Annotated in this window: 48 protein-coding genes, 1 tRNA gene and 4 pseudogenes (2 of these 53 cut by a window edge); 36 read left to right on the top strand and 17 right to left on the bottom strand. The window is 71.8% G+C overall.

Annotated features, from left to right (window positions below; all coding sequences use genetic code 11):
* The 6 genes from ACEXOX_RS23850 to ACEXOX_RS23825 all read left to right on the top strand — a co-directional run.
* Positions 1-515, top strand: partial view of a bifunctional 3-(3-hydroxy-phenyl)propionate/3-hydroxycinnamic acid hydroxylase gene (locus ACEXOX_RS23850; RefSeq protein WP_406523121.1) — the 3' end only. The gene continues 1,054 nt to the left of window position 1, outside the view; the window shows 515 of its 1,569 coding nt (coding positions 1,055-1,569); its start codon lies off the left edge, out of view; the stop codon is at positions 513-515.
* Between the two features lie 88 nt (positions 516-603).
* Entirely contained in the window at positions 604-1,224 is a 621-nt protein-coding gene (locus tag ACEXOX_RS23845; protein ID WP_406523120.1) for a flavodoxin family protein, read from the top strand.
* Entirely contained in the window at positions 1,221-2,189 is a 969-nt protein-coding gene (locus tag ACEXOX_RS23840; RefSeq protein WP_406523118.1) for an MBL fold metallo-hydrolase, read from the top strand. The genes ACEXOX_RS23845 and ACEXOX_RS23840 overlap by 4 nt, the downstream gene beginning before the upstream one ends.
* 62 nt (positions 2,190-2,251) lie before the next feature.
* On the top strand, positions 2,252-3,229 hold the full coding sequence (locus tag ACEXOX_RS23835) for a fumarylacetoacetate hydrolase family protein (protein WP_406523116.1): 978 nt from the start codon (positions 2,252-2,254) through the stop codon (positions 3,227-3,229).
* Complete coding sequence (locus ACEXOX_RS23830) at positions 3,226-3,822, top strand: ester cyclase (protein ID WP_406523114.1); 597 nt, start codon at positions 3,226-3,228, stop codon at positions 3,820-3,822. The genes ACEXOX_RS23835 and ACEXOX_RS23830 overlap by 4 nt, the downstream gene beginning before the upstream one ends.
* The gene (locus tag ACEXOX_RS23825; RefSeq protein ID WP_406523112.1) at positions 3,809-4,894 is read left to right on the top strand and encodes an amidohydrolase family protein; all 1,086 of its coding nucleotides are present in this window, start codon (positions 3,809-3,811) and stop codon (positions 4,892-4,894) included. Before ACEXOX_RS23830 ends, ACEXOX_RS23825 begins: the two co-directional genes overlap by 14 nt.
* Before the next feature lie 92 nt (positions 4,895-4,986).
* Here ACEXOX_RS23825 and ACEXOX_RS23820 read toward each other — a convergent pair whose 3' ends face one another.
* Entirely contained in the window at positions 4,987-5,592 is a 606-nt protein-coding gene (locus tag ACEXOX_RS23820) for a helix-turn-helix transcriptional regulator (protein ID WP_406523111.1), read from the bottom strand.
* 660 nt (positions 5,593-6,252) lie between these two features.
* Between ACEXOX_RS23820 and ACEXOX_RS23815 the strand changes: the two genes are divergently transcribed.
* The 4 genes and pseudogenes from ACEXOX_RS23815 (at position 6,253) to ACEXOX_RS23800 (ending at position 10,774) form a co-directional block, all read left to right on the top strand.
* Positions 6,253-7,194, top strand: coding sequence for a LysR family transcriptional regulator (locus ACEXOX_RS23815; RefSeq protein ID WP_406523109.1), 942 nt, complete (start codon positions 6,253-6,255; stop codon positions 7,192-7,194).
* Between the two features lie 216 nt (positions 7,195-7,410).
* Positions 7,411-8,898, top strand: a complete 1,488-nt coding sequence (locus tag ACEXOX_RS23810; protein ID WP_406523108.1) for an FAD-dependent monooxygenase — start codon at positions 7,411-7,413, stop codon at positions 8,896-8,898.
* A gap of 98 nt (positions 8,899-8,996) precedes the next feature.
* A pseudogene (locus ACEXOX_RS23805) lies at positions 8,997-10,192 on the top strand (MFS transporter).
* 94 nt (positions 10,193-10,286) lie between these two features.
* Positions 10,287-10,774 (top strand): annotated as a pseudogene (locus ACEXOX_RS23800) (cupin domain-containing protein).
* A 145-nt stretch (positions 10,775-10,919) separates the two neighbouring features.
* Here ACEXOX_RS23800 and ACEXOX_RS23795 read toward each other — a convergent pair.
* Positions 10,920-11,636 carry an SDR family oxidoreductase gene (locus ACEXOX_RS23795; RefSeq protein ID WP_406523107.1) on the bottom strand — a complete coding sequence of 239 codons (717 nt, stop codon included), beginning with the start codon at positions 11,634-11,636 and terminating at the stop codon, positions 10,920-10,922.
* A 71-nt stretch (positions 11,637-11,707) separates the two neighbouring features.
* On the opposite strand from ACEXOX_RS23795, the gene ACEXOX_RS23790 reads away from it, so the two are divergent.
* Together ACEXOX_RS23790 and ACEXOX_RS23785 are read left to right on the top strand one after the other, a co-directional pair.
* Entirely contained in the window at positions 11,708-12,523 is an 816-nt protein-coding gene (locus ACEXOX_RS23790) for a helix-turn-helix transcriptional regulator (RefSeq protein ID WP_406523105.1), read from the top strand.
* Positions 12,524-13,281: 758 nt separating this feature from the next.
* Positions 13,282-13,620, top strand: coding sequence for a MerR family transcriptional regulator (locus ACEXOX_RS23785; RefSeq protein ID WP_030017818.1), 339 nt, complete (start codon positions 13,282-13,284; stop codon positions 13,618-13,620).
* A 289-nt stretch (positions 13,621-13,909) separates the two neighbouring features.
* On the opposite strand, the gene ACEXOX_RS23780 is transcribed toward ACEXOX_RS23785, so the two are convergent.
* Positions 13,910-13,983, bottom strand: a tRNA-Gly gene (locus ACEXOX_RS23780).
* A 626-nt stretch (positions 13,984-14,609) separates the two neighbouring features.
* On the opposite strand from ACEXOX_RS23780, the gene dcd reads away from it, so the two are divergent.
* From dcd to ACEXOX_RS23765, 3 genes are all read left to right on the top strand, one after another.
* Positions 14,610-15,185 carry a dCTP deaminase gene (gene dcd, locus ACEXOX_RS23775; RefSeq protein ID WP_406523103.1) on the top strand — a complete coding sequence of 192 codons (576 nt, stop codon included), beginning with the start codon at positions 14,610-14,612 and terminating at the stop codon, positions 15,183-15,185.
* Between the two features lie 16 nt (positions 15,186-15,201).
* Complete coding sequence (locus ACEXOX_RS23770; RefSeq protein ID WP_030017816.1) at positions 15,202-15,699, top strand: phosphoribosyltransferase; 498 nt, start codon at positions 15,202-15,204, stop codon at positions 15,697-15,699.
* 207 nt (positions 15,700-15,906) lie between these two features.
* Entirely contained in the window at positions 15,907-17,415 is a 1,509-nt protein-coding gene (locus ACEXOX_RS23765) for a ricin-type beta-trefoil lectin domain protein (RefSeq protein WP_406526446.1), read from the top strand.
* An 85-nt stretch (positions 17,416-17,500) separates the two neighbouring features.
* Here ACEXOX_RS23765 and ACEXOX_RS23760 read toward each other — a convergent pair whose 3' ends face one another.
* The 5 genes from ACEXOX_RS23760 to ACEXOX_RS23740 form a co-directional block, all read right to left on the bottom strand.
* Positions 17,501-18,520 carry a Yip1 family protein gene (locus ACEXOX_RS23760; RefSeq protein ID WP_406526445.1) on the bottom strand — a complete coding sequence of 340 codons (1,020 nt, stop codon included), beginning with the start codon at positions 18,518-18,520 and terminating at the stop codon, positions 17,501-17,503.
* Positions 18,521-19,048: 528 nt separating this feature from the next.
* A complete protein-coding gene (locus ACEXOX_RS23755) occupies positions 19,049-19,303 on the bottom strand; it encodes a helix-turn-helix transcriptional regulator (protein WP_406526444.1) in 255 nt (84 codons plus the stop codon).
* Positions 19,204-20,058 (bottom strand): hypothetical protein, encoded by an 855-nt coding sequence (locus tag ACEXOX_RS23750; protein WP_406523101.1) that lies wholly within the window; start codon positions 20,056-20,058, stop codon positions 19,204-19,206. Before ACEXOX_RS23750 ends, ACEXOX_RS23755 begins: the two co-directional genes overlap by 100 nt.
* A gap of 185 nt (positions 20,059-20,243) precedes the next feature.
* On the bottom strand, positions 20,244-21,053 hold the full coding sequence (locus tag ACEXOX_RS23745) for a trypsin-like serine peptidase (RefSeq protein ID WP_406523100.1): 810 nt from the start codon (positions 21,051-21,053) through the stop codon (positions 20,244-20,246).
* A 653-nt stretch (positions 21,054-21,706) separates the two neighbouring features.
* Positions 21,707-23,962, bottom strand: coding sequence for a heterodisulfide reductase-related iron-sulfur binding cluster (locus ACEXOX_RS23740; protein WP_406523098.1), 2,256 nt, complete (start codon positions 23,960-23,962; stop codon positions 21,707-21,709).
* A 349-nt stretch (positions 23,963-24,311) separates the two neighbouring features.
* On the opposite strand from ACEXOX_RS23740, the gene dnaK reads away from it, so the two are divergent.
* From dnaK to ACEXOX_RS23720, 4 genes are read left to right on the top strand one after another with little or no spacing between them, the layout of a single operon-like run.
* Complete coding sequence (gene dnaK, locus ACEXOX_RS23735) at positions 24,312-26,168, top strand: molecular chaperone DnaK (RefSeq protein ID WP_406523096.1); 1,857 nt, start codon at positions 24,312-24,314, stop codon at positions 26,166-26,168.
* On the top strand, positions 26,165-26,827 hold the full coding sequence (grpE, locus tag ACEXOX_RS23730) for a nucleotide exchange factor GrpE (protein WP_406523094.1): 663 nt from the start codon (positions 26,165-26,167) through the stop codon (positions 26,825-26,827). Before dnaK ends, grpE begins: the two co-directional genes overlap by 4 nt.
* A gap of 42 nt (positions 26,828-26,869) precedes the next feature.
* Complete coding sequence (gene dnaJ / locus ACEXOX_RS23725) at positions 26,870-28,054, top strand: molecular chaperone DnaJ (RefSeq protein WP_406523093.1); 1,185 nt, start codon at positions 26,870-26,872, stop codon at positions 28,052-28,054.
* A 5-nt stretch (positions 28,055-28,059) separates the two neighbouring features.
* Complete coding sequence (locus tag ACEXOX_RS23720) at positions 28,060-28,512, top strand: heat shock protein transcriptional repressor HspR (protein WP_030025034.1); 453 nt, start codon at positions 28,060-28,062, stop codon at positions 28,510-28,512.
* A gap of 112 nt (positions 28,513-28,624) precedes the next feature.
* Here the strand turns inward: ACEXOX_RS23720 and ACEXOX_RS23715 are convergent, their stop codons facing one another.
* A complete protein-coding gene (locus tag ACEXOX_RS23715) occupies positions 28,625-29,029 on the bottom strand; it encodes a pyridoxamine 5'-phosphate oxidase family protein (protein ID WP_406523091.1) in 405 nt (134 codons plus the stop codon).
* A 340-nt stretch (positions 29,030-29,369) separates the two neighbouring features.
* Here ACEXOX_RS23715 and clpB point away from each other — a divergent pair, with 340 nt between their 5' ends.
* Positions 29,370-32,009 carry an ATP-dependent chaperone ClpB gene (gene clpB / locus ACEXOX_RS23710; protein WP_406523089.1) on the top strand — a complete coding sequence of 880 codons (2,640 nt, stop codon included), beginning with the start codon at positions 29,370-29,372 and terminating at the stop codon, positions 32,007-32,009.
* Between the two features lie 172 nt (positions 32,010-32,181).
* A complete protein-coding gene (locus ACEXOX_RS23705; protein ID WP_406523087.1) occupies positions 32,182-32,718 on the top strand; it encodes a YbjN domain-containing protein in 537 nt (178 codons plus the stop codon).
* Positions 32,719-33,265: 547 nt separating this feature from the next.
* Here the strand turns inward: ACEXOX_RS23705 and ACEXOX_RS23700 are convergent.
* Entirely contained in the window at positions 33,266-34,030 is a 765-nt protein-coding gene (locus ACEXOX_RS23700; protein ID WP_406523086.1) for a hypothetical protein, read from the bottom strand.
* A gap of 185 nt (positions 34,031-34,215) precedes the next feature.
* On the bottom strand, positions 34,216-35,394 hold the full coding sequence (locus ACEXOX_RS23695; RefSeq protein WP_406523085.1) for a pyridoxal phosphate-dependent aminotransferase: 1,179 nt from the start codon (positions 35,392-35,394) through the stop codon (positions 34,216-34,218).
* Positions 35,395-35,669: 275 nt separating this feature from the next.
* Between ACEXOX_RS23695 and ACEXOX_RS23690 the strand changes: the two genes are divergently transcribed.
* The 13 genes and pseudogenes from ACEXOX_RS23690 to ACEXOX_RS23630 all read left to right on the top strand — a co-directional run bounded on the left by ACEXOX_RS23690 (position 35,670) and on the right by ACEXOX_RS23630 (position 48,703).
* Positions 35,670-35,936: a hypothetical protein gene (locus ACEXOX_RS23690; RefSeq protein ID WP_406523084.1), complete on the top strand. Its 267-nt coding sequence runs from the start codon at positions 35,670-35,672 to the stop codon at positions 35,934-35,936.
* Positions 35,937-36,314: 378 nt separating this feature from the next.
* The gene (locus ACEXOX_RS23685) at positions 36,315-36,833 is read left to right on the top strand and encodes a DUF2617 family protein (RefSeq protein WP_406523082.1); all 519 of its coding nucleotides are present in this window, start codon (positions 36,315-36,317) and stop codon (positions 36,831-36,833) included.
* 140 nt (positions 36,834-36,973) lie between these two features.
* Positions 36,974-38,808 (top strand): annotated as a pseudogene (locus ACEXOX_RS23680) (spermidine synthase).
* Between the two features lie 160 nt (positions 38,809-38,968).
* Positions 38,969-39,743 (top strand): annotated as a pseudogene (locus ACEXOX_RS23675) (SRPBCC domain-containing protein).
* Positions 39,744-39,802: 59 nt separating this feature from the next.
* Entirely contained in the window at positions 39,803-40,642 is an 840-nt protein-coding gene (locus ACEXOX_RS23670; RefSeq protein WP_406523080.1) for an aldose 1-epimerase, read from the top strand.
* A gap of 56 nt (positions 40,643-40,698) precedes the next feature.
* Positions 40,699-41,241, top strand: coding sequence for an orotate phosphoribosyltransferase (gene pyrE / locus ACEXOX_RS23665; protein ID WP_125055444.1), 543 nt, complete (start codon positions 40,699-40,701; stop codon positions 41,239-41,241).
* 204 nt (positions 41,242-41,445) lie between these two features.
* Positions 41,446-42,468, top strand: a complete 1,023-nt coding sequence (fbaA, locus tag ACEXOX_RS23660; protein WP_030025011.1) for a class II fructose-bisphosphate aldolase — start codon at positions 41,446-41,448, stop codon at positions 42,466-42,468.
* A 730-nt stretch (positions 42,469-43,198) separates the two neighbouring features.
* Positions 43,199-43,612, top strand: coding sequence for a DUF3151 domain-containing protein (locus ACEXOX_RS23655; protein WP_406523079.1), 414 nt, complete (start codon positions 43,199-43,201; stop codon positions 43,610-43,612).
* Between the two features lie 225 nt (positions 43,613-43,837).
* Complete coding sequence (locus tag ACEXOX_RS23650; RefSeq protein WP_406523078.1) at positions 43,838-44,686, top strand: tryptophan 2,3-dioxygenase family protein; 849 nt, start codon at positions 43,838-43,840, stop codon at positions 44,684-44,686.
* Positions 44,679-45,863, top strand: a complete 1,185-nt coding sequence (kynU, locus tag ACEXOX_RS23645) for a kynureninase (RefSeq protein WP_406523076.1) — start codon at positions 44,679-44,681, stop codon at positions 45,861-45,863. Before ACEXOX_RS23650 ends, kynU begins: the two co-directional genes overlap by 8 nt.
* Complete coding sequence (locus ACEXOX_RS23640) at positions 45,860-46,624, top strand: alpha/beta hydrolase family protein (RefSeq protein WP_406523074.1); 765 nt, start codon at positions 45,860-45,862, stop codon at positions 46,622-46,624. The genes kynU and ACEXOX_RS23640 overlap by 4 nt, the downstream gene beginning before the upstream one ends.
* A gap of 67 nt (positions 46,625-46,691) precedes the next feature.
* The gene (locus ACEXOX_RS23635; protein ID WP_406523072.1) at positions 46,692-48,050 is read left to right on the top strand and encodes a sensor histidine kinase; all 1,359 of its coding nucleotides are present in this window, start codon (positions 46,692-46,694) and stop codon (positions 48,048-48,050) included.
* An 8-nt stretch (positions 48,051-48,058) separates the two neighbouring features.
* Entirely contained in the window at positions 48,059-48,703 is a 645-nt protein-coding gene (locus ACEXOX_RS23630; protein WP_406526443.1) for a response regulator, read from the top strand.
* 24 nt (positions 48,704-48,727) lie between these two features.
* On the opposite strand, the gene ACEXOX_RS23625 is transcribed toward ACEXOX_RS23630, so the two are convergent.
* The 4 genes from ACEXOX_RS23625 to ACEXOX_RS23610 all read right to left on the bottom strand — a co-directional run bounded on the left by ACEXOX_RS23625 (position 48,728) and on the right by ACEXOX_RS23610 (position 52,795).
* A complete protein-coding gene (locus tag ACEXOX_RS23625; RefSeq protein WP_030023215.1) occupies positions 48,728-48,973 on the bottom strand; it encodes a hypothetical protein in 246 nt (81 codons plus the stop codon).
* Positions 48,974-49,063: 90 nt separating this feature from the next.
* The gene (locus tag ACEXOX_RS23620) at positions 49,064-49,729 is read right to left on the bottom strand and encodes a DUF6082 family protein (protein ID WP_030023216.1); all 666 of its coding nucleotides are present in this window, start codon (positions 49,727-49,729) and stop codon (positions 49,064-49,066) included.
* A gap of 457 nt (positions 49,730-50,186) precedes the next feature.
* Positions 50,187-51,827, bottom strand: coding sequence for an ABC transporter permease (locus ACEXOX_RS23615; protein WP_406523070.1), 1,641 nt, complete (start codon positions 51,825-51,827; stop codon positions 50,187-50,189).
* Positions 51,824-52,795, bottom strand: a complete 972-nt coding sequence (locus tag ACEXOX_RS23610; RefSeq protein ID WP_406523068.1) for an ATP-binding cassette domain-containing protein — start codon at positions 52,793-52,795, stop codon at positions 51,824-51,826. The genes ACEXOX_RS23615 and ACEXOX_RS23610 overlap by 4 nt, the downstream gene beginning before the upstream one ends.
* Before the next feature lie 105 nt (positions 52,796-52,900).
* Here ACEXOX_RS23610 and ACEXOX_RS23605 point away from each other — a divergent pair, with 105 nt between their 5' ends.
* Entirely contained in the window at positions 52,901-53,467 is a 567-nt protein-coding gene (locus ACEXOX_RS23605) for a GbsR/MarR family transcriptional regulator (protein ID WP_406523066.1), read from the top strand.
* A 24-nt stretch (positions 53,468-53,491) separates the two neighbouring features.
* On the opposite strand, the gene ACEXOX_RS23600 is transcribed toward ACEXOX_RS23605, so the two are convergent.
* Positions 53,492-54,481 (bottom strand): hypothetical protein, encoded by a 990-nt coding sequence (locus ACEXOX_RS23600; RefSeq protein WP_406523065.1) that lies wholly within the window; start codon positions 54,479-54,481, stop codon positions 53,492-53,494.
* Between the two features lie 235 nt (positions 54,482-54,716).
* Between ACEXOX_RS23600 and ACEXOX_RS23595 the strand changes: the two genes are divergently transcribed.
* Positions 54,717-56,003, top strand: a complete 1,287-nt coding sequence (locus ACEXOX_RS23595; RefSeq protein WP_406523064.1) for an adenylosuccinate synthase — start codon at positions 54,717-54,719, stop codon at positions 56,001-56,003.
* A gap of 128 nt (positions 56,004-56,131) precedes the next feature.
* Here ACEXOX_RS23595 and ACEXOX_RS23590 read toward each other — a convergent pair whose 3' ends face one another.
* Positions 56,132-57,671, bottom strand: partial view of a serine/threonine-protein kinase gene (locus ACEXOX_RS23590; RefSeq protein ID WP_406523063.1) — the 3' portion only. 563 nt of this gene lie beyond the right edge of the window; the window shows 1,540 of its 2,103 coding nt (coding positions 564-2,103); its start codon lies off the right edge, out of view; it ends in the stop codon at positions 56,132-56,134.

Raw genomic sequence — 57,671 nt, 5'->3', positions numbered from 1 at the left:
GCATCGTCCTCGACCCGGAGCGGATCGAGCGCCGCAACGCCACGATGCGGGCCCAGCTGGCCGACCCCGCGCTGCGCCCGGTCCCCGCCCAGCGGCCCGGCCCCCGGGCGTTCGCCCGTGGCGGCGACCCGACGGCGGGCCGGCCGGCCATCCAGGCGGACGTCCGGGCAGGCGGCCGCCAGGGGATGTTCGACGAGGTCGTCGGGCACGGATTCGTCCTGCTCACCAGCTCCGCCGAGGCCGTCGCCGCCGTCTCCTCCCTGGCACCGGAGGTGCGCGCCGTGCTGGACGCGGCCGGCGTGACCGTCGCCCATGTGGGCCCGGAGGGTTCCGCGGCCCCGATCACGGACGTCACGGGAGCGTACGGCGACTGGCTGGCCGAACTCGCCGCCGACTGCGTACTGATCCGCCCGGACTTCGCCGTGTACGGATCCGCCATCGGAGGGCCCGGCAGCCGGGACCTGCTGACGGACTTCGCCGCTTCCCTGACGGCCCGGCACCTCGCCCAGGCGTGAGGCGGCCCCGCAGGCCCCGACGGGCCGGCCCGCCCCGGCCGCCGGCTCACCCACCACAGCCGGCCCACCCACGACCAAGGAAACCGTCATGCCGCACACACCGGAAACAACTGTCAGCATCGCCCACCACTCACGCCAGGGCCACACGGCCGTCCTGGCCGCGGCTGTGGCCGACGGCGCGCTGGAGGCCGGGGCGCAGGCCCATCTGATCGCGGTCGACCGTCTCGACGAGGACGGCTGGCGCCTGCTGGACGCCTCCGACGCGATCGTCTTCGGCTGCCCGACCTACATGGGCAACGTCTCGTCGGAATTCCAGGCCTTCGCCGAAGCCACCTCGCGCCGTTGGCTGGACGGAGTGTGGCAGGACAAGATCGCGGCGGGCTTCACCAACTCGGGCTGCCTGAGCGGCGACAAGCTCCAGGTGCTCCAGGCACTGACCATCCTGGCCGCCCAGCACGGGATGCACTGGGTCAACCTCGGCCTCAAGCCGGGCTTCAGCGCCAGTACCGACACCATGGACACCCCCAACCGCCTGGGCCTCTTCCTCGGCGCCGGCGCCCAGTCCCCCGCCGACCTGGGGGACGAGGGCCTGCACAAGTCCGACCTGGAAACCTGCCGGCTGCTCGGCGTGCGGGTGGCCGCGGTGAGCGCGGCCCTCACCGCCGGGACGCGGCTGCTGGCCGACGGCGTACGGGCGGGGGCGGCATGAGCGTGGAAGCCCACGACCCCGCGGCGGCGACCTGCTGCGCGACGGCGGAAGAGCCGCGGGACACGGCCGAACTGGGGCGCCTGTCCCCGGTGGCCGACCACGTCTACGCCTTCACCCAGCCCGACTGGGGCTGGGGCCTCAACAACAGCGGAGTGATCGCCACCGACGAGGGCGTCCTGCTGGTCGACACCTGCTTCACCGAGCGGCGGACCACGAGGCTGCGCGAGGAGACCGCGCGGGTCAGCGACGCGCCGGTGCGGTACGTGGTCAACACCCACCACCACGGGGACCACACCTTCGGCAACTACCAGTTCCCCGAGGCCGCCGTCATCGGCCACCCGTACTGCCGCGACAAGATCCTCAGCGAGGACCTGGCCGTGGTCCCGTACTTCGACACCGTGGAGTGGGGCGACATCAGCGTCCGCCCGCCAACGGTGCTGTGCGAGGACCGTCTGACGCTCCGGCTCGGCGGCCTCACGGCCGAGGTCATCCCGGTCGCCCCGGCCCACACGCTGGGCGACGTGGTGGTGTGGCTCCCCGGGCCGCGGGTGCTCTTCGTCGGGGACATCATCTTCAACGGCTGCACGCCGGTGATCACCGACGGCTCCCTGTCCGGCATCCGCGCCGCGCTGCGGACCCTGCGCGCGCTGCGGCCCGAGGTGGTGGTCCCCGGCCACGGCCCGCTCGCGGGCCCCGAGGTCTTCGACGCCGCCGACGAGTACTTCGACTTCGTCGAGGACGCCGCCCGTGAGGGTCGCGCCCGCGGACTGAACCCGCTGGAAGCCGCCCGGGCGGTGGACCTGGGCGCGTACGCCGCCTGGAACGATAGCGAACGCCTGGTGGCCAACATCGCGCGGACGTACTCGGAGATGGACGGCGAGCCGGTCGGAACGCCGCTCCAGCGCAAGGAGATCGCGCCGATGATGACGGCCTTCGCGGGCCGGCCGCTGCGCTGCCGGGCCTGACGGCTGTCGGCTGTCGGCTGTCGGCGCACTTTCGCACACCACTCTCGTACGAGGAGAACGGCATGAAGATCGGACGCATCCTGCGGGACGGCGTGGACGGGCCGGTGCCCCGGCTGGTGTCGGTGCACCCGGAGACCCACACGGTGCTCGACCTGGCCGCCGAGGAGCGGCGCAGGCTCGTCGACGCCGGTGCCTCGGCGCGCCGGGCGGCCCGGCTGGCCGCGGCGCAGTTCCCCGGCAGCCTGACCGACGCACTGGAGACCGGGCCCGCTTTCACCGAGGCGGCCCACCGGGTACTGGCGGAGGCCGACCCGGCCGCGGGCCTGCCCATGGCGCAGGTGGACTGGCTGCCGCCGGTGGACCCGCCCGTGCTGCGGGACTTCAACGCCTTCAAGAACCACGAGGCCACCGCGCCCGACGTGTGGTTCGAGGTCCCGCTCTTCTTCAAGATCAACCCGTCGACGCTGGTCGGCCCCGGCGCCGAGGTGGTCTGGCCGGCCGGCTGCGAGCACCTGGACTACGAGCTCGAACTGGGCCTCGTCATCGGCCGTCCGGCCCGTGACCTGACGCCCGGCACGGCCCGCGGCGCCCTTTTCGGCGTGACCGTCTTCAACGACTTCAGCGCCCGCAACCTGCTGCGGTACGAGATGGAGGGACGGCTCGGCCCCGCCAAGGGCAAGGACTTCTCCACCGCGGTGGGGCCGTGGGTGGTCACCACCGACGAACTCGACCTGACGGACCTGACGATGACCGCCCACGTCAACGGCGAGGAGTGGTCCCGCGGGAACAGCGGCTCGCTGGTGTGGAGCATCGAGGAGATCCTCAGCTACGCCTCCCGCTCGGAGCCGCTGGTCCCCGGTGAGGTCATCGGCACCGGCACGGTGGCGGGCGGCAGCGGCTGGGAGCTGGGCCGCAAGCTGCAACCCGGCGACACCGTACGCCTGGAGATCGCCGGAGCGGGCTGGCTGGAGAACACCGTCGGCAAGCCCGACCCCGTGCGCTGGCAGCCGACCCCGCGCAAGAAGGCGGCGGCCGGGTGACGGCCAACGGAGCGGTCCGGGACGCGGGCGGGACGGAGACCGCCGGCCGGACGACGGATGTGGGCGGGACGACGGCCGCGGACCGGATGCAGGTCGCGGACCGGACGGAGGCCGCGTACGGCCTCGAAGACATCGGGACGAAGACGAAGGACGGACACGCCATGACGGACACCGCGGCCATCGCCCGCAGACTGTTCACCGCGCTCCAGGACGCCGACGTACCGGTGATCCACGAGCTGATCGCCGAGGATCTGGTCGACCACAGCCCGATGTTCGGCCGCAACGCCTTCGAGCGGGAGAACCTCAAGGAGTCGGCGGTCCGCTTCAAGACCGCGTTCCCCGACGTCCGTATCCACACCGAGCACGTGCTCGCGGACGGCGACAAGGTCCTGGTCCACGAGATCGTCACCGGCACCAACACCGGCCCGTTCGGCGAGCAGCCGCCCACCGGACGGGCGATGCGGGTCCAGGCCGCCCACATCCTGCGGATCGCCGGCGGCCGGGTCGTCGAGCACTGGTCCGTACGGGAGTTGGAGACCATGCGCGCCGCGCTGGGCATCGGCGAGGACGGTACTCCGCATGGCGGTCAGTGACGGGCGGGGCGGGGGACGCGCCGGGCGGGATTCCGCCGGGCACGGCGACGAACGGCTCGGCGCGGACGGGCACGGCCACGAACAGCCCGGCTCGGGCAGCGGGCACGGTCACGAACGGCCCGGCGCGGGCTGGATCGACGTCCACGCCCACCTGGTGCCGCCCTCCTTCGACCGCGCCTGGCACGCGGCCCCGCCGGCCCACCGGGACGGCATGCCCGCCCTGCCGAAGTGGTCCCTCGACACGGCGCTGGCGGACATGGACCGTACGGGCGTGAGCGCCGCGGCCGTCAGCGTTCCCTCTCCGGGGGTGAACTTCGGCGACCCCCGGAGCGCCGCCGGCCTGGCCCGCCGGATCAACGACGAGAGCGCCGGGATCGTCGCCGGCTCCGGAGGGCGGCTCGGTCTGCTGGCCTGCCTGCCGCTCACCGACCCGGACGCCGCGCCGGCGGAGATCGCGGCCACGGCGGACCGCCCGGAGGTCCACGGGTACGTCCTGTTCACCAACAACGGCGGCCGCTACCCGGGCGATCCCGCGTTCCGGCCCGTCCTGGCCGAACTCGACCGCCGGAACGCCACCGTGCTGCTGCACCCGACCTCGGCGCCCACCGTGGAGGTGCCGGGCGTCCGCCGGCCGCCGAGCGCTCTGCTGGAATTCCCCTTCGACACCACCCGGGCCGTCATCGACCTGGTGTTGTCGGGCTCGCTGACGGAGTTCCCCGGGATCCGGTGGATCGTGCCGCACGCCGGAGCGACGCTGGGCGTGCTCGCGGACCGGGTGGACGCCCTGGCCGCGGCGATGCTCCCGGGCAGCCGGATCGACGTGCTGGGCGCACTGCGCTCGCTGTACTACGACCTCTCAGGGCCGGTGCTGCCACGGCAGTTGGAGACGCTGCTGCGCATCGCCGATCCGCAGCGCCTGCTGTACGGGACCGACCTGCCGTTCTTCCCACGGGACCTGGTGTACCGGTGGCGCGACGAGCTGGCCCGTACCGAGGTGCTGGACGAACGGCAGCGGCGGGCGGCCGCGCGGGAGACCGCTGCCGATCTCTTCCCGAGGCTGGCCACGGTCTGAGGCGGCCGACGGGGCCGTGGCCCCGGACCGACCGCGCGGGCGGCGCCCCGGCACCCGGCCGGAGCGCCACCCGCGGGCGGTTGACTGCTGTCTCAGGCGGACACCTTGCACCGGCCCCGGTCCGCCTCCCACGGCACGGCGGGACGGTTCGCGTGGTCGCACCGGCCGTCGCCGGCCGCGACCGCCACGTCCGCCCGCTCGTCCGGCTGCTCGGTACGGGCCAGACCCAGCCAGATCGCCATGGCCTCGGCGCGGTGGCGGGCTCCCAGCTTGGCGAACAGCCGGTTGATGTGGTTCTTGACGGTCTTCTCGCTGATGAACAGCGCCTGCGCGATCTCGGTATTGGTGAAACCGCGCGACAGGCCGTTCATGATGTCCCGTTCCCGGTCGGAAACGCCTTCCCGGCCGGCTCCGGCCGTCGGGTGTTCACCGCCCGGTAAATAGGTGAGCGCCGGTGCGGCCAGCGCCTCCGGTGCGCCCGCGCTCCTTGCCGCGCGCGGGCAGACCAGGACGGTTCCCCAGGTGGAGACCAGGCACGGTACGTGTGCGAGGTCCTTCCTGTGGTCCTCGCGGATGTGCCACAGGACCAGGTCCTGTCCACCGGTGCCCGCCGTGGCCCGCGGCTGCCCCGCGCACGTTCCCGGCGTCCCCCGGGGTGCCCGGTCGGCGGCCTCGACGGCGCCGTTCGGCACGACCACGTAGGGGGCGACCGGAGCGCCGCAGGAACAGTTCGAGATCGGCCCGGACGGAAGGTTGACGGAGAGGGAATCGCTGCGAGAACTTATGTTGAATTTTCGTCCGGGTTTGCCTGACATCCTTTTGGTCCCCCATCTGGTGAGCTAAGCGTTCCCTGCTCAGAACCCTTCCAAAAAACATCATTCGGCCGACAGTGCCTGCAAGGAATGGCGCACGGCCGGCCACAGCGTCGAAAACATTACCGTGTTCTCCGGTCCGGGCAACTGCGGTGAGACGGAGATCACCCGTCTCGCCATGTCAGCGTAAATATGGCGCCAACGGCCCGGCCGGCATGACTCGGCTTTAGCCGTCTTTTGCTTTTCCATGGTGATCGCGTAGGCGAATGTCGGCCGAGGCGGGGGCGGTGTGCCCCATTCCGTCCCGCGGCGGGCGATTTTCCACTGGTGAATGGTCGCCTGAGGCGACGTGTTCCGCTGCGCTGTGCGGTTTGCCGTAACTTTTGAAAGTCATGGGTGAAATTCGACTGGAGGTGCGCGAAAAAGCAGCGTGGACCGCATGGTGGCAATTCGGTTCATGCCACGCGCCAAACTACTTTCCTTGTACAGTAAGCCGGGGCAGGGCTTGTCGTCCACATCAATCCTGATAACCGGAGGTTGTGCCAGATGAAATCTGTCGACCTGAACCTCCTCATCGCGCTGGACGCCCTGCTGGAGGAAGGCAGCGTTTCCGGCGCCGCGGAGCGCATGCGGACCTCCACCCCGACCATGAGCCGGACCCTGGCCCGGCTGCGGCGCGCCTTCGGCGACCCGCTGCTGGTCCGCGCCGGCCGGCAGATGGTGCCGACGCCGCGCGCCCTGGCCGTGCGGGAGCAGGTGCGCTCCCTGGTCGAGCAGGCCACGGGGATGTTCCTGGAGACCGGTGTGCCGGATCTGGGCTCGCTGAAGGCCACGTTCACCGTGCAGGCCAACGACATGGTGATCGGGGCGCTCGCCCAGCCGCTGCTGAGCGCCGTCCACCGCCAGGCGCCCAACGTCACGGTGCGGTTCGTGCCGGAGGACTCCGGCGACAGCACCCCCAAGCTGCGGGAGGGCGGCACCGACCTGGTGATCAGCGTGGCCGACTCCGCCTCCGGGGAGGTCAACAGCGAACGGCTCGTTGTCGACCGGGTGCTGGCCCTGGTCCGCGCCGGGCACCCGCTGCTGCGCGGCGAGGTGACCCTGGAACGGTTCGCCGGCGCCCAGCACATCAGCGTCTCCCGGCGCGGCCGGCTCACCGGGCCCATCGACGACCACCTCGCCGAGCGCGGGCTGCACCGGCAGGTGGTCTCCGTCGTACCGAGCTGGGTGGCCTCCTGGCACATGCTGGCGCAGACCGACCTGGTGGGGCTGGCCACCGAGAAGCTGAGCCGCCAGGCCGTCCGGCTCCTTGACCTGCGCACCGTGCGGATCCCGCTGAGGCTGCCGCCCATCGTCATCGCGCAGTCCTGGCACGTCCGGCACCAGGCCGACCCCACGCACACCTGGTTCCGGCACTGTGTCCGCGGTGTCTTCGAGGGCCTGCACGCCGACAGCGGCGGCGGCCGGGACGAGCCCACCGCCTCCTGAATTGGTCTGTACCAGGTAATTGCCGTCGAAGGCAACACTGCCTTATCGGAATTGCATTTTGTGATGCCTGGTGCCGCGGATACCGTGGGATCGATACTGACGAATTGGCGACTCCGCCGCGGGGGCTGAAAGACGATTGCCCGGGCGGCAGCCGCATTCCGGGCAGCCGGAATTCCCGCGCGTTTTTTATCCATAGATAGGCGGCTGGTGCTGGTCATGCAGCGCAACGATTACGACGTCCTCATCGCCGGTGGTGGCCCGGTCGGGCTGATGCTCGCCTGTGAGCTGCGGATGTACGGGGTGTCCACGCTGGTCGTGGAGCGCCTCGTACCGGGCGCCAACGAGCCGAGGACGCTGACGATCCACGCCCGTACCCTCGAAATCATGGACCGCCGCGATCTGCTCACCGATTTCATCGCGGCCGAAAAGGACACGGCCAATCTGGGCGAGTACCGCCGCCGCCTGGCGAACACCTCGGCGCGCGGCCATTTCGCCGGAATGTTCGTACTGGGCCGCGGCACCGTCACCGCCGAACAGCCCCAGGAATTGGCACTGACCCGCGAAGCCACCGAGGCCGTGCTGACCCGCCGCGCGACCGGGACCGGGGCCGTCGTCCGCCACGGCGCCGAGGTCGTGGGGCTCGACCAGGACGCCGACGGGGTGGCCGTCACGGTCCTGGACGAGCAGGGCAGCAACGTGATCCGGGCGGGCTTCGTGGTCGGCTGCGACGGCGGACGCAGCGCCGTACGCAAGCTCGCCGGCATCGGCTTCCCCGGCACCGAACCGCAGCTGGTCAACTGGATGGGGCTGGGCACGATCACCGACGTCGACCGCCTGCCCATGGGCTGGCAGCGGCGCGAGCGCGGCTGGTTCATGCGGATGCCCGACGGCCGGATCTCCACCACCGAGTGGGACCGGCCGGTGCCCGAGACCCCGGCCACCGCCGAGGAACTGGTCGAGTCCGTCCACCGGGTCACCGGCGAGCACATCGAGTTCACCGACGTCCGCTTCGTCTCCCGGTTCACCGACAGCACCCGGCTGGCCGCGCGGTACCGGGACGGGCGCGTCCTGCTCGCCGGGGACGCCGCGCACGTGCACTTCCCCGCGGGCGGCCAGGGGGCCAACCTGGGCCTCCAGGACGCCGTGAACCTGGGCTGGAAGCTCGCCGCCGCCTGCCAGGGCCGTCCCGGGCCGCTGGACACCTACGAATCCGAGCGCCGCCCGGTCGCCGAGCGGGTCCTGCAGAACACCCGCGCCCAGGTCGCCCTGATGCGCCCCGGCTCCCAAGTCGACGCGCTGCGCGAGCTGTTCACCGTCCTCATGGAGTTCGACGACGTCAACAACTACCTGACCGACGCGATCTACGGCACCGACATCCACTACGGCGGCAGCGACGACCCGCGCGTCGGAACCTTCGTCGCCGACCGGCAGCTCAAGACCGACGCCGGGACCGTACGCCTGGCGGAACTGCTGCGCGGCGGACGCCCGTTGCTGCTGGACCTCACCGGCACCTCCGACGCCGTGCGCGCCGCTGAGCCCTGGAGTGACCGCATACGGGCCGTCACCGCCCTGGACCCCGACGCCGAGGCCGCCGTGCTGCTCATCCGCCCCGACGGCTGCGCCGCCTGGGCCGGTGACGCGCCGGTCAGCGGCGAGGGCCTGCGCGCCGCCCTGACCGAATGGTGCGGCCCCGCCCGTACCTGACCGCCCGTCGGCGACCCCGCGGTCCCGGCCCGGCACGGCCCGCACGGCCCCGGCCGGGACCCCCACCGCCGCCCCGTCCGCTCCCCGCAGGAGGACCCGTGCCCCTAGCACTGGCCGCACTCACCCTGGCCGCCTTCGGCATCGGCACCACCGAGTTCGTCGTGATGGGCCTGCTGCCGACCGTCGCGCACGACCTGGACGTCTCCATCCCCGACGCCGGATACCTGGTCTCGGCGTACGCCCTCGGGGTCGTCATCGGCGCCCCGCTGCTCACCCTGGCCGCCCGGCGGCTGCCCGCCAAGACCACCCTGCTGTCGCTGATGGCGCTGTTCACCATCGGCAACGTCACCACCACGCTGGCCCCCAACGAACCGGTCATGCTGGTGACACGGTTCGTGGCGGGGCTTCCGCACGGGGCCTTCTTCGGCGTCGGCGCGGTCGTCGCCGCGGGCATGGTCTCCGCCGACCGCACCGCCAAGGCGGTGTCGATGATGTTCCTCGGCCTCGCCCTGGCCAACATCGCCGGCGTACCCCTCGGCACCTACCTCGGCACCACGCTGGGCTGGCGCTCCGCGTTCGTGGTCGTCGCCGCCATCGGCGTCCTCAGCGTGATCGCCATCGCGCTCATGATTCCCCGGCAGCCGAAGGCCGCCCCCACCTCCGTCCGCGACGAACTCGCCGCGTTCCGCCGCGGCGACGTCTGGCTGGCGCTGGGCACCGTCACCGTCGGCTTCGCCAGCATCTTCACCGTCTACAGCTACGTCGCCCCCTGCTGACCGAGGCCAGCGGCTTCTCCGCCACCTCGGTCAGCTATCTCCTGGTCCTGCTCGGCGTGGGCATGACGGTGGGCAACGTCATCGGCGGCCGCGCCGCCGACCGCGCCCTGGTCCCCAGCCTCTACACCGCCCTGGCGGTACTGGCCGTCGTCCTGGCGCTGTTCGCCCTCGCCGCCCCGCTGAAGATCACCGCGGCCCTCGGGCTCTTCGCGGCCGGTGTCGCCGGCTTCAGCCTCGGCCCGATCATGCAGACCTACATCATGAGCAAGGCCCCCGACAGCGCCTCGCTGGTCTCCGCGTCCGTCCAGTCCGCGTTCAACATCGCCAACTCCCTCGGCGCCTACCTGGGCGGCCTCGTCATCACGGCCGGCTTCGGCTACACCGCACCGGTCTGGCTCGGTGCCCTGCTCGCCGTGGTCGGCCTCGTCCTGGCCGTCGTCGTCACCGCGGCCACCCGCCGCGGACAGGGCCCCGGGGCCCTGCCGGTTCCCGAGCCCCAGCTGAACAATCAGAACTGACCGAACGGAGGCAGCAATGCCCGAAACACCAGCAGCGCCGGGAGCGCCGACCGCACCGGCAGCACCGGCAGCTTCAGAAGCGACCGACGGCCTGATGCTCCACCGGGGCGACGGCGACCGCATCACGATCGGCGGACTCCGGATCGAGGTGAAGGTCTCCGCGAAGGACGCCAAGCTCAACTCGGCATTCGAGGTCGTCGTCCCCCCGGGCTTCGACGTCGGCGCCCACCGCCACGACCACGGCGAGGAACTCTTCTACGTCCTGGAGGGCGAACTCGACCTCCTCGCCTTTGAACCGGTCAGCATCACCGGCGGCAACTGGCGCGAGTGGCGCTCCCGCGACGGCCGCTCCGTCCTGCGGGCCGGCCCCGGCAGCATGATCTTCGTACCCCCGGCTGCCCGCACGCCTTCGCCAACCCGACCGACGCCGAAGCCAGGATGCTGTTCCTGTCCTTCCCGGCCGGCCACGAGGACTACCTCCGCGAACTCTCCGACCTCGTCAACAACCAGGCCGCCCCCGAAGCCATCGTCGCCCTCCGCAACCGCCACGGCATCGAACAGCTCACCACCATCGCGGCCTGACCCCACCCGGGGCCCGGCCCCGGACCACCCGAAGGCCCAGCTCGGAGACCGACTCCTTGAGCTGGGCCTTCGTCTGTGGAGCGGGTGGCGGAAACCGACCCCGAGCCCTGGCCGCCGGCCTGACCGCGACGCCGCCCATGACTGATCACCAGGGCACGGGCGTTCCGTCCCAGGAGAAGAAGCCGCCGGTGGGGCCGTCGTCGGGCAGCAGGGCGAGGCGCAGGGCGCCCTGCGCGGCCTCGGCCGGGTCGCCGCCGGCCGCGGCGGCCCGGGGGTTGAGGTCGGTGGCCCGCAGGCCGGGGGCGAGCGCGTTGACCTTGAAGCCGTCCTCGGCCAGCGTCTGGGCGTAGAGGACGGTGAGGGCGTTGAGGGCGGCCTTGGACGACCGGTAGGCGGCGCCCCCGCCGCTGCCCGGGGTGAACTGGGGGTTGGGGGTCGTACTCCAGGTCAACGACGCGGTGCCACTGGAGACGTTGACTATGCGCGGGCGCGGGGACCGGCGCAGGGCGGGCAGGAAGGCATTGGTCACCGCCACCACCCCGAACACGTTGGTCTCGTACGTGCGCCGGTACTCCTCGACGCCGGTGCCGGCCGGCGGGGTGAGCGACGGCGAGATGCCGGCGTTGTTGACCAGCACGTCCAACCGGTCCACCTGAGCCGCGGCCTGCGCGACGCCGTCGGGATCCGTCACGTCGAGGACCAGCAGGCGGGCCCCGGCTCCGATCTCCTCGACGGCCCGCTGCCCGTGCCCGGGGTCACGGGAGCCCACGTACACGATGAGGCCCTCGGCGGCGAGCAGCCGGGCGATATGTTGGCCGATGCCCTTGTTGGCACCGGTGACCAGAGCTGTGCGTTCGTTCATGGCGACCAGGCTTCCCCGGGTACGGGTGCCCTGCCAGGGACAGCCTGTACCAGGCAGTGGGAGGAGGCATCATGGCGCGGCAGGAGCTTGCCCACTACCTGCGGAACCGCCGGGCGGCCCTGCGTCCGTACGAGATCGGCCTGGTGACGACGGGCACCGACCGCCGCACCCCGGGCCTGCGCCGCGAAGAGGTGGCGGACCTCGCCCACATGTCGGTCGACTACTACACGCGGCTGGAGCAGGCCCGGGGGCCGCGGCCATCGGCCCGGATCCTGGACGCGCTGGCCCGCGCGCTGCGGCTCACGCCCGCCGAGCGCAGCCATCTGTTCCGCCTGGCGGGTTCGAGCGCGCCGCCTGGCATCAGTGCCGTGCGGCGGGTGCGCCCGCACGTGGCCCGGATGCTGGAGCGGCTGCCGGAGACCGGCGCCATCGTCACTGACGCGGTGTATGACGTGGTCACCCACAACCCCCTGGCCCGGGCACTGCTCGGCGCCGACCTCGGAGGCGGGACGACGAACCTGGCCCGGTGCCGCTTCCTGGGCCAGGGGCGGATGCACGAGAGCTCCAGCGCCGAGGAATTCGGGCACATCGTGGTGGCGCGGCTACGCCGGGCCGCGGACCGCTACCCGCAGGACCCGCACCTGGCCACGCTGCTGGCCGAACTGCACGCCGGAAGTGCGGAGTTCCGGCAGATCTGGGAGGCGCGTCCCGTCCACGCTCCCGGGCACCGCACCAAGACCCTGGACCACCCGGAGGCGGGTGCGCTCCGGTTGCACTGTGACGTCCTGCTCGTGCCCGAGGACGACCAGGAGGTCGTTCTGATGACGGCCGACCCCGGATCGCCGGCAGAGCGGGCCCTGCGGAGCCTGGCCGCGCAGGCGACCTGAAACGAAGGACGCGCACAGGTCTCGCCGGCCCGGCACTCCGGCGGTGCGGCCGGGCCCCTGCCCCGTCACCGCCCGAAGCCGATTACCTCCGCACCCAACACGCAAAAATCTATGTCGGCGGGGGTAGACATTGGGCGGTACCGTAGCTATGGTTTTTCTCGTAACCCAGAGAGACCGCAGGGCCCGGCAGAGACGAACTGCCGGGCAGCAGGATCCGCAGATGCAGCACGCAGGACGGTGCGGCGGTGGAGTCCCGAAGCCAGGGTTGGTAAGGACGGCGACGGGGCTGACGGCCGCAGCGGGTGGCCCGTAGTGATCAGGGGCCGCCGTGAGCAGGACCCGGTGAAGGCGTCGGCTGCAGGCGCGCGCACCGGAACGTAAGGCAGTGAGCCTCACGCCGCAGGATGGGCGAGGAGGCCAGGCTGCCGGAGAGCGGCGCTGGCACAGGCCGCTGAGCAGTTCGCAACACCGTAGTACGCAGTAGAGCAGTTGATCACTGAGGGAAGAACGGAGGAGCGGTCGCCATCAGGATCGCCCGGGCGGACAGTGTGAACCCGGGTACCGCAGGACATCCGATAGTGAGGTGGTCTCCGGTCAAGCAACCGCGATCCCCGCAGTCCCGGCAGCTTTTCGGCCGGGCCGGCGGACACAGAAGGCCGGCGCACGACCAAGGCCGGCAGATGGTGTAGCAGTTCCTTCGGGGCCCGGGTGCCAGTACGGCACCCGGGCCCCTCGACGCGTTCCACAAGAGAGGTTCGATGACAGCAGACGACTCGTACGGCCGGCTCGACGACGAGGACTACCCCGCCTACACCATAGGGCGGGCCGCCGAAATGCTCGGCACCACTCAGGGCTTCCTCCGCGCCATCGGCGAAGCGCGCCTGGTCACCCCGCTCCGCTCCAGCGGCGGCCACCGCCGCTACTCCCGCTACCAACTGCGCATCGCCGCCCGCGCCCGTGAACTCGTCGACCAGGGCACCCCCATCGAGGCCGCCTGCCGCATCATCATCCTCGAAGACCAGCTCGAAGAAGCCCAGCGGATCAACGCCGAATACCGCCGCGCCGCCGAACCGCCGGACCAGTCCACCGCGACCTGAGACGACGGGCCGGCAACCTCCACAAAAGCCCAGGCCCCCGGCCGCGCACGATGTCCGGAGCGCACAGCGTTCCGGACGCCTCGGCCTCCCCGGACCCCCAGACCAGAAGCGGCCCTCCGGCCACGAGCGCGCCACGCCCGGACAGACCGGGAAGCCAGGCCGCTCGGGAGAGGGCTGCGGCCGTCAACTCCGTACGCCGATCGGCACTTTGCGGCACGCGAAGGGCACGCGGCCCCGAACCGGTCCGGACAACAAACAAGTCCCAGGTCGCTGACCTGGGACTTCGTCATGGAGCGGGTGACGGGAATCGAACCCGCGCTCTGAGCTTGGGAAGCTCATGTTCTACCATTAAACTACACCCGCTTGAGCGCCGCCCGTAGTGAGGGCGGTGCAGCGTCGCACACTCTACCCCATCGCGGACCCCCGGTGCAGTTGGCCGTGGGGTCCGGTGGTGTGTCCGGGGTGGGTTGCGGTGTGGGGTGCGGGAGTTGGGGCGTACGGTGGGGGCGCGGAGTGCCGCGTGTGGTGGCGCCCAGTTCATCCCCTAATGTGGCTTTTGTTGTCCACGCATTCGGGAGAGGACTTGATGGAGCGCACCGTCGTACGTTGTGCCGAGGGGCACGTGTTCAGCACCGCTTCGTTTCCCATGCAGACCACGGACCGGCTCGGCCCCGCCCGGCTGCTGCGGTGTCCGCGCTGCGCGCGGCTGCGGCATTCGGTGCCGGTGGGGTGCGAGAAGCGCTGAGGTCGAGGGCGCCGGGCGCTGACCGTACGCCGTCGGGCGGCGGTCCCCGGTGGGCCGGAGGCGAAACGGACGGCAGCCGGTGGAGCGGCTGTGAGATGTGTGGGCGAGGGCCCGGTCCCCTGTGGTGGGGGCCGGGCCCTCGTCGTACGGAGGGGCGGGCGCGGACCCTCGTCGTGCGGCGGGGCGGGGCCGGGCCGGGCGGTGGTGTGCGGGGAGGGTGGGGGCGGGCGCGTATCCTCGATGCGTGCTTCTCTCAGACAAGGACATCCGGACCGAGATCGACGCGGGCCGGGTCCGCATCGATCCCTATGACGAGTCGATGGTGCAGCCGTCGAGTATCGATGTGCGCCTCGACCGGTACTTCCGGGTGTTCGAGAACCACCGGTACCCGCACATCGACCCCGCCGTGGAGCAGCAGGACCTGACGCGCGAGGTGGTGCCGGAGGGGGACGAGGCGTTCATCCTGCACCCCGGCGAGTTCGTGCTGGCGTCGACGTACGAGGTCATCACGCTGCCCGACAATCTTGCTTCGCGGCTGGAGGGGAAGAGCTCGCTGGGGCGGCTGGGGCTGCTGACGCACTCGACGGCCGGCTTCATCGACCCGGGTTTCAGCGGACATGTCACGCTGGAGCTGAGCAATGTCGCGACGCTGCCGATAAAGCTGTGGCCCGGTATGAAGATCGGGCAGCTGTGCATGTTCCGGCTGACGTCGGCCGCCGAGCACCCGTACGGCTCCGCCAAGTACGGCTCGCGGTACCAGGGCCAGCGGGGGCCGACGCCCTCGCGGTCGTTCCAGAATTTTCACCGGACCCAGGTCTGAGAGTGCGAGAGAACCAGTGAGTGGTGTGCGGGAGAACCTGACGTACGAGCGCTTCGGCGGCGCGATCCGTGAGCTGGCGCAGACGATCGCCGACGACGGGTACGAGCCCGACATCGTGCTGTCGATCGCGCGCGGCGGCGTCTTCGTGGCCGGCGGCCTGGCGTACGCGCTGGACTGCAAGAACATCCACCTGGTGAACGTGGAGTTCTACACGGGCGTCGGTACGACCCTGGAGATGCCGGTCATGCTGGCGCCCGTACCGAACGCGATCGACTTCTCGGACAAGAAGGTGCTGATCGCGGACGACGTGGCCGACACCGGCAAGACGCTGAAGCTGGTGCACGACTTCTGTCTGGGGACGGTGGCCGAGGTCCGCAGCGCGGTGATCTACGAGAAGTCGCACTCGCTGGTCAAGTGCGAGTACGTGTGGAAGCGCACGGACGAGTGGATCAACTTCCCGTGGAGCGTCGAGCCGCCGGTGGTGCGGCGCGAGGGGCAGGTCCTCGACGCCTGAGGGCTGTCGGAGACGTGTAGGGGCGCTGGGAAGCGCATCGGGCGGTGACGGGCCCGGTGCGCTTCTTGTTGTTCAGAGCGCGGGCTGTGAATTCGGGCCAATCCCGTTCCGGCTGTTCCACCGGTGACTACTTACGAGTAGAAACCGGCGGAGACAGCAGACCGGAAGCCGGGAGGCCCAGGGGTGCGTGTGAGAGCGGGGCGGCTGATGGCCGCCGCAGCGGTGTTGGCGGTGGGGTTCGGCGGAGCGGGCGGAGTCGCGGGGGTGGGCGCCGGTACGGCGGTGGCCGCCCCGGCCGGTTCCGCGGCGGCCAGGCCGCTGCCGCCCGAACTGGAGAAGATCCGGGCGGCCGAGGCCGTCAAGCTGTACGGGGACGCGGCCGAGCGGCCGGTCGGGCAGCGGAAGTCGTCCCTGATCTCGCTGGGGGACAGTGAGATATCGGGGGAGGGGGTGGGGACGTACGAGCCCGGGACGAACGGGCCGGACAACTGGTGCCACCGTTCGCCCGACGCGGCCGTCCACCGGACCGGGATAGCGGCGGACGTGACGTACAACGTCGCCTGCTCCGGGGCGTACACGGGCAACATCAACATCGGCGGTACGAAGCAGTACGCGGCCGAGCTGGTGCAGAGCGACAGCCTGGCGATCAAGGCCAGGAACACCCGGCTGAAGATGGTGCTGCTGGTCGCCGGGGCCAACGACGACCTCCAGTTCGGGCCGGTGATGACGGACTGCGTCACCCGCTGGTTCACCCTCCAGGGGCCGTGCGAGCCGAAGTACCAGCCGGGGTGGCAGGGCCGGGTCGACGCGCTGGTGCCCAAGGTCGAGAAGAGCGTGCGCGATCTGCGGACCGTGATGCGCGACGCGGGGTACGCGGACGGCGACTACAAGCTGGTCGTGATGGGCTACCCGAGCCCCATCGGCCCGGACATCGAGGACAACCCGAACTTCCCGGGCAAACTGCCGGGCGGGTGCACGGGCTACACCTCCGACTCGGCATGGGGCCGCGACACGGCCGTACCGACCTTCGAGAAGGGGATGCGGAAGGTCGCGGCCGACACCGGCGCGACGTACCTCGACAACTCGCGGCTCTTCCACGGGCACGAGGTCTGCATGGAGGACACCTGGGCCCGCGGCCTGTACGTGGACCTGGCGAACCCCTTCCCGCCGAACGCCAACTCCGTACGGCAGTCCTTCCACCCCAACGCGCGCGGCCACGCCGCCTTCGCCTCCTGCCTCACGCAGCTCTACGCGTCGGACCGGCGCGAGGCGTCCTGCGCCGACCCCGTCGGCACCGGGCAGCCGCAGCTGTACCCGCTGGCCTGGGACGACGTGTACAAGCCGCTGAAGAACGCCGCTACCGGCAGCTGTGTGGACGCCAAGGGCGCGAGCAGCGGTAACGGTACGGCGGTGCTGGGCTGGGACTGCAACGGGCAGCGGAACCAGGACTGGTGGCACGACACACAGCGCCGCTCCGTGCACGTGGGGCTGACGCAGGACCGCTGCCTGGACGTACCGGGCGCGAAGTACGAGGCCGGGGCCGGCCTGGTGCTGTGGAACTGCTCGGGCGCGGCCAACCAGCAGTTCACCAAGGACGCCGCGAGCGGGTCGGTCCGGCCGGCGGCCGCGCCGGGGCTGTGCCTGACGCTGGGCTCGGCCAAGGACGCGGTACGGCTCCAGAAGTGCGACGGATCGGCGGCGCAGCGGTTCGTGTAGCGCTCCGCATGCGAAAGGCCCCGCTCCGGGTGCGGAGCGGGGCCTGGCGTGCACGGCGGGGCGTACGGTCGAAAGCTGCGTACGGTCAGAGCGTTCCCAGCTTGACCAGGGCCAGCAGCGCGACCAGCTGGATCGCGGAGGCGCCCAGCGCCTTGGGCCACGGCAGGTCGTGCGACTTGCTCACCATCGAGGTGAAGAGCGCGCCCGCGGCCAGCCAGGTGGCCCAGCCCACCACCTGCACCAGCGTGCTGTCGCCGCCCAGGAACATCGCGAGGAGCAGCCGCGGCGCGTCCGTGACCGACATGATCAGCATGGACAGGCCGACGGTCGGCTGCCAGGCGCCGTCGCCGCCGAGCTGGCGGGCCAGGGTGTGGGTGACCGCCCCGAGGATCAGACCGCCGATGACGAACATCACGGCGGTGATCAGCACCCAGGGGATGCTGTTGGAGAGCGTGGCGTTCAGCACGTCCTCACGGGCCTTGTCGAAGCCGAAGACCGCGAGCAGGCCGTAGACGAACGTGACGATCAGGGCCGGGCCCCACACCGGGTGGTCGCGCATCTGCCAGAACGTCGGGTTCGGGCGGGTGACCAGGCCGGTCAGCAGCTGCTTCCAGGGCAGGCGGGGGCCGGCCGGCGGGGCCGACGTCCGGCCCGCGCGGTAGGTACCGCCGTCGCCGTACCCGTCGTCGCCGTACGGGCCGCCGGGACCGTTGGGGCCGCCGGGTGCGTACCCGCCGTTGTCGTACCGGCCGTTCGACGGCCCGCCGGGCGGGCCGTACGCGTCCGGGGCCTCGCCGACGCAGAACTGCTGCGTGTGGCCCGGGCTGTTGTCGTTGGCGTACGGGGCGTAGGACTGCTGCTGCGGCTGGTAGCCGCCGTCACCGAAGTACTCGGGCTCGCCGTGCCGGTCGCCGCCGTGCGGGCCTGCGGGATGCGGTCCGCCGTACGGCTGCGGGGGCTGCGGCGGCCGGTGCGCTTGCTGCTGCCACTGCCCGTGCGGAGACGGGGGCTGCTGCCCGTACGGCTGTCCCTGCTGCCCGTACGGAGCCTGCTGCCCCTGCTGCTGCCCCTGTTGCGCGGAGCGGGCGTCCCGTCCGCGACCCATCCTGAATCCAGCCACGCGTCGAACGTACCTGGTCTCGGAGGCCGCGTGGCCGGGCCCGGGGGCCCGGGGGCGGCTTTGCTGCCGACCTGTGACATCCCCTAGGGGAGCGGCGGCGGATCCCCGAGGGGACACGGAGGGTGCGGGGGAGACAGGGGGTGCGGGGGAGGTCAGGGAGGGGGAGGGGAGGGGGAGGGGGTGTGAGTGGACGGCGCGGAGAGCGGCCCGGCGCGGTGGTTCCACCGGCCCATGAGGCGCCGGACCGTCGCGGTCCGACACCTCATGGGTGGGGGTCCGGCTGCGGTTACGGGGGGATACCGGCCGGCACCCAGGGGTCGGCCACCGGTGAATGCCACCGTCGGTGTGCACTGACGGGCAAACGCATCGGTGTCGCCGACTCGGCCCTGGCACTCCAGACCGTAGCGGTGCGGAGGCAGAAGCATGATCCATTCTGCGCAGCCGGTATCCGGATCACGCTGCGTGTTCGTCGCGGGGGCACGCCCCCCGGGTTGCACTCGGTGCGCCGCACGCTCACGGCGCGTGCAGCGTCTGGGAGGGCGACTCCCCGAACCGCTCCCGGTAACTGCGGGCGAACCGCCCGAGATGTACGAACCCCCACCGGTACGCCACCTCGCCCACACTCAGCTCCCCCGGCCCCGCCCGCCGCAGCTCGTCCCGTACGCGGCTCAGCCGTACGTCGCGCAGATAGGCCATCGGCGACATGCCGACGTGCCGGCGGAACCCCTCCTGGAGCCACCGCGCGCTGACCCGTGCGACGGCGGCCAGCTCGGCGGTGTCGAAGGGATGCTCCGGCTGCCCCTGGATGGCGTCCACCGCGCGCTTGACGGGCGCCGGGCGGTAGGCGGCGCCGCCGGGGCCGACGGCTGGGTCAATTCCTCGCGGTGCGGGTGGTCGGCGGCCAGCAACAGGCCGCTCAGCAGCGCCTCTTGCAAGGGGGCCGCGACCAGCGGCTGGCGCATCAGCTCGCCCGCGTCCTGGATGTCCCGTACGGCGGTCCGCACCAGCCGCGCCCAGCCGAGTCCCGGGCCCCGGGACACGTCGAGGTCGGGGGCGAAGCGCACCGGCGTGCGGACGGGCCTGCCCAGCAGGTGCTGCAAATGCTGTTCGAGGTCCGTCGTACGGATCTTCACCGCCAGCAGCCGGCACCCGCCGCTCCACCGGTCGATGGTGGTGACGCCGTCCGGCTGGAACACGCCGGCCCGGTCCGGTGTGGTGGTCCGCGGCTCCCGCGCCCCCTGCCGCCACTGGATGGAGCCGCTCAGCGGTACGTCCACGTGGTACGCGCCCAACTCCCCGAACCGCAGCCGCAGCTCGGCGGCGAACCCCACCTCCCCGACGGTGACCGCCCCGAACCGCACGACGTCGAAGCACGCGCCCAGGTCGTCGTCCCGCGACAACTGGTCGATGCGGCTGGCGTAGAAGGTCTCGGCGATCGCCCACCGCGCCTCGTCCAGGTCCGCCGTCCGCAGGGACAGGACCGAGGGCACCGGCGGGACGGCGGCCCCCGGCTCCGCAGACATGTTCAGTACGCCCCTTTCCCCCGGGCAGACAGAACCGTCCGTCCGGCCTCTGCTGCCTCACCTGCGCACGGGGGAAAGAATAGGTGCACGCTCGGATGGCGGGGCGGAATATCCGTATACGGGATTTCCGCGTACGGGCCTTCCGTGTACGGCGCACTGGCCGGGACGCGATGTGCCCGTACCGGTCAGGCCGACTTCGCCGCGCCCCGCGCCACCCGTTCGTACAGCTCCCGCGCCCCCTTGTCGAAGAGCACGGCCGTCGACTCGGCGTCGGTGTCGCCGCCGCTCAGGACGCCGATCAGGCGTCCGGGGCGGTGGGCGTCGTGGTGGTCGGCGAGCCAGGGGCCGCCGCTGGTGCCGTCGTAGAAGCCGCCGCACCGCATCTGGAGCATGTACGGCTCGTCGTCGTCGCGCCGGGTGTCCGTGGTGCAGGTGATCGGGCGGTTGCCGGGGTTGTACGACTCGTTGGGGTAGCCGACGACGGTGACGTGGCGGTCGGGGCCCGAGGACCAGTCGGGGGTGGCGGCGCCGACGACTTCCTGCACGGAGCGGCCCTGGGCGTCCGGCTCGACGGTCAGGAAGGCGTAGTCGCCGCGGTCGTCGTCCTCCTCGGTCCATGCCGTGGGCACGTGGACTCCGCTGACCTTCCACTTGCCGTACGGGAACGTGCCCTCCCCGGCCCCGGAGAAGCGTGGCGCGAACTGTATGTCGCCGGTGATCGGGCCGGGCTCGTACCCCTCGGACGCGTCCTCGCCCTGGAAGTGCACGCAGTGCGCCGCGGTGGCGAGCATGTTGCCCTTCGGGCTGTCGATGACGCTCGCGGTGCAGTAGTGCTCGCCGTCCGCGATCAGCACACCGGTGAAGGGCAGGCCCTCGAAGGGCCGGGCGGACGGCTGCGCGGGATCCGCCGCCCGCGACGCGCCGCCGCAACCAGCCAGCGTGACGAGTGCGGTGAGCGCGGCGGCTGTGGCAAGAGCGGCGGAAGCGGATCTCATGTACGGGACGGTACGTCGTGACGGCTGCGCTGCGCGCGTTGCGCGCGAGGGGGCGGTGGGTGGGGGCGCGCGTCTTCAGGTTTGGCCGGGTGGGTGCTCGCGTCTTGCGCTTGGGTCCGGTGGGTGGGGGCTCGGGGCCCCGCAGTGGTCACTCCTCGGCACCGTGCACGTCCACGTCAGGTACATAAGGGAACGCAGATACCCGGCTGCCTGCGGGGAGCCCCTACGTGTCCCCGAGCCCTGGCCGTACGGCGACTATCGGAGCGATCGGGCTGGGCACATTTACAGGCATGGTGCCGCGCCCGCTGGCCCGGCGCGCGCGGTTCACCGCCGTACAGCGGCCCGCCTTCCCGCCTCCACCTCGTGCGCCTCACCCCCAGGGGTGCGGGCACCAGTGTGATCGAAAAATTCCCCCCACCGACCTCGGCTCGCCGAACCGGCCGGAGGGGGCGTGTAGGGGGCCATCCCCGCAGGCAGCCGGGTATCTGCGTCCCCAATGTTCAAGCGGTGGACGTGCACGGTGCCGAGGAGTTGGCCCCCTGCGCGCCCCCGTCCCCACAACGAACGCAACGCGAGCCACGGTCAACCCCAAAACCCCGACGACCGGCCCCGCCGAAGCAGAACCGGCCGCCGGCCGAGCACAAGACCGGCCGCTACTTCACCGGCTCCGCCACATCCGCCTCCGCCGGGGCACCTCCCACCGGAGCCCTGACGGAGTCCAGCAGCAGCTGCGCCACGTCGACCACCTGGACGGACTCCTTCGCCTTGCCGTCGTTCTTCTTGCCGTTGACGGAGTCGGTCAGCATGACCAGGCAGAACGGGCAGGCGGTGGAGACGATGTCCGGGTTGAGGGACAGCGCCTCGTCGACACGCTCGTTGTTGATGCGCTTGCCGATCCGCTCCTCCATCCACATGCGCGCACCACCCGCACCGCAGCAGAAGCCGCGCTCCTTGTGGCGGTGCATCTCCTCGTTGCGCAGGCCCGGCACCTTGGCGATGATCTCGCGCGGCGGTGTGTAGACCTTGTTGTGGCGGCCCAGGTAGCAGGGGTCGTGGTAGGTGATCAGGCCCTCGACCGGAGTGACGGGGACCAGCTTGCCCTCGTCGATCAGGTGCTGGAGCAGCTGGGTGTGGTGGATGACCTCGAATTCGCCGCCCAGCTGGGGGTACTCGTTCGCGATCGTGTTGAAGCAGTGCGGGCAGGTCGCGACGATCTTCTTCGCGGACTTCGGCTTCTTCGTCGCCGGGTCCTCGTCGTCCTCGCCGAAGGCCGCGTTGAGCGAGGCGACGTTCTCCGCGCCCAGCTGCTGGAACAGGAACTCGTTGCCCAGGCGGCGCGGCGAGTCACCGGTGCACTTCTCGTCGCCGCCCATGATCGCGAACTTCACGCCCGCGATGTGCAGCAGCTCGGCGAACGCCTTGGTGGTCTTCTTGGCGCGGTCCTCCAGGGCGCCCGCGCAGCCGACCCAGTACAGGTACTCGACCTCGGTGAGGTCCTCGACGTCCTTGCCGACGACCGGGACCTCGAAGTCGACCTCCTTGGTCCACGCCAGGCGCTGCTTCTTGGCGAGGCCCCAGGGGTTGCCCTTCTTCTCCAGATTCTTCAGCATCGTGCCGGCCTCGCTGGGGAAGCTCGACTCGATCATGACCTGGTAGCGGCGCATGTCGACGATGTGGTCGATGTGCTCGATGTCGACCGGGCACTGCTCGACGCAGGCGCCGCAGGTGGTGCAGGACCACAGGACGTCCGGGTCGATGACGCCGTTCTCTTCGAGGGTGCCGATCAGCGGGCGCTCGGCCTCGGCCAGCGCGGCCGCGGGGACGTCCTTGAGCTGGGCGGCGGTCGCCTTCTCGGCGCCCTCCTCGTCCTTGCCGCCGCCGGCGAGCAGGTACGGGGCCTTGGCGTGCGCATGATCCCGCAGCGCCATGATCATCAGCTTCGGCGACAGCGGCTTGCCGGTGTTCCAGGCGGGGCACTGCGACTGGCAGCGGCCGCACTCGGTGCAGGTGGAGAAGTCGAGCAGGCCCTTCCAGGAGAAGTGCTCGACCTGGGAGACGCCGAACTGGTCGTCCTCGCCCGGGTCCTCGAAGTCGATCGGTTTGCCCGCGCTGGTCATGGGCTGGAGCGCGCCGAGCGCGACGTCGCCGTCGGCCTCGCGCTTGAACCAGATGTTCGGGAAGGCGAGGAAGCGGTGCCAGGCCACACCCATGTCGGTCTTCAGCGCGACCGTGATCATCCAGATGAAGGAGGTGGCGATCTTCAGGCCGGCGAAGAAGTAGGTGAGGTTCTGGAGCGTCGCGACGTCCATGCCCTCCAGCCACGAGACGACCGGGTACGAGATGAAGAACGACGCCTCGTAACCGTCCACGTGGTGCTGGGCGCCCTCCAGCGCGTGCAGCATGAAGATGCAGACGCCGACGATGAGGATGACGGCCTCGACGAAGTACGCCTGGCCGAAGTTGGAGCCCGCGAAGCGGGACTTGCGGCCCGGCTTGCCCGGCTTGCTCAGCTGCCGGATGACGATCAGGGCCAGGATGCCGAGCACCGTCATCGTGCCGATGAACTCGACGAAGACGTTGTACGGCGCCCACTCGCCGACGACGGGCAGCAGCCAGTCGGCCTTGAAGAGCTGGCCGATCGCGTTGACGATCGTCAGCAGCAGCGAGAAGAAGCCCACCGCCACGAACCAGTGCGCCGCGCCCACGACGCCCCAGCGGTTCATCCGGGTGTGGCCGAGGAACTCCTTGACCACCGTGACCGTGCGGCGCGTAGGGTCGTCGGTCCGGGTGCCGGCCGGTACGGGCTGGCCGAGCCGCAGCTGGCGGACGATCTGCAGGATGGCACGGCCGAACAGTGCTACGCCGACCGCGATTAGGACCAGCGACACGATGATCGCGGCGAGTTGCATGGGTGGCTCCTCGGGCCTGCGAGTGCGGGGGTTACGGGGAATACTTGAGGGGCTGCGCGTACGTACGAGGGGTACGCGGAGTCCGCGGTACAAGGACTACAGCGATTACTAAGCAGTAACTTTTCGGGTCTGCGCTGAGGTTACCCAGTATCCCGAGCGCCATGAAGCCGCCCGGCCGGTGATCTGTGTCGCGCAGGCAACCCTTCCCACCCCGAGTGGCGTCCCCCGAAGAGGGAGTGACGATAAGCCCGACATAAAAGTTGAGCGGGCGCGGCTCAGGTCAATTGACAGGCTGGCGATGGTGCTGCACGCTTGAGTCTGTTCCACTCAAGTCACTGGAGGAATCGAAATGGCACGTGCGGTCGGCATCGACCTGGGCACGACGAACTCCGTCGTCAGTGTTCTCGAAGGCGGTGAGCCCACCGTCATCACCAACGCCGAGGGCGCCAGGACCACGCCGTCCGTCGTCGCCTTCGCCAAGAACGGCGAGGTGCTGGTCGGCGAGGTCGCGAAGCGCCAGGCGGTCACCAACGTCGACAGGACGATCCGTTCGGTCAAGCGCCACATGGGCACTGACTGGAAGGTCAACCTGGACGGCAAGGACTTCAACCCGCAGCAGATGAGCGCCTTCATCCTGCAGAAGCTGAAGCGGGACGCGGAGGCCTACCTCGGCGAGAAGGTCGCGGACGCGGTCATCACCGTTCCGGCCTACTTCAACGACTCCGAGCGCCAGGCCACCAAGGAGGCCGGTGAGATCGCGGGTCTGAACGTCCTGCGCATCGTCAACGAGCCCACCGCCGCGGCCCTGGCCTACGGCCTGGAGAAGGACGACCAGACCATCCTGGTCTTCGACCTCGGTGGCGGTACTTTCGACGTCTCGCTGCTGGAGATCGGTGACGGTGTCGTCGAGGTCAAGGCGACCAACGGCGACAACCACCTCGGTGGTGACGACTGGGACCAGCGCGTCGTCGACTACCTGGTCAAGCAGTTCAACAACGGCCACGGCGTCGACCTCTCCAAGGACAAGATGGCGCTCCAGCGCCTGCGCGAGGCCGCGGAGAAGGCGAAGATCGAGCTGTCCTCGTCCACCGAGACGACGATCAACCTGCCCTACATCACCGCCTCCGCCGAGGGCCCGCTGCACCTGGACGAGAAGCTCACCCGGGCGCAGTTCCAGCAGCTCACCTCGGACCTCCTGGAGCGCTGCAAGACCCCGTTCCACAACGTCATCAAGGACGCCGGCATCGAGCTGTCCGAGATCGACCACGTGGTCCTGGTCGGCGGCTCGACCCGGATGCCGGCCGTCGCCGAGCTCGTCAAGGAGCTGACCGGCGGCAAGGACGCCAACAAGGGCGTCAACCCGGACGAGGTCGTCGCCATCGGCGCGTCGCTGCAGGCCGGTGTCCTCAAGGGTGAGGTCAAGGACGTCCTCCTGCTGGACGTCACCCCGCTGTCCCTCGGTATCGAGACCAAGGGCGGCATCATGACCAAGCTCATCGAGCGGAACACGACGATCCCGACCAAGCGCTCGGAGATCTTCACCACCGCCGAGGACAACCAGCCCTCCGTGCAGATCCAGGTCTACCAGGGCGAGCGCGAGATCGCGGCGTACAACAAGAAGCTCGGCATGTTCGAGCTGACCGGTCTGCCCCCGGCCCCGCGCGGCGTGCCGCAGATCGAGGTCGCCTTCGACATCGACGCGAACGGCATCATGCACGTCGCGGCGAAGGACCTCGGCACCGGCAAGGAGCAGAAGATGACCGTCACCGGCGGCTCCTCGCTGCCGAAGGACGAGGTCGACCGGATGCGCCAGGAGGCCGAGCAGTACGCGGACGAGGACCACCGCCGCCGCGAGGCCGCCGAGTCCCGTAACCAGGGCGAGCAGCTCGTCTACCAGACGGAGAAGTTCCTCAAGGACAACGAGGAGAAGGTCCCCGCCGAGGTGAAGACCGAGGTCGAGACCGCCGTCGCCGAGCTGAAGGAGAAGCTCAAGGGCGAGGACACGGCCGAGATCCGCACCGCGACCGAGAAGGTCGCCGCGGTCAGCCAGAAGCTGGGCCAGGCCATGTACGCCGACGCGCAGGCCGCGGGCGGTGCCGAGGGCGCCGCCGGTGCCGCGGGCGGCCAGCAGGCCAAGCCCGAGGACGATGTCGTGGACGCCGAGATCGTCGACGACGAGAAGCCCAAGAAGGACGGTGCCGCGTGACGGAGGAGACTCCGGGCTTTGACGACAAGAAGCCCGACGTCCCCGCCGAAGCCGCACAGACCCCTGATGACGCGGCGCAGGCCGAGTCCGCCGACACGGCGGGCTCGGCCCCGGCCGGGGAGACGAACCAGGACGTAGCCGCCACGGCGCAGCTGGACCAGGTGCGTACCGCGCTCAACGAGCGCACCGCGGACCTCCAGCGGCTCCAGGCGGAGTACCAGAACTACCGTCGCCGGGTGGAGCGGGACCGGGTGTCGGTGAAGGAGATCGCCGCGGCGAACCTCCTCACCGAGCTGCTGCCCGTGCTCGACGACATCGGGCGGGCCCGGGAGCACGGCGAGCTGGTCGGCGGCTTCAAGTCGGTGGCCGAGTCGCTGGAGACGGTGGTCGCGAAGCTGGGCCTCCAGCAGTTCGGCAAGGAGGGCGAGCCCTTCGACCCGACGATCCACGAGGCCCTGATGCACTCGTACGCTCCGGATGTCACGGAGACCACGTGCGTCGCCATCCTCCAGCCGGGGTATCGCATCGGTGAACGAACGATCCGCCCCGCGCGGGTCGCGGTCGCCGAGCCGCAGCCGGGCGCGCAGTCCGGCAAGGCCGCCGGTGAGGAAGACGTGAAGGCTTCGGACGAGGAGAGCGGTGGCCCGGAAGAGGGCTGACGCGGCGACGGAAGAAGCAGTTCGGGAGGAGGGACGTCGGGGATGAACACCAAGGACTTCGTGGAGAAGGACTACTACAAGGTCCTCGGCGTCCCGAAGGACGCCACCGAGGCGGAGATCAAGAAGGCGTACCGCAAGCTGGCCCGGGAGTTCCACCCGGACGCCAACAAGGGGGACGCCAAGGCCGAGGAGCGCTTCAAGGAGATCTCCGAGGCCAACGACATCCTCGGTGACCCCAAGCGCCGCAAGGAGTACGACGAGGCGCGGGCGCTGTTCGGCAACGGCGGCTTCCGCGCCGGCCCCGGCGGCGCCGGTGGCGGATCGTTCAACTTCGACCTCGGCGACCTCTTCGGAGGCGGCGGCGGTGCCCAGGGCGGCACGGCGGGCGGCGGCTTCGGCGGCGGGCTCGGCGATGTCTTCGGCGGTCTGTTCAACCGCGGCGGCGGTGGTACGCGTACGCAGCCGCGCCGCGGCCAGGACGTCGAGTCCGAGGTGACGCTCAGCTTCACCGAGGCGGCGGACGGGGCCACGGTCCCGCTGCGGATGTCCAGCCAGGCGCCCTGCAAGACGTGCTCCGGCACCGGCGACAAGAACGGCACGCCGCGCGTGTGCCCGACCTGCGTCGGTACCGGGCAGGTCAGCCGCGGCGGCGGTGGCGGATTCTCGCTCACCGACCCGTGTGTGGACTGCAAGGGCCGCGGTCTGATCGCGGAGAACCCTTGCGACGTCTGCAAGGGCAGCGGCCGGGCGACCAGTTCGCGCACGATGCAGGTGCGGATCCCGGCGGGTGTCTCCGACGGGCAGCGCATCCGGCTGCGCGGCAAGGGCACCCCGGGCGAGCGCGGCGGCCCGAACGGCGATCTGTACGTCGTCGTGCACGTCGAGGCCCATCCGGTCTTCGGCCGCAAGGGCGACAACCTGACCGTCACCGTCCCGGTAACCTTCCCGGAGGCGGCGCTGGGCGGCGAGGTGCGGGTGCCGACACTCGGCGGCCCGCCGGTGACGCTCAAGCTCCCGGCCGGGACTCCCAACGGACGTACGATGCGCGTGCGCGGCAAGGGAGCGTCGCGCAAGGACGGCACCCGTGGCGACCTGCTGGTCACCGTCGAGGTGAGCGTCCCCAAGGACCTCGGCGACACCGCACGGGAGTCGCTGGAGTCCTACCGCGAGGCGACCGCGGGTGAGGACCCGCGGGCGGAGCTGTTCCAGGCCGCGAAGGGAGCTTGAGTCGGATGGATGGCCGGGGCGGGCGTCGGAACCCGTACGAACTGACCGAAGAGTCGCCGGTGTACGTCATCTCCGTCGCGGCTCAGCTCTCGGGTCTGCATCCGCAGACCCTGCGTCAGTACGACCGCCTGGGGCTGGTCTCGCCCGACCGTACGGCGGGGCGCGGCCGGCGCTACTCCTCCCGGGACATCGAACTGCTCCGGGAAGTGCAGCGGCTGTCGCAGGACGAGGGCATCAACCTCGCCGGCATCAAGCGCATCATCGAGCTGGAGAACCAGGTCACGGCCCTGCGTCAGCGGGTCGCCGAGCTCCAGCACGCGGTCGAGGGCGCGGCCGCCACCATCCAGCAGCGGGAGGCGGCGGTGCACGCCTCGTACCGCCGGGACCTGGTGCCCTATCAGGACGTGCAGCAGGCCGGCGCGCTGGTCGTGTGGCGTCCGAAGAAGCGGTCCGAGTAGACCGCCGATGTTCGCGGAGCGGGGCCGGGGCGCACAGCGCGCCCCGGCCCCGCCGCCGTTTCAACAGCCGTGGTGGCCGCCCGGCGTTCCCCGGCGGCCGAGTACCGGTGCGCTACGCCCGGCCCAGCGCCTTGTGCACGGTGATCTCGATCATCACCCGGTCCGGCTTAGGGGCCGGGGTGCGTCCGTACCGCTCGGCGTAGCGCCGTACCGCGTCCGCCACCACGTCCGCGTCCGTACGGATCCGGGCGACGCCTTCCAGGGTGGCCCAGCGCCTGCCGTTCAGCTGGCACACCGCGACCCGGGCGCCGTCCGGGCCGCCGGCGAGGACATGGCCGACCTTGTTGCTGTCCTTGCGGGTGATCACGCGGGCGATGCGCTGGTTCGCGTCGAAGGTGACACCGACCGGGACGACGTGCGGCGTGCCGTCGGGGCGCAGGGTGGTCAGCGTGCACATGAGGTGCTCGCTCCAGAAGGCGAGGTACTCGGGGCTGAGGTCGTCCAGGTCGTGGGCCATGACCGGAAGAGTAATTGGGGATCCTGTGGGGGTGCCGTGCGGAGGGTCTGCAAAGGGACAGCGCAGGGAACGTGGAGGAGGCGTGAAGACACCGTGGCGCCCTCGTACGGCGCCGGGGAAGGGCGTCTGACTTCGGCAGGTTCCGCCACGGCGACGGCATGATCCGGGCCGTCCGGTGCACCCGGAGAAGGGCCGGAAACCGAAAGATGCCGGGAAGATGCCGCCGGCGCCCCGGAACCGCGTTGAGTGGAATAGACTCAACTTATCGGACGTTGAGCTGAGCAGGTTCGCTGCCGGACCACGGCACGATCACGCATCTGGCCCAAGGAGGAGCGCGCGAGTGGACGCCGAGCTGACCAACAAGAGCCGTGAGGCGCTGAGCGCCGCCAACGAGCGGGCGGTGACGGCGGGACACGCGGACATGACCCCCGTGCATCTGCTGCTCGCCCTCCTCGCCGGCGCGGACAACGAGAACATCACCGACCTGCTGGCCGCCGTCGGCGCGGACGCCGCCGCGCTGCGCTCCGGCGCCGAGCGCCAGCTGGCCGCCCTGCCCAGCGTGCAGGGCTCCACGGTCGCCCCGCCGCAGCCCGACCGCGACACCCTGGCCGTCATCGCCGACGCCGCGCAGCGCGCGAAGGAGCTGGGTGACGACTTCATCTCCACCGAACACCTGCTCATCGGCATCGCCGCCAAGGGCGGCCGCACCGGCGAGCTGCTGGCGCAGCAGGGTGCCACGGCCAAGAAGCTGCTGAGCGCCTTCGAGGACAGCCGGGGCGGCCGGCGGGTCACCACCCCGGACCCGGAGGGCACCTACAAGGCGCTGGAGAAGTTCGGTACGGACTTCACGGCGGCCGCGCGCGACGGCAAGCTGGACCCGGTCATCGGCCGTGACCAGGAGATCCGCCGCGTGGTGCAGGTGCTCTCCCGGCGCACGAAGAACAACCCGGTGCTCATCGGCGAGCCCGGCGTCGGCAAGACCGCCGTCGTCGAGGGCCTGGCGCAGCGGATAGTGAAGGGTGACGTGCCCGAGTCGCTGCGCGACAAGCGGCTGGTGGCCCTGGACCTGGGCGCGATGGTCGCGGGCGCCAAGTACCGCGGCGAGTTCGAGGAGCGCCTCAAGACCGTACTGGCGGAGATCAAGTCCAGCGACGGCCAGATCATCACCTTCATCGACGAGCTGCACACGGTCGTCGGCACCGGCGCCGGCGGCGACTCCGCCATGGACGCGGGCAACATGCTCAAGCCCATGCTGGCCCGCGGTGAGCTGCGGATGGTCGGCGCGACGACCCTGGACGAGTACCGCGAGCGCATCGAGAAGGACCCGGCGCTGGAGCGCCGCTTCCAGCAGGTGCTGGTCGCCGAGCCGACCGTCGAGGACACGGTCGCCATCCTGCGCGGTCTCAAGGGCCGCTACGAGGCCCACCACAAGGTGCAGATCGCGGACTCCGCGCTGGTCGCCGCCGCCACCCTCTCCGACCGCTACATCACCTCCCGCTTCCTGCCGGACAAGGCCATCGACCTCGTCGACGAGGCCGCCTCCCGCCTCCGCATGGAGATCGACTCCTCGCCCGTGGAGATCGACGAGCTCCAGCGCTCCGTCGACCGGCTGCGCATGGAGGAACTGGCGCTCAAGAACGAGACCGACGCCGGCTCCGTGCAGCGCCTGGAGAAGCTGCGCAAGGACCTCGCCGACAAGGAGGAGGAGCTGCGCGGCCTGACCGCCCGCTGGGAGAAGGAGAAGCAGGGCCTCAACCGCCTCGGCGAACTGAAGGAACGGCTCGACGAGCTGCGCGGCCAGGCCGAGCGCGCCCAGCGCGACGGCGACTTCGACACCGCCTCCAAGCTGCTGTACGGGGAGATCCCGGGCCTGGAGCGGGAGCTGGAGGAGGCCGCCGCGGCCGAGGCCGAGCAGGAGGCGACCCAGGACGCCAAGTCCTCCATGGTCAAGGAGGAGGTCGGCCCGGACGACATCGCGGACGTGGTCGGATCCTGGACCGGCATCCCGGCCGGACGCCTGCTGGAGGGCGAGACGCAGAAGCTGCTGCGCATGGAGGACGAGCTGGGCAAGCGGCTGATCGGCCAGACCGAGGCCGTACGGGCCGTCTCGGACGCGGTGCGCCGCACCCGCGCCGGCATCGCCGACCCGGACCGCCCCACCGGCTCCTTCCTCTTCCTCGGCCCGACCGGTGTCGGCAAGACCGAACTGGCCAAGGCGCTCGCCGACTTCCTCTTCGACGACGAGCGGGCGATGGTCCGCATCGACATGAGCGAGTACGGCGAGAAGCACAGCGTGGCCCGGCTGGTCGGCGCCCCGCCCGGCTACGTCGGCTACGAGGAGGGCGGCCAGCTCACCGAGGCGGTCCGCCGCCGCCCGTACAGCGTCGTCCTGCTGGACGAGGTGGAGAAGGCGCACCACGAGGTCTTCGACGTGCTGCTCCAGGTCCTGGACGACGGACGGCTCACCGACGGCCAGGGCCGCACCGTCGACTTCCGCAACACGATCCTGATCCTGACCTCCAACCTGGGCTCGAACTTCCTGATGGACCCCCTGCTCAAGGAGGACCAGAAGAAGGAGAAGGTCCTGGAGACGGTACGGACGTCGTTTAGGCCCGAGTTCCTCAACCGGCTGGACGACCTGGTGGTCTTCCACCCGCTCGGCACCGACCAGCTCCAGCGGATCGCGGGCATCCAGCTCGGCCACCTGCAGCGCCGGCTCGCCGACCGCAGGCTGACACTGGACGTCACCGACCGCGCCCTGACCTGGCTCGCCTGGCTCGGCCAGGAGCCGGTCGCGGACCAGCCGCAGAGCGCGCCGGACCTGTCCTACGGGGCGCGCCCGCTGCGCCGCCTGGTCCAGACGGCCATCGGCGACCAGCTGGCCAAGGCGATCCTGTCGGGCGAGGTGCGGGACGGCGACACCGTACGGGTGGATGTCGCCGAGGACGGCAGGTCGCTGGCGGTCGCTCCCGTACGGTGAGCCGCACCGGACCGCCGGAACCGCACCGCTGACCTCCGGCCGTCGCACGAGGCGTCCCGCCGCCGGCTCTCCCGCCGGGTTTTTAGCCCGCAGCGGAGAGTGGGCGGCGGGCTTGCCATGACAGGGCCGGGATGGGAGAGGATGGCGGAGACCATACGAAGGGAATTCCACGGTGAGCATCGACCCGTCCTCGATCCCGAATTTCGGGGGCCAGCCCGAACCGCAGCCCTCGGGGCCTGATGGTCCCGTCCTGCCCGACCAGGACCTGGTCAAGCAGCTCCTCGACCAGATGGAGCTGAAGTACGTAGTCGACGACGAGGGTGACCTCGCCGCCCCGTGGGAGCAGTTCCGCACGTACTTCATGTTCCGCGGCGAGGAGGAGCAGCAGATCTTCTCCGTCCGCACGTTCTACGACCGCCCGCACGGCATCGACGACAAGCCGAAGCTGCTGGAGGCGCTCGACGACTGGAACCGCCGGACGCTGTGGCCCAAGGCCTACACCCACACCCACGACGACGGCACGGTCCGGCTGATCGGCGAGGCGTCGATGCTGATCGGCACCGGCGTGGCGCTCGAACACTTCGTGTCGAGCACGGTCAGCTGGGTCCGCGCGTCGATCGAGTTCGACAAGTGGATCGTCGAGCAGCTCGGCCTGGAGGCCGACGTCGAGGGTGAAGGCGACGAGAAGCCGGGTGACGCGGAGGCGTGAGCCTTCCCGTGGCCAGGTGACCGGCGGGCCCCGGAGCGATGCGCTCCGGGGCCCGTCGCCGTGTGCGGCCGGTGCCGGTTCACAGCGGCAGCGGCGCCATGGCCAGCAGGTACACGCCGTATCCGAGGGAGAGCGCGGCCAGCGAGCCCGTCGCCAGGACGACGGAGCGCGGCCGGGCGCGGGCCAGCGCGACCGCCGCCGGTACGAGCAGCGGGAAGGCCGGCAGCAGGAATCGCGGCTTGGAGGAAGTAGCCGGTGCCGCCCAGCGCCATGACCACCAGGACCGCGGTGTAGGCGAGCAGCGGCAGGGGCGGCCGTTCCAGCACCAGCAGGACGAGGAGCAGGATCGATACGGCGACGACCGCGGCGGCCATGTGCTGCACCAGCGGCTCGCTGTGCAGGAACAGCCGCTTCACGGACCGCAGGGTGTCCCGGCCGAAGTCGAAACGCGAGCCCCAGATGCCCTGCACCCGGAAGTAGCCGCGCGGCCCGGCGCCGGTGCGCACCCCCACCCACAGGACGTAACCGAGCCAGCCGGCGGGGGCGATCAGGGCCGCGGCCCAGTAGGGCCAGAGGGGCGTGCACGCCGCAGTACGGGGCGGTACGGGCCGCGCCCGCGCCCCCAGGTACGTACGGCCGCCGTCACCGTGACCGCGGCCGCGACCATGACCGCCGCGGCCACCGCGAGGCCGTTCGGCCGCGCCAGACCGGCCAGGACCGCCAGGGCGCCGGCCCACAGCGGGCGGTCGGTGAGCAGGGCGTACAGCGCCCACGCGGCCAGCGCGGTGAGCAGCGGCTCCGTATAGCTCAGCGACTCGACGACGGCGTGCGGCAGCAGCGCCCACAGGACCACCAGGAACGTTCCGGCCCGTCGCCCGTACAGATGCGCGCCGACCGCGAAGATCCCCCAGGCGGCCACGGCCGAGGCCGTCCACGCGATCAGCAGCCCGGCGTTCAGCGCGCCGACCGGCAGGACGGCGGACACGCCGCGGATCAGCCCCGGATACAGGGGGAAGAAGGCCAGGTCGGCGAGGTGGTCCGGCGGCCACATGTGGTGGGGCGCCGGGGAGCCGTACCCGTACCGGGCCACCCCCAGATACCAGTTGGAGTCCCAGGTGGCGCCCAGCAGGTTCCGCGGGTGGCGGCCGGTGTGCCACGCCCAGAGCGCCGCGCACAGGACACCGGCGCAGCGGACGGCCGCGAACAGCGCGAGGGCGGGCGCCGCGCGCCGCAGCGCCGCCCGGACATGGACGCGTACGGAACCGGGCCGTTGCGCTGCGGCGGCTGCGGTGTCGACGGTCTCGGCGGCCACGGAACACCTCCGGTACGCGCGCGGCGGTCACCCACCGGGCCCCGCGCGCCCGGCCCACTCCGACACCACGACTCTCGGTGCCGCCCGCCCGGCCCGCGACCCCTGTGGGGCGGCTGTGGGCCGATCGGGTGCTGGACGGCGGCGCGGGGCGCTGCCCGGTCGGAACGCGCCGGCCCGGGGGCCGGTCAGAGGGCGCGGAGGCGGTCGACCGCTTTCTGGAGGACTGCCTCCTGCTTGCAGAAGGCGAAACGGACATACGGGGCGCCCTGGTCCTGGTGGTCGTAGAAGACGGCGTTGGGGATGGCCACGACGCCGGCGCGTTCCGGGAGGGCGCGGCAGAAGGCGAAGCCGTCCTCCTCGCCGAGGGGGCGGATGTCGGTGGTGACGAAGTACGTGCCGGAGGGGCGGAAGACGCGGAATCCGGCGGCGGCGAGGCCGTCGGCCAGGAGGTCGCGCTTGGCCCGCAGGTCGTCGCGCAGGCCGGTGTAGTAGCTGTCGGGCAGGGCCAGTGCCTCGGCGACCGCGTACTGGAAAGGGCCGGCGGAGACGTACGTGAGGAACTGCTTGGCGGAGCGGACGGCGCCGACCAGCTCCGGGCTCGCGGTGACCCAGCCGACCTTCCAGCCGGTGAAGGAGAAGGTCTTGCCGGCCGAGCCGATGGTGACGGTGCGCTCGCGCATGCCGGGGAAGGACGCCAGCGGGAGGTGCTCGCCCTCGAAGACGAGGTGCTCGTACACCTCGTCGGTGATCACGAGGAGGTCGCGTTCGCAGGCGAGGCGGGCGATCTCGGTCAGTTCGGCGCGGTCGAGGACGGTTCCGGTGGGGTTGTGGGGGGTGTTGAGGAGGATGAGGCGGGTGCGGTCGGTGACGGCGTCCCGCAGCTCGTCCAGGTCGAGGCCGTACGTGCCGTCCTCGGCGGACGGGCGCAGCGTCACCGGGACGCGGGTGCCGCCCGCCATCGCGATGCACGCGGCGTAGGAGTCGTAGTACGGCTCCAGCGCGATCACCTCGTCACCGGGCTCCAGGAGGGCGAGCAGCGAGGCGGCGATGGCCTCGGTGGCGCCGGCGGTGACCAGGACCTCGGTGTCGGGGTCGTACGCGACGCCGAGGTGGCCGTAGAAGCGGTGCTGGTGCGCGGCGACGGCGGTCCGCAGTTCGGGGACGCCGGGGCCGGGCGGGTATTGGTTGCCGCGACCGTCGCGCAGTGCGCGGACCGCCGCCTCCCTGACCTCCTCCGGGCCGTCGGTGTCGGGGAAGCCCTGCCCCAGGTTGATCGATCCGGTGCGCAGGGCGAGGGCGGACATCTCGGCGAAGATCGTCGTACCGAACTCGGCGAGGCGGCGGTTGAGCAGCGGTCGTGACATGCCCGCCATCCTCCGCCGAACCTCTGGACTTCCTCAACTGTGCTTTGCGGCCCGGGCGGCCCGGGCATGAGCCCCGCACCGACAGCACGGTGCGGGACCGGACGGCCCGAAAGAGGACGCCGGAACCGGAGTGGATCAGCGCGGACCGGAGAGGGATCGAAGGACACGAACGACACGTACGACACGTACGACGGCGCTTCGGCCGGGCCGGGGGACACGGCGGCGGACGGAGCAGGTGCCTCGCTTCGGGGGACGGAAAGGAGTGTGGGGCAACGATGGGTTTTGTGGTCTTCCTCGTGATCTGTGTGGTGGTCGCGGCCCTGGTGGCCACGGCGGCGCAGAGCCGCGACGGCGGCGGCCGCCGCAGCCTCGGCAAGCGCGGACGGGACGGCACCGGCTGGTGGGTGGCCGGCGACCCGGGCGTGGGCGGCGGGCATCACCACGGGCAGTCCTGCGGCGGGTCGATGTCGTGCGGCGGTGGTGGTGGGCACCACTCGTCGTCCTGCGGGGGTGGCGGCGGCTGCGGCGGGGGCAGTTCCTGAGGGGCGGCGGCCACCGTCGAGGCGTCGGCGGCAGCTTTCGCAGCGCGGTCGCAGACGGTTACCGGGGCAGTCACCGAGGAGTTGCTGCCCCGTACACATGCAGGGGGCCCATGCCGGTCCGCATATGCGCCCAGCAGGGTCAACGCCCGCTGGGGAGTGGGTTGTTGAACAACTGAACTGAGTGGCCCTCTGAGGGATGGAAACCCGGCGAAGATGGGTAAAAACGCTGTGGGCCCCGCTCGTTTCATGATTCCCTCTCCCTAGAGAATCCCACTTCTCGGACCCCACGTGGGCACGAGCCGGCAGACAGTCGTAATCCTGATCCCGTCTCCGGGGCAGGCCGGCCCACCATCCACTGCGTGCTTGCGGAGCCGACCCATGCTCACGACCCTGAAAACGCCCTACACCGATACCCGCGCATCCGACCTGGCCTGGGCGCTCGGCAGGGAGCCGCTGCCGGCCCTCGCCGTGCTCGACCTGCGACTCGCGGACGCCCGCGTGCAGTTGAGACTGCTCGGTGCCTCGCACCAAGTCCTCCTGGAGGAGGAACGCGGCACCTGCTCCGAGACCGTCGCCTGCATACCCGGCAGCAGCACCCCGCTCCCGCTGGGCGTGGCGAAACGCATCGGCGACTGGGAGTACGAATTCGCGGCCCACGTCGAGACGCTCTCCCAGGGCTCGTTCGCCGGGCGCGCCCAGGAGCTGCTCGCCCTGGTCGCCGAACACCCCCTCGGCCTTGCCGGAACGTTCCCGGGCTCGCCGCACGCGTTCACCGCGATGCTGGCCCAGCGCGAGGAGGGCCAGGTGCGCTGGCGCACCTGGCACGCCTATCCGCAGGAGGGGCGGCTGGTCGCGACGCGCACCCGGGTCGGGGTCCGGGTGGCGGCGGCCATCTGAGCGGCGTTTCCCGCGGGTGCTTTTACCGGCTCGCGGGGCGGTCCGGGCGTCCGCCGCGCTCCAAGTCGCCCGTGTGGGAAGCTCACTACGCTCGTGTGGGTGACATAGGGACATCATCGCGTCACGTAGCGTTGCCCGACATGATCGACCCGCCTGGTCCAGTCCACCGCGGTTTCCCCGAGCCGCCCGAGGCGGGGAGTCCGGCGTGGCTGCCCGTCCCCGCCGGCCTCGGCCGGCTGCTCGTCCTGGCCACCGTCTTCGTCTGCGCCGCCTGCGGCCTGGTCTACGAACTCGAACTGGTCGCCCTCGCCTCCTACCTGACCGGCGACTCGGTCACCCAGGCATCCGTCGTGCTGTCCGTCATGGTCTTCGCGATGGGCATCGGATCGCTGCTCGCCAAACGGCTGCGCTGCCGGGCGGCCGTCGGCTTCGGCGCGCTGGAGGCGGTCCTCGCACTCGTCGGCGGCTTCTCCGCGATGGCGCTCTACGCCTGCTACGCCTGGTTCGGCCAGTCCCGCTCCGTCCTGGTCGCCTTCTCGCTGGCCATGGGCATGCTCATCGGCGCCGAGGTGCCGCTGCTGATGACGCTCATCCAGCGGGTCCGCCGCCAGGACGCGGGGGCGCCGTGGCGGACCTGTTCGCGGCCGACTACGTGGGCGCCCTGGTCGGCGGCCTCGCCTTCCCCTTCCTGCTGCTGCCCGGGCTGGGCCAGGTCTCCGGCGCTTTGGTCACCGGTTCGGTCAACGCGGTGGCCGGCGGCGGGCTGGTGCTCTGGCTCTTCCGCAGCGATCTGTCCGTACGGGCCCGCTGGGCCCTGATCGCCGCGAACGTACTGGTCCTGGCCCTGCTCGCCGCCGGGGCGGCACTGGTCGCCCCCTTCGAACGGGCCGCGCGGGACGCGGTGTACGGGTCGGCGGCACGGGTCGCGGTCCGTACCGGCATCCAGGAGATCGTGATCACGGGCGGTACGGGACCGGCCGCCACGGGCCGGACCGGGGCCGCGGACGGACACCTGGGCCGGGCCGGCCGGGGCGGGGCGGCCGGTCCCGTACCGGGTCCGGGCGGGAACGGTGCCGGACCCGGCGGGCCGCTCGGGCTCTACCTGGACGGCCGCCTACGGGCCGGCGCGGACGACGATCACCCGTACCACGAAGGGCTGGTGCACCCGGCCATGGCGGGCGGACCGCACCGCCGGGTCCTGGTGCTCGGCGGCGGCGACGGCCTCGCCGCCCGCGAGGTCCTGCGCTACCCCGGCGTCACGGCCGTGACCGTCGTCGAACTCGATCCGGACCTGGCCCGCCTGGCCCGTACGGACCCGGGCCTGTCCGCGCTCAACGGGCACGCGCTGGACGACCCGCGGGTGCGCGTGGTCGCGGGCGACGTGTTCGAGTGGCTGCGGCGGGGCGGCGCGGCGGCCCGGAACGGCGGCCCGTACGACGTCGTGATCGCCGACCTGCCCGACCCGGGAAGCACGGCCAGCACCAAGCTCTACTCGCAGGAGTTCTACGGCCTCGTCTCCCGCGCGCTGGCCAGGGGCGGCCGGCTGGCGGTGCACGCCGGCGAGCCCGCGTCCCGGCCCCGGACGTTCTGGACGGTCGACGCGACCGTACGGGCCGCGGGCCTGAGCACCGTCCCGTACCGCCTCCCCGGCCGGACCGTGCCCCGGACCCCGTCCCGCGCCGACGCGGCGGAACGCTCCTGCGGAACGGACCAGTCCACCGGCCGGCCCACGGACCGGCCCACCAACCACCCCGCCGGCCAGTCCACCGGCCATCTCGCCGGCCACCGCTCCGCCTGCGGCTGGGGTTTCCTCCTCGCGGCCCACCGCACCCCCCGCCTGACCCTCTCCCCGGCCACCCCCGCCCTGCGCTCCCTGACGCCCGCCGCCCTCCAGGCCGCCGCCCGCTCCCTCGCCCCCACCCGCGTCCCCGGCCTCCCGCCGTCAACGCTGATGCATCCACGGCACCTGGACTGACCCGGCCCGGCCGCCCCCGGGCCTCGCGCCCGGCCCACCGGTGATCCACCGGCCCGACACCCGGCGCGGCGATCCGCTCCCCTCGCCCCCGTTCGGCCAGGGGAGAAAAAGGTGCCGGACCGGGCACGAGTGCCGGGAGGGCTGGGTAGGCTCCCATGCCATGGAGCACGAGGTGTACGTTCCGTTTCCCGTCGAGACCGTGCGGCAGGCGCTGGCCGAGCCGGAGCGCGTGGCGCGCTGCATCCCCGGATGCCAACTCGACGCCGACGCGGACCCCGGCACCCTCGGCGGGCGGCTGCGGCTGCGCATCGGGAGTTCCACCATCACCTACCGCGGCACCCTCACCGTCACCCTGCGCGGCGCCGACACGGTCCTGGTCGAGGCGAGCGGCATGGAGTCGCGCGGAGACGGCTCCGCCGAGCTGTCCCTCACCGTGCGGCTCGCCGCCGGGCCCGACGACTCCGCCACCACGGTCCTGAGCTGCGCCGGTACGGTCACCAGCACCGGCCGCCTCGCGGAAGCCACCGACCAGGCGGCCGAGTCCGCCGGACGCCGCGTCCTGGACCGCTTCGCCGCCAACCTCGCGGCCGACCTCACCGACAACCCGCCGGACACCCAGGACAGCGGCGCCCCGGCCACGCCCCCGCCACCGCGGCCCTCTTCGACACCGAGGTCCCGCCGCCGTCGCTCGACCCGCTCACGGAAGCCGACGACCAGGACGGCACACCGCCCGCCGAGGCCGCGCACGCCCGCCGCACGATGATCGGGCGCAGCGCCGAGGAGGTCGACCACGCACCGCCGCGCGGCCGGTACGCGCCGGTCCCCGCCCCCAGTCGGCGACCACCTCCGCCACCCTGCGCTGGGCGGCACCGGCCGCGGCCCTCGCCCTGGCGTCGGCCGTCGTGGTGGGCCGGGTACTGCGCCGTCGCCGCTGAGCAGCGGCGCGCGCCCTCCGCACCGCGTCGGCTCCCGATGTCCCCGTTAGGGTCGGACCGTGAGCGACAACGACACGCGAGACATCGCGCAGGGACAGGTACGGCTGGCCGCCGGCGACACCGAACTGACCGTGGACCCGGCCAACGGCTGCCGGCTCGCGAGCCTGCGCATCGGCGGTACGGAGCTGCTGCGGCAGGGCGCCAAGTACGGCTCCTTCCCGATGGTGCCGTGGTGCGGCCGCATCGAGAACGGGCGCTTCCGCAACGGCGGCGAAGTGCACCAGATGCCGGTCAACTCCCCGCCGCACGCGATCCACGGCACCGGACGCAACGTCGCCTGGACGACGGCCCGCACGGACGCCACCAGCGCCGCCTTCACCTACGAGCTGCTCGACCCGGACGCCGCCCCCTGGCCGTACCCGGGCCGTGTCACCCAGCTGGTCGAGCTGGCCGAGGACGGCGGCTCGCTCACCCTGACCATGGGCGTCGAGGCGAGCGCCGACTCCTTCCCCGCCCAGGCCGGCTGGCACCCGTGGTTCCTGCGCAGCCTGGACGGGGCCGGCGAGGACGTACGGATCGACTTCACCGCCGCGTGGCAGGAGGAGCGGGGCGACGACCACCTGCCCACCGGGCGGCGTATCGACCCGGAGCCCGGCCCCTGGGACGACTGCTTCGGCATGCCGGACGGCGTGGACGTCACCCTCACCTGGCCGGGCCGGCTGGAGCTGAAGGTCACCAGCCGCGCCGAGTGGGTGGTGGTCTACGACGAGCAGGAAGCGGCGGTCTGTGTGGAGCCGCAGTCCGGCCCGCCCAACGGCCTCAACACGCTGCCGCGCCTGGTCACGCCCATCGACCCGCTGGAGATCTCGACCACCTGGACCTGGCGCACCCTGTCCTGACCCACCCGCCGACCGGCGTCCGGCCGGGCCCCGGCACACGCTCTAAGCTCGTGCGCATGACTGACGACGTACGCGGCGATCTGCTGCAGCAGATCAAGGACAAGGCCGTGGTGCACGGCAAGGTGACGCTCTCCTCCGGCAAGGAGGCCGATTACTACATCGACCTGCGCCGGATCACCCTCGACGGAGCGGCCGCGCCCCTCGTCGGGCAGCTGATGCTGGACATCACCGCCGACCTGGACTACGACGCGGTCGGCGGGCTCACGCTCGGTGCCGACCCGGTCGCGGCCTCGATGCTGCACGCCGCCGCGGCGCGCGGCCGCCGGCTGGACGCGTTCGTCGTCCGCAAGGCGCAGAAGACCCACGGGATGCAGCGGCGGATCGAGGGCCCGGACATCAAGGGCCGCCGGGTCCTGGTCGTCGAGGACACCTCCACCACCGGCGGCTCGCCGCTGACCGCCGTCGAGGCGGCGCGCGAGGCGGGGGCGGAGGTGGTCGCGGTCGCCACGATCGTGGACCGCGGGGCGGAGTCGGCCATCGCCGACGCGGGCCTGCCGTACATCACCGGCTACCGGCTCGGGGACCTCGGCCTCGCCTGAGCCTTGGCCGGTTCCTCGGCCCTGACCAGCGCTTATCGCAAACGGGTGGTTGGTTTCACGTGAAACCGGCCACCCCTTTGTGTGCCGGTGGCGTGTACGGGATGTGGAGCAAACCGCCGAGTCTGGGAAGATGAGCTACGGCGATGTCGTCGCCCCCTGGTCAGGGCCAAGAACGCACACCCGCACATCACAAGGAGCGGACAGATGCCCATCGCAACTCCCGAGGTCTACAACGAAATGCTGGACCGGGCGAAGGCAGGCAAGTTCGCCTACCCGGCCATCAACGTGACCTCGACGCAGACTCTGCACGCAGCGCTGCGTGGTTTCGCCGAGGCCGAGAGCGACGGCATCGTCCAGATTTCCACCGGTGGTGCGGAGTTCCTGGGCGGCCAGCACAACAAGGACATGGTGACCGGCGCCGTCGCGCTGGCGGAGTTCGCGCACATCGTCGCCGAGAAGTACGACATCAATGTCGCGCTGCACACCGACCACTGCCCCAAGGACAAGCTGGACGGCTACGTCCGTCCGCTGCTGGCCGTCTCCGAGCAGCGGGTGGCCAAGGGCCAGAACCCCCTGTTCCAGTCCCACATGTGGGACGGCTCGGCCGAGACCCTGGCCGACAACCTGTCCGTGGCCCAGGAGCTGCTGGCCCAGGCCGCCGCCGCGAAGATCATCCTTGAGGTCGAGATCACCCCGACCGGTGGCGAGGAGGACGGCGTCACCCACGAGATCAACGACGAGCTGTACACCACCGTCGACGACGCGCTGCGGACCGCTGAGGCGCTGGGCCTGGGCGAGAAGGGCCGCTACCTGCTCGCCGCCTCGTTCGGCAACGTGCACGGCGTCTACAAGCCGGGCAACGTCGTGCTCCGCCCCGAGCTCCTGAAGGACCTCCAGGAGGGCGTGGGCGCCAAGTACGGCAAGCAGTCCCCCTTCGACTTCGTCTTCCACGGCGGCTCCGGCTCCACGGCCGAGGAGATCGCCACGGCACTGGAGAACGGCGTCGTGAAGATGAACCTGGACACGGACACGCAGTACGCGTTCACGCGTCCGATCGCGGACCACATGTTCCGCAACTACGACGGCGTCCTGAAGGTCGACGGCGACGTCGGCAACAAGAAGACCTACGACCCGCGCAGCTGGGGCAAGCTCGCCGAGGCCGGCATGGCCAAGCGCATCACCGAGGCCTGCGCCAACCTCCGCTCCACCGGCACCAAGATCAAGTAACCCTCCGGGTTCCAAGGCCCCGAGCCCGCCCCCCCAGGCGGCCCGGGGCCTTCGTGCGCCTGGTGAGTGCGCGCCTTGCGCGATAGGCCCCGTGGGTGGGTGCTCGCGTCTTGCGCGATGGGTCCGGTGGGTGGGGGCTCGGGGCCCCGCAGGGGTCACTCCTCGGCACCGTGCACGACCAAGTCAGGAACATAAGGGAACGCAGATACCCGGCTGCCTGCGGGGAGCCCCCTACGTGTCCCCGAGCCCTGGCCGTCCGGCGACTATCGGAAGCGATCGGGCTGGGCACATTCACAAGCCGGGTGCCGTGCAGCGCGGCTCTGCCGCCCGCCGCGCCCGCCGGCCCGGCGCGCGCGGCTCACCGCCGTACAGCGGCCCGCTTTACCGCCTCCACCTCGTGCGCCTCTCCCCCAGGAGTGCGGGCACCAGGGTGATCGAAAAATCCCCCCACCGACCCAGCCTCGCCAATCCGGCCGGAGGGGGCGTGTAGGGGGCCATCCCCGCAGGCAGCCGGGTATCTGCGTCCCCAATGTTCCTAACTTGGACGTGCACGGTGCCGAGGAGTTGGCCCCCTGCGCGCCCCCGCCCCACACCGCAAGCAATGCGAGCCAAACGTCAACACACAAACCCCGCGCGAAGCGCGAAACGCCCCCCACCCCGGGGAGAACCGCCGATCCACCCCCACCCCCTGAGGTACGTAACCGACCGGCCCCTCCGGGAAGATGGGAGCATGGACATTCATCAGAATCTTCTCGGGGGCCCGCCCCCCACCGAACTCCCCGACGACCCCGAACCCCGCGAGCTCCTCGCCTCCGGTGCCGCGCCGACGGACGTCGCGGCGAAGTATCCGACCTCCTCGCTGGCCTGGGCGCAGCTCGCAGACGACGCGTTCCAGGCGGGCCGTACGGTCGAGTCGTACGCGTACGCCCGTACGGGTTACCACCGCGGCCTGGACGCGCTGCGCCGGGCCGGCTGGAAGGGGCACGGCCCGGTGCCGTTCGAGCATGAGCCGAACCGCGGGTTCCTGCGGGCCCTGCACGCTCTCGCCCGTGCCGCGCAGGCGATCGGCGAGCAGGAGGAGTACGAGCGGTGCTCGACGTTCCTGCGGGACTCGTCGCCGACCGCGGCCGACACCCTTTCGTAGGGCGCTGAGCTGCGTTTCCGGCTGACCGCCGGGGTGGAATCCGGGCCGGCCGCGCTTGCGCGGCCGGCCCTTCGCACGCCGTGGGCGGCCTCTTGCGCGCCCTTCGTGGAGCACGGATGATGCCAGTGGGCCGGAAGATTCCGTGCCTGAGGGGACCGGGGCTCCGTTTGCCGACGGGAGGGAGCGGACCGCTACCCGGAAGCCAGCAGCATCGAGGAGTTCCTCATGTCGCAGCAGTCCGCCCCGCAGCCCGCCGAGGTCCGGCGGCCCGACCTGAGCATCGGCAGTGCGGGGACGACGCCGTACGAGGAATACGTCCACGCGGACGTGCTCACCCACCTCCAGCATCCGCTGTCCGACGATCCGGGCGAGATGGCTTTCCTGGTGACGACCCAGGTGATGGAGCTGTGGTTCACGGTCGTCGTCCACGAGTGGCACACCGCGGCGCAGGCGTTGCGCCGCGACGAGCTGCCGGTGGCGATGGAGGCGTTGGAGCGCTCGTCGCGGCAGCTGGAGGCGCTCAACGCGGCGTGGAAGCCGTTGGCGCGGCTGACGCCCGCGCAGTTCAACGCGTTCCGGGGAGCGCTGGGGGAGGGCTCGGGGTTCCAGTCGGCGATGTACCGGCGGATGGAGTTCCTGCTGGGTGAGAAGTCGGCGTCGATGCTGGTGCCGCACCGGGGCTCGCCGCGTGAGTACGCGGAGCTGGAGAAGGCGTTGCAGGAGCCGAGCCTGTGGGACGAGGTGCTGCGGCTGCTGGCGCGCCGGGGGTACGGGATACCCCGTGAGGTGCTGGAGCGTGAGGTCACGGCGCGCTACGAGCCGGACGCGCGGGTCGAGGCGGTGTGGGCCGAGGTGTACGCGGGGCCGCGCGACGGTGAGCTGGTGCGGCTCGGTGAGGCGCTGACGGACGTCGCGGAGCTGGTGTGGCGCTGGCGGAACGATCATTTGGTGGCGACGCGGCGGGCGATGGGAGCCAAGATGGGGACCGGTGGTTCGGCGGGCGTGGCATGGCTGGAGAAGCGGGCGAGCAAGAACGTTTTTCCGGAGCTGTGGACGGCGCGTAGCCATGTCTGATCCGGCGGAGCGCGCCGCAGCGCTGGACGAGCGGGACGAACTCCGCCCGACCAGGGAGAGGTTCGTCCTGGACGACACCGTGTATCTGGACGGGAACTCGCTGGGCGCGCTGCCCGGCCACGTACCCGGCCGCGTCGCCGACGTCATCACCCGGGAGTGGGGCGAGCTACGCATCCGCTCCTGGGAGGAGTCGGGCTGGTGGACCGCGCCGGAGCGCGTCGGCGACCGGATCGCCCCGCTGCTCGGCGCCGCGCCGGGGCAGGTCGTGGCGGGCGACTCGACCAGCGTCAACGTGTTCAAAGCGGTGGTCGGCGCGGTACGGATGGCGGGCGCGGGCCGCGACGAGATCCTCGCCGACGAGGCGTCCTTCCCGACCGACGGCTACATCGCGGAGTCCGCGGCGCGCATGACGGGCTGCACCCTGCGGGCCCTGCCGGCCGCGCGGATCCCCGGCGAGGCCGGGCCCCGGACCGCGCTCGCGCTGGTCAACCACGTCGACTACCGCACCGGCCGGCTCAACGACCTGCCCGGCATCACCGCCGCCCTGCACGAGGCCGGGGCCCTGGCGGTCTGGGACCTGTGCCACAGCGCGGGCGCGCTGCCGGTCCGGCTGGACACCCACGGCGTCGATCTCGCGGTGGGCTGCACGTACAAGTACCTGAACGGCGGACCGGGCGCGCCCGCGTACTTGTATGTGCGCGAAGAGCTCCAGGCCCGCTTCGACTCGCCGCTGCCCGGCTGGAACTCGCACGCCGTGCCCTTCGGCATGGACCCCGCTTACGCTCCGGCCGACGGCATCGTCCGCGGCCGCGTCGGCACGCCCGACATCCTGTCCATGCTCGCCCTGGAAGCGGCCCTGGACGTCTGGGACGGCGTGTCCGTCGAGGCCGTACGGGCCAAGAGCCTCGCGCTCGGCGACTTCTTCCTGGAGTGCGTGGACGCGCACGTACCCGAGGGCCGGGTGCGCTGCGTCACCCCGCGCGAGCACCCGCAGCGGGGCAGCCAGATCGCGCTGGCCTGCGCGGACGCGGGCAAGGTGATGACGGAGCTGATCCGGCGCGGGGTGGTCGGCGACTTCCGCCACCCGGACGTGCTGCGCTTCGGCCTCACGCCGCTCTACACGTCCTTCGCGGACGTGGCGCGGGCCGCGCGGGTGCTGGGCGAGGTCGTGGGGTGAGCGGTCCGGGCGCCGCGGACGAGGAGGCGGCCCTGCTCGGTCTCGCGCCCGTGGCGCCCGACGCGACGCTGGTGTACGGACCGCACCCGGACCAGGTGATCGACCTGTACGGGCAACGGAACGTGGGGCCGGTGGTGCTGCTGTTGCACGGCGGCTTCTGGCGCGCGGCGTACGACCGTACGCATCTGTCGCCGCTCGCCGCGGAGCTGGCCCGGCACGGACTGCCGGTCGCGCTGGCCGAATACCGCCGCTCGGGCGCGGGCGGGGGCTGGCCGGCCACGTACAAGGACGTGGTGGCCGCGATGGCCGCGCTGGAGCGGCCCGTGGTGGCCGTGGGCCACTCCGCGGGCGGGCACCTCGCACTGCTCCTCGCGGCAGGGCGCTCGCGCCGCGGCACCACGGACGCGCCGCGGCGGGTCATCGCCGTGGCACCCGTCGCCGACCTCGCGCACGCCCACGAGCTGGGGCTGAGCGACGGCGCCGTGGCCGGGTTCCTGGGCGCCGGGCCCGGTTGGGCGGACCGGCTCGCCGCGGCGGACCCGATACGGCGGCTGCCGGACACGGTCCCCGTGACGATCCTGCACGGCACCGCCGACACCGACGTGCCGGTCAGGCTCTCCCGCCGCTACGTACGGGCCGCCGAGGCTGCCGGAGGCACCGCGCCGCTGCTGCGGGAGCTGGCCGGAACCGGCCACTACGCGCCCGTCACCCCCGGTACCGCCGCCTTCCGCGTCCTCCTCGACACCCTGCGTAGTACTTGAGGAGGACGGCTCCAGATCCGCTCAGGAGGGGACGACCGGGGGCCGCGCGCTGCTTACCGTGGTAAGCGTGAACCAGACGACCCACACGCAGCGCGACGACCTGCGCTCGGAAGCCCGACTCGTCCGCGGCGCGCTGAACCGGCTGCGCCAGGACCTGGTCGTGGACGCCTTCGCCTTCCGCCCGATGCTGCCCCTGGACGACGCCGGCCTGTCCGGGTGGTCGTGGGTCCCCCAGCGGCTGCGCCGCCATGTGCGCTGGGCTCCGCACGTCGTGCTCACGGCCGCCGCGGTCATGGTGTTCCTCGGGACCACCAGCGTGATGGCCCGCGACAGCGCGCTGAGCTTCCTCATCACGACGGTCTTCGCCTTCCTGCTCGCCGCGCCGGTCGTGCTGACCCTCTTCCGGCCGGTCGGCGCGTTCTGGCTGTCGGGCGGGGCGGTCGGCTTCGCGATGCTGGCTTACGCCGTCACCGGAACGGGTTCCTCCGGGTACGAGATCGGCCTCATGACCCACACCGCGGTGATGGTCCTGGTCGTGCTCCGTACCCGGCCCCGGCTGGCCGCCGAGATGTGGCTGGTCACCATGGCCGCGGCCGGGGTGCTGGTGCTGCTCGTGCCCCGGACGATCTCGCACATGGCACCGTTCGCGGTGCTGGCGGTGCTCGTACTGACCCCCGCCGCCGCCATCCGCGCCTGGCGCGAGGAGCGGCGGAACGTGGTCGAGACGCAGACCGCCACCGCCGAGGAGCGCTCGCGGCGCACCCTGCTGGAGGAGCGCGCCCTGATCGCCCGTGAGCTGCACGACGTGGTCGCGCACCACATGTCGGTCATCGCCATCCAGGCCGAGGCCGCCCCGTACCGCGTCAAGGACACCCCGCCCGAGCTGGCCACCTCCTTCTCGACCATCCGGGAGAACGCGGTGGCGGCACTGACCGAACTGCGCCGCATCCTCGGCGTCGTCCGGTCCGAGGACCCGGACGCCTTCGCCGACGCCGACCCCGAGGCGCCGCAGCCGACCCTGGCCAGCCTCGACTCGCTGCTGGCGAGCGTGCGCGGCGCGGGACTGGAGGTCGAGGCCGTGATCACCGGCTCGCCGCGGCCGCTGCCGCAGGGCGTCGAGCTGTCCGCGTACCGCATCGTCCAGGAGGCGCTGAGCAACGCCCTGCGGCACGCGCCGGGCGCGGAGGCGCGGGTGGAGATCTCGTACGTGCTCGGCGGGCTGGGACTGCGTATCGTCAACGGCAAGGCGAGCCGCCTGGCCAAACCGTCACCGGGGGCCGGGCACGGCGTCCTGGGAATGCGGGAACGGGTGCAGATGCTGGGCGGGGAGATGACGGCGGACCACACCGAAGAGGGCGGGTTCGAGGTCGCGGCCTTCATCCCGGTGTCGGCGGCGCAGAGCGCGGCGGAGGGGAAGACGGCGTGATCCGGGTAATGATCGTGGACGACCAGGTGATGGTCCGTGAGGGCTTCTCGGTGCTGCTGGGCGCGATGCCGGACATCGAGGTCGTCGGCGAGGCCGTGGACGGTCGGCAGGCGGTGGCCAAGGTCGCCGAGCTGCGGCCCGACGTGGTGCTGATGGACATCCGGATGCCGGAGATGAACGGGCTGGAGGCGACCCGCGAGATCGTCGCCGCCGACGCGGACGCCAAGGTGCTGGTGCTGACCACCTTCGACCTCGACGAGTACGTCTACCAGGCGCTGCGGTCCGGGGCGAGCGGCTTCCTGCTCAAGGACGCCTCGGCGGGCCAGCTCGCGGAGGGCGTACGGATCGTGGCGAACGGCGAGGCGCTGCTCGCGCCGGCCGTCACCAAGCGGCTGATCTCGGAGTTCTCCAAGCTCGACACGCCGCGGGCGCCCACCCAGGAACGCGTCGGCGACCTCACCGAGCGGGAGACCGAGGTCCTGGTGCTGGTGGCCCAGGGGCTGTCCAACGGTGAGATCGCCGAGCATCTGGTCGTGGCCGAGTCGACGGTCAAGACGCACGTCAGCCGGATCCTGGTGAAGCTGGGACTGCGCGACCGTACCCAGGCGGCGGTCTTCGCGTACGAGGCCCGGCTGGTCACGCCGGGCGGGTGAGGCGCGGCGGGCCGGGCCGGCGGGTCACAGTCGTGCGATGTCGGACTTGGCCCGCAGCAGGGTGTCGCGGGTGATCACCACGATTTTCTCGTAGTCGGCGCGGCTCGCGTCGTCGGGCAGCTTTCCGTCCAGGTCGGCGGTCATGTCGGTCCCGATGACGGCGAAGCGGCCGTCGCTCAGTTCGAAGAGGTCGGGGCAACTGCCGTTGCCCATGCTGCCGCGCTCCTGAGGGGTGGCGCCCAGCCGTCGTGAGATGTCGAGTGTCGTCATCGGGCCGGAATACCCCGGCGGTACGCGGCGGCGCGAGCCGAATTGCGTAAATGTCCCTTTTCGGCGCAGGTCGATACACCTGTGAGCGCTTTACGGCTCGGTGTGTTGACCTTCGATCAAACGCAGGTTCGGGGAATGCGGTGCCTGTGCGTTCGACTGGGTCAGTGCCTCGTCGACGAGAGCGGCGAAGCGGTGTTCGTGGGAAGCCGGGTCCATTTCGGCGCGCATGGAGCGCGCCGATTCCCAGTACCCGCGGAAGGCCGGGGTCCGGACGATGTAGCGCAGATGACCCAGCGCCTCGCGGTCGTCGGTCATCTCCAGCTTGTGCGCGAGCATGGAGTGACAGTAGATCAGATTGGCGTACAGATACTGCCGGTTCTCCTTGGGCGACAGTTCCGGGGCGAACGCGGGCCAGACCTCGGCCAGTTCGGGGTCGCCGATGCTCATCTTGAGCAGGTCCATGTGCAGGTGCCGCAGGTCGGCCTCGGCGCTGCGGTGCAGCTCCCTCGCCGACCGGCGCATCTCGTCCCGCTGCAGTTCCAGTTCGGCTCGTTGCAGACGCATTTCCGCGCGCTGAAGTTCCAGTTCCTCACGTTGCAGCGAAGTCTCGTCCCGTTGCAGACGCAGCGTCCTCGCCATGTAGAACAGCACCAGTACGGCAGTGGAAGAAGCCGCGGCGCCATAGGCCTGGCCCGCATTCCCACTGCCCGGAGTACGCAGTCCGGGCACCATCGTCATGATCAGGCTGAACAGCACACAGGCTGCTCCGGCCGTCAGGACGACCCCCAGATTCCGCACCACCCATATCGCCCTGTGTGGTCCCATTCCGTTCACGGACACCTCCGCCGCCCGCCCCCAGGCGTAATAGTGCGGCGTGCCGGCCCATTCCGCGCCGTCATCGCCGCCAGCGGGAGTTGTGCCCAGCCGGAAACGCGGACAACCGCGCCCCGCCGTGTGGCTCGCGGCACACCGGCGCGGAATGCCCCACTCCTGCTCCACTGGTCGTTCCGGGACGCTCGTGGAGCAGCGGTGACGGCAGGAGGTCTCTACCAGTTGGAGCGGGCGGGGAGTGCGTACGTCGGCCCGGCGTACGCCCCCGGACGGACATCGCTCCCGCCGTATGACGCACCGGCGGCATACGGGGAAGTACGGCACCGGAGCCCGCCACGGCTCCGGCGCCGCAGGTCGCGGGGCGGTCCCCGCGGCCAGGCTCTCAGCCGATGTCGCGGCGGCGCAGCGCGGTCAGGCCCGCCGCCACGAACACCGCTGTCAGGGCGAGCAGCCACAGGAACGGCGCCGCGGTGGCCTCGCCGCCCGGCAGCTTCGGCAGGTGGCTGAAGGGCGAGAGGTTCATCGCCCACTGGGGGAGCTGGGCCGCCGGGCCCACCCAGCCGATGCCGAGGCAGCCGCCGACCACGGCCCAGGTCGCGGCGGCCGCCTTGGGCAGGGCGCCGACGAGCAGCACCGCCAGGCCGGTGAGGGCCCAGACCGCGGGCGTCTGGGCCAGTGCCGCGCCCACCGCCGGGCCGAGTCGGCCACCGACGTCGCCGACGGTCAGGCCGTACGTGAGGCCGAGGCCCAGGCCGCCCAGGAGGAGGATGAGAGCCGCCCCGAGGAAGGCGACGGCCAGGTGTCCGGCCGCCCAGCGCAGGCGCCCCACGGCGCCGGCCAGGACCGGTTCGGCGCGGTCACCGGTCTCCTCGCCGCGCAGCCGGAGCACCGCACCCGCCGCGTAGAGGGCCGCGACCATGCCGAGCATCCCGGTCAGCGCCGAGACGAACGCGTCGGTCAGGCCCTGGTGCCCGCCCATCCGCTCGAAGATCTCGCGGGTCCGCTCGTTGTCGCCGACCAGGTCGGACGCGCCGTCGGTGATGCCGCCGAAGACGGCACCGGCGAGGAGGAAACCGGCCGACCAGCCGAACAGGGTGGTCCGTTGCAGGCGCCAGGCCAGTCCGGTGGGGCCGCTCAGAGAGGCGGGCGCGCGGGCCGGTCCCGGGCGGGCGGGCAGGAAGCTCATGCCGAGGTCGCGGCGGGCGGTGAGGGAGTACGCGGCGGCGGCCGTGCCGACCGTGGCGGCGAGGAAGAGCAGCAGCACCCACCAGCGCTCGCCGGCGAACGCGCGCAGGTTCTCGGCCCAACCGGCGGGGGAGGCCCAGGTGAGCGGGGAGGAGGCGTCCTCGGTCGCGGCGTCGCCCGCGGCCCGCAGGACGAATGCCGCGCCCAGTACGGCACCGGCCAGGCCCTTGGCGGCCCGCGCGCTCTCGGTGAGCTGCGCGGTGATCGCCGCCACCCCGGCGAAGACCAGCCCGGTGCCGCCGACGGCGAGGCCGAGGGCCAGTGCCCCGGCCGCCGGGTGTCCGGAGGCGGCCAGCCCGGCGGTGATGAGCAGGGCGAGCGCGGCGTCGGCGACGAGCGCGGCGAGCAGGGCCGCGGTGAGCGGGGCGCGCCGGCCGACCATGGCGGCGGAGAGGAGTTCCTGGCGGCCCGTCTCCTCCTCCTCGCGGGTGTGGCGTACGACGGTCAGCAGGCTCATCACGCCGGCCAGCAGGGCGGCGACCCCGCCGATGCGCCAGGCCGTCAGGCCGCCCAGGGAGTCGCTGAACACCGGTCCGTAGAGGGCGCGCAGCGAGCCGTTGCCGGTCATCGACGCCGCCACCTCCGCGCGCTTGGCGGCGGTGTCGTAGAGCTTTTCCAGGGTGCTGCCCATGCTGACGACGGTCAGTCCGAGCACCAGCACCCAGGCCGGGATCATCAGCCGGTCGCGGCGCAGTGCCAGGCGCAGCAGGGTGCCGGTGCCGGCCAGGTCGCGGGAGCCGCCGGTACGGGCGGTGGCGGGGAGCGTCACGGCGGTCATCGCAGCGTCGCCTTCTCGGAAGCGGAAGCGGAAGCGGAAGCGGAGGCAGCGGCGGCGGTGGCGGCCGCGCCCTGGGCGGCGTGGCCGCCGTCCTGGTAGTGGCGCAGGAACAGCTCCTCCAGCGTCGGCGGCGTGCTGGTCAGACTGCGCACCCCGGACGCGCTGAGCGAGCGCAGCACCGCGTCCAGCTTGTCGGTGTCCACCTGGAGCCGGACCCGGTGGCCCTGGACGTCCAGGTCGTGCACACCGGGGAGGCCGGAGAGCCCGTTCGGGGCGCCGGCCAGTTCGGCGGTCACGCTCGTACGGGTCAGGTGGCGCAGGTCGGCGAGGGAGCCGGACTCGACGGTACGGCCGTTGCGGATGATGCTGACGCGGTCGCACAGCGCCTCCACCTCGGACAGTACGTGGCTGGAGAGCAGCACCGTACGGCCGCGGTCGCGTTCCTCCTCGACGCAGTCCTGGAAGACCTCCTCCATCAGCGGGTCCAGCCCGGAGGTCGGCTCGTCCAGGATGAGCAGGTCCACGTCGGAGGCGAAGGCGGCGACCAGGGCGACCTTCTGGCGGTTGCCCTTGGAGTACGTGCGGCCCTTCTTGGTGGGGTCCAGCTCGAAGCGCTCCAGGAGGCCGGCGCGGCGGGCCGCGTCGAGGCCGCCGCGCAGCCGCCCGTAGAGGTCGATGACCTCGCCACCGGAGAGATTGCGCCAGAGCGTGACGTCGCCGGGGACGTACGCGATCCGGCGGTGCAGGGAGACGGCGTCGCGCCACGGGTCCCGGCCCATCAGCTGCGCGCCACCCCCGTCGGCGCGCAGCAGTCCGAGCAGGACGCGGATGGTGGTGGACTTGCCCGCCCCGTTGGGGCCGAGGAAACCGTGCACCTCACCGGTCTCGACGTCGAGGTCGAGGCCGTCCAACGCGTGGGTCCGGCCGAAGGTCTTGCGGAGGCCGGACACCGAGATTGCCTTCGTCATGTTTTTGAACGTACGCTTCTTTCACAAATTTGTGAAGTTAAGAAACCATATAAAGTCGACGGTGGTGGAGCGTCCGGCCGGGGGAGCACGGGAGAGGATCAGAGGGTGAGCGAGCAGGCAGAGCAGGGACGGACCGGGGACACCGGGCGCGACGAGGAGGCGGTCTCCCGGTTCGTGGAGCGCTTCGCCTCGGAGCTGACCGAGGCGGGCATGCAGCGGATGGCCTCCCGGGTCTTCGCGGCGCTGCTCTCCTCCGACTCCGGCGCCCTCACCTCCGCCGAACTCTCCGAACAGCTACAGATCAGCCCCGCCGCCGTCTCCGGCGCGATCCGCTACCTGGTGCAGGTCAACATGGTCCGCCGGGAGCGCGAGCCGGGCACCCGCCGGGACCGCTACCGGCTCCTGAACGATCTCTGGTACGAAACGCTGGGCAACCGCGACAACGTGCTGACGCGCTGGGAGGACGTCCTGCGGGAGGGCGCGAAATCGCTCGGGCCGGACACCCCGGCCGGTGCCAGGGTCGCCGAGACCGTGGCCTTCTTCGACTTCATGCAGGGCGAGCTGACCAGGATGCTGGAGCGCTGGCGCGAGTACCGGGACAAGGAGCTGCGCGGCGGAAGCGGAAGCGGAAGCCACAGCGGAAACGAAAGCGGAAGCCGAAACGGAAGCTGAGGCCGGCCGCGCGGCGCCGCCGCGTCAGTCGTGCGGCAGCGTCAGCCGCCACGCGTCCGGATGCACCGTCCATGTACGGGTCCGGACCGGGCCGCCGACGACCACGTCCGCCCGGTAGCGGAAGTCCGCGCCCGAGACGGTCACCGCCCGCGCGCGGGCCCGTACCGGCGGCTCGGCCTCCTGCCAGTGCACCACGACCTCGGCCAGCCCGGTGCCGTCGCCGTCACCGGGCGTCACCGAGACCCACCGCACCGGCCGGTCCAGGTCGGCCAGCACCACGCCGTCCGCCTCGACCCGCAGCCGGTGGCCCGCCGTACCGGAACGCCGCCCGCCGGGCGGGGCCGAGGGGCCCGGCAGGCCCGGGAGACCGGGCGAGACCGAGGTGCCGGACGGGGCCGAAGGGCCGGGCGGTGCGGTCGGCCGCGACAGCGCCGTACGGGCCCTGCGGGCCGCGTGGACGAGCCGGTCCCACCACGCCGCCGCGCGCGGGCCCGGCAGAGGCACCGCTTCCGTGCCGTCGCGCCGGTCCGGCAGACACCGCCCCGGACGTCCGCCGAGCCCTTCCCACCGCCGCCGGCTCCGCCTGCCGGTCGGCTCCGGCTCCGTACCGGACGGGATGTCCAGGCCGCCCAGCACGATGCCGTCGCTGTCGTCCGTGAGCAGGTGCAGGCTGTGTTCCGTACCGTCCAGGACCGCCCGGGCGGCGGCGACGGTGTCCGTCGGCACACCCAGCGCGCGCGCCAGCGCCACCGCCCCCGGCGCGCCCACCGGCACCACCGCCAGCGCCACCCCCGCCAGATCGCGCTCCTTGTGCAGCAGCGCCACGGCACGCAGCAGCGCGCGGTCGTCGCCGATCACCACGGGGCGGCGATGGCCGCGGCGGGCGAGCGCCCGCGCGTACTCCTCGGGGCCGTCGGGGAAGCAGAGTTTCGCGGCCGCGCCCGCGCACAGGACGTCCTTGGCGATCCGTACGGATTCCCCGTCCGTACTGCGGGCGGCCGGGTCGATGACCACGAGCAGGGGGTGCCCCCGGACCCCGTCCGGGAGAGAGTGCCCAGAAGGCTGCGCCGACACCTCGGTCCTTCCTCAGGTAGCATCTCGGTGCAAGAGCCCCTTGCGCTATTGCGCCAGGGGCTTCGTCTATTCCGGGGCACCGGTTCGACGGCTTCAGCGATGTCGTACGCGTACACCTGCACGCATACGGCCTCACGCACGTTGGACATGCCCCGCCCGGAAGGGGTGTACGCCTGTGCCCGCACTTGTGCTGCTCGGTGCTCAGTGGGGTGATGAGGGCAAGGGAAAGGCCACCGATCTGCTCGGTGGGTCCGTCGACTATGTGGTGCGTTACCAGGGCGGCAACAACGCCGGTCACACGGTTGTCGTAGGCGACCAGAAATACGCGCTGCACCTTCTCCCTTCCGGAATCCTCTCGCCGGGGTGCACCCCGGTCATCGGCAACGGTGTCGTCGTCGACCCGGCGGTCCTGCTCTCCGAGCTGAGCGGACTCAACGAGCGCGGCGTCGACACGTCCAAGCTGCTGATCAGCGGTAACGCGCACCTGATCACGCCGTACAACATCACGGTCGACAAGGTCACGGAACGTTTCCTCGGCAAGCGGAAGATCGGCACGACGGGCCGCGGCATCGGCCCGACCTACGCCGACAAGATCAACCGCACCGGCATCCGCGTGCAGGACCTCTTCGACGAGTCGATCCTGCACCAGAAGGTCGAGGCGGCCCTCGACTTCAAGAACCAGGTGCTGGCCAAGCTCTACAACCACCGCGCGGTGGTCGCCGAGCAGGTCGTCGAGGAGATGCTCAGCTACGCGGACCAGATCAAGGGTTACGTGGCCGACACCACCCTCCTGCTGAACAACGCGATCGACGACGGCAAGGTCGTCCTCTTCGAGGGCGGCCAGGGCACGCTGCTCGACGTGGACCACGGGACCTACCCGTTCGTGACCTCCTCCAACCCGACCGCGGGCGGCGCCTGCACCGGCGCGGGGGTCGGCCCCACGAAGATCAGCCGGGTCATCGGCATCCTCAAGGCCTACACGACCCGGGTCGGCGCGGGCCCGTTCCCGACCGAGCTGTTCGACGCGGACGGCGAGGCGCTGCGCACCATCGGCGGCGAGCGCGGTGTGACCACCGGCCGGGACCGGCGCTGCGGCTGGTTCGACGCGGTCATCGCCCGGTACGCGACCCGCGTCAACGGCCTGACCGACTTCTTCCTGACCAAGCTGGACGTGCTCACCGGCTGGGAGCAGATCCCGGTCTGCGTCGCGTACGAGATCGACGGCAAGCGCGTCGAGGAGCTGCCCTACTCGCAGACCGACTTCCACCACGCGAAGCCGGTCTACGAGACGCTGCCGGGCTGGTCCGAGGACATCACCAAGGCCAAGACCTTCGCCGAGCTGCCGAAGAACGCGCAGGCGTACGTCAAGGCGCTGGAGGAGATGTCCGGCGCGCCGATCTCCGCGATCGGTGTGGGCCCGGGCCGGGACGAGACGATCCAGATCAACTCGTTCCTGGACTGAAATCCGTGTCCGGACCGACCGGTCCGGAGCCCGCGCGGCGACAGCTGTGCGGGAGCCGCGGCCCCGCTCCCCGAGGGAGCGGGGCCGCGGCTTTCGCGTTGTCGCGGGCGGCGGGCCGTCGACGGGGGCTACCGCCGGTCCTGGGCGCTGCCGACGATGGAGGCCCGCTGCTGCCTGAGCCGGTAGTTCTCGTCGAGCAGCCGGTGGTTCTCCTCGATCAGCGCCCGGCTTCTGAGCACCAGGGCGCGGGACGAGTCGCGGGTGGCTCCCAGCCGCCGGGCCAGGAGGCCGTGCCAGGGGTCCGCTGTCACGTCGTACGGGTGCCCGGAACCGGCGCCGCCGTGTCCGGCGGGGGCCGGCATCAGTCCTTCTTCGTGTACGTGAAGGTCGGCTTGCCGTCGTCGAAGACCCGGCGGAGCTTGCCGTCGGGTTGCAGGCGCAGGGTGCTGGGGGCGCCCGGGCTGCAGCTGGTCGCCGGGCCCGCCACGACGGTGGTCGGGCCGAGGCGCGGCGGCGGCCCGCCGTTCATGAGGATGGCCTTGAACTCGCAGCGGAAGTTGGCGCCGCGCACCTCCATGGCCAGGACGGTGTCGCCGACCGCGCCCTGGGTGACGGTGAAGCGGTAGGTGTCGCTGCCGCCCTTGCCGCGCCTGGTCTCCCAGGTGCCCAGGAACTGCTGCGGGATGACGCCGGGCTCCTTGCCCGCCGCCTTGCCGACCTTGCCGTCCGCCGCGGTCACGGTGCCGCCGTCGGCCTTCGCGGCGCTCCCGTCGTCCCCGTCGGGGCTGAACCAGACGTAGGCGATGCCGATGCCGGCGGTGGCGAGGCCGAGACCGACGGCGGCGGCCAGGCCGAGGGTGCGGGTACGGGGGCGGCCGGTGGAGCGGGGGTTGCGGTGGCGCGGCCGCGGCCGGCGGTGCCGGAACGGCTGCTGTGCGCACTGTGGCCGCCGTTTCCACTGTGACTGCTCTGACTCGAATTGTTGCCGAGTCCGGTGCGGCCTGTGGGGCTCTTGCGGCGGCGGCCGTGGGTGGTGGCCCCGGGGGCGGCGCCACGGTGGCGTCCGAGGCGGCCGGTGCGGGCGCCGGAGCGCCGGCCGCGGCGTACGGCGGCGGGGTCGCGGAGCCGGGAACCTGGGGCGGCAGGGGCGCCGAAACGGGCCCCGGCGCGGGCGTCGGGGTCTGCTCCCGGTCCCGGGCCGCGCCGGAGTGGCCCCAGGAGCCGTCGGCGCTCTCCCAGGCCCGGTGGCCGCCCGACCCGTCCCAGGACGCGTCCCCGGGTTCCTCCCACGCGCCGTTCGGGTTCTCCGCGTCGAGCAGCTCGACGGCGTGCCGCCCCAGCTCGGCGATGAGCGCGCCCGGCAGCCACGGTTCCTGGCCGTCGTCCTCGGACCCCGTGTACGCGATGAGCTGGTCCGGCGTCGGGCGCTGCGCCGGGTCCTTGGCGAGACAGGCCGCGACCAGGCTGTGCAGCCCGTACGGCAGCCCGGTCAGGTCCGGGTCCTCCTGGGCGATGCGGTACATCAGCGCGTGCACACCGCTGTCCGACGTACCGAAGGGCAGCCGCCCGGTGGCCGCGAACATCAGCACCGAGCCGAGGCAGAAGACGTCGCTGGCGGGCGTGACGGGTCTGCCGCGCACCTGCTCGGGCGACATGAAGCCGGGCGAG

Source organism: Streptomyces sp. Ac-502 (assembly GCF_045222935.1).
GTDB lineage: Bacteria > Actinomycetota > Actinomycetes > Streptomycetales > Streptomycetaceae > Streptomyces > Streptomyces monomycini.
Note: the sequence above shows the minus strand (reverse complement) of the source record. Positions and strands in the feature narration are given on the sequence as shown.

Bases quoted from the DNA above. Each gene is read 5' to 3' on its own strand.
- ACEXOX_RS23845 (WP_406523120.1), top strand. From the start codon at position 604: ATGCCGCACACACCGGAAACAACTGTCAGCATCGCCCACCACTCACGC.
- ACEXOX_RS23840 (WP_406523118.1), top strand. From the start codon at position 1,221: ATGAGCGTGGAAGCCCACGACCCCGCGGCGGCGACCTGCTGCGCGACG.
- ACEXOX_RS23835 (WP_406523116.1), top strand. From the start codon at position 2,252: ATGAAGATCGGACGCATCCTGCGGGACGGCGTGGACGGGCCGGTGCCC.
- ACEXOX_RS23825 (WP_406523112.1), top strand. From the start codon at position 3,809: ATGGCGGTCAGTGACGGGCGGGGCGGGGGACGCGCCGGGCGGGATTCC.
- ACEXOX_RS23815 (WP_406523109.1), top strand. From the start codon at position 6,253: ATGAAATCTGTCGACCTGAACCTCCTCATCGCGCTGGACGCCCTGCTG.
- ACEXOX_RS23810 (WP_406523108.1), top strand. From the start codon at position 7,411: ATGCAGCGCAACGATTACGACGTCCTCATCGCCGGTGGTGGCCCGGTC.
- ACEXOX_RS23795 (WP_406523107.1), bottom strand. From the start codon at position 11,636: ATGAACGAACGCACAGCTCTGGTCACCGGTGCCAACAAGGGCATCGGC.
- ACEXOX_RS23790 (WP_406523105.1), top strand. From the start codon at position 11,708: ATGGCGCGGCAGGAGCTTGCCCACTACCTGCGGAACCGCCGGGCGGCC.
- ACEXOX_RS23785 (WP_030017818.1), top strand. From the start codon at position 13,282: ATGACAGCAGACGACTCGTACGGCCGGCTCGACGACGAGGACTACCCC.
- ACEXOX_RS23765 (WP_406526446.1), top strand. From the start codon at position 15,907: ATGGCCGCCGCAGCGGTGTTGGCGGTGGGGTTCGGCGGAGCGGGCGGA.
- ACEXOX_RS23760 (WP_406526445.1), bottom strand. From the start codon at position 18,520: ATGGGTCGCGGACGGGACGCCCGCTCCGCGCAACAGGGGCAGCAGCAG.
- ACEXOX_RS23750 (WP_406523101.1), bottom strand. From the start codon at position 20,058: ATGTCTGCGGAGCCGGGGGCCGCCGTCCCGCCGGTGCCCTCGGTCCTG.
- ACEXOX_RS23745 (WP_406523100.1), bottom strand. From the start codon at position 21,053: ATGAGATCCGCTTCCGCCGCTCTTGCCACAGCCGCCGCGCTCACCGCA.
- ACEXOX_RS23740 (WP_406523098.1), bottom strand. From the start codon at position 23,962: ATGCAACTCGCCGCGATCATCGTGTCGCTGGTCCTAATCGCGGTCGGC.
- dnaK (WP_406523096.1), top strand. From the start codon at position 24,312: ATGGCACGTGCGGTCGGCATCGACCTGGGCACGACGAACTCCGTCGTC.
- dnaJ (WP_406523093.1), top strand. From the start codon at position 26,870: ATGAACACCAAGGACTTCGTGGAGAAGGACTACTACAAGGTCCTCGGC.
- ACEXOX_RS23720 (WP_030025034.1), top strand. From the start codon at position 28,060: ATGGATGGCCGGGGCGGGCGTCGGAACCCGTACGAACTGACCGAAGAG.
- ACEXOX_RS23715 (WP_406523091.1), bottom strand. From the start codon at position 29,029: ATGGCCCACGACCTGGACGACCTCAGCCCCGAGTACCTCGCCTTCTGG.
- ACEXOX_RS23695 (WP_406523085.1), bottom strand. From the start codon at position 35,394: ATGTCACGACCGCTGCTCAACCGCCGCCTCGCCGAGTTCGGTACGACG.
- ACEXOX_RS23690 (WP_406523084.1), top strand. From the start codon at position 35,670: ATGGGTTTTGTGGTCTTCCTCGTGATCTGTGTGGTGGTCGCGGCCCTG.
- ACEXOX_RS23685 (WP_406523082.1), top strand. From the start codon at position 36,315: ATGCTCACGACCCTGAAAACGCCCTACACCGATACCCGCGCATCCGAC.
- pyrE (WP_125055444.1), top strand. From the start codon at position 40,699: ATGACTGACGACGTACGCGGCGATCTGCTGCAGCAGATCAAGGACAAG.
- fbaA (WP_030025011.1), top strand. From the start codon at position 41,446: ATGCCCATCGCAACTCCCGAGGTCTACAACGAAATGCTGGACCGGGCG.
- ACEXOX_RS23655 (WP_406523079.1), top strand. From the start codon at position 43,199: ATGGACATTCATCAGAATCTTCTCGGGGGCCCGCCCCCCACCGAACTC.
- ACEXOX_RS23650 (WP_406523078.1), top strand. From the start codon at position 43,838: ATGTCGCAGCAGTCCGCCCCGCAGCCCGCCGAGGTCCGGCGGCCCGAC.
- kynU (WP_406523076.1), top strand. From the start codon at position 44,679: ATGTCTGATCCGGCGGAGCGCGCCGCAGCGCTGGACGAGCGGGACGAA.
- ACEXOX_RS23630 (WP_406526443.1), top strand. From the start codon at position 48,059: ATGATCGTGGACGACCAGGTGATGGTCCGTGAGGGCTTCTCGGTGCTG.
- ACEXOX_RS23625 (WP_030023215.1), bottom strand. From the start codon at position 48,973: ATGACGACACTCGACATCTCACGACGGCTGGGCGCCACCCCTCAGGAG.
- ACEXOX_RS23615 (WP_406523070.1), bottom strand. From the start codon at position 51,827: ATGACCGCCGTGACGCTCCCCGCCACCGCCCGTACCGGCGGCTCCCGC.
- ACEXOX_RS23610 (WP_406523068.1), bottom strand. From the start codon at position 52,795: ATGACGAAGGCAATCTCGGTGTCCGGCCTCCGCAAGACCTTCGGCCGG.